Origin of the sequence: Microcoleus sp. B4-D4 (assembly GCF_036705185.1) — a bacterium.
Lineage (GTDB): Bacteria > Cyanobacteriota > Cyanobacteriia > Cyanobacteriales > Microcoleaceae > Microcoleus.
In genome coordinates this window covers 1-57,671 of the sequence record NZ_JAUBTX010000015.1, presented here as the reverse complement: position 1 = coordinate 57,671, position 57,671 = coordinate 1, and the positions used below count along the sequence as shown (strand labels likewise).

General features: G+C 45.1%; 53 protein-coding genes and 1 pseudogene (1 of these 54 running past the window's edge). 38 read left to right on the top strand and 16 right to left on the bottom strand.

Annotated features, from left to right (window positions below; all coding sequences use genetic code 11):
- From QUB13_RS13980 to QUB13_RS13965, 4 genes are all read left to right on the top strand, one after another.
- Positions 1–487, top strand: partial view of an IS66 family transposase gene (locus QUB13_RS13980; protein WP_333381712.1) — the 3' portion only. 335 nt of this gene lie to the left of the window's left edge; only the last 487 of its 822 coding nucleotides appear in the window; its start codon lies off the left edge, out of view; the stop codon is at positions 485–487.
- Positions 488–667: 180 nt separating this feature from the next.
- A complete protein-coding gene (locus tag QUB13_RS13975; protein WP_333381709.1) occupies positions 668–1,048 on the top strand; it encodes an ATP-binding protein in 381 nt (126 codons plus the stop codon).
- Positions 1,030–1,281 carry a response regulator gene (locus tag QUB13_RS13970; RefSeq protein ID WP_333381821.1) on the top strand — a complete coding sequence of 84 codons (252 nt, stop codon included), beginning with the start codon at positions 1,030–1,032 and terminating at the stop codon, positions 1,279–1,281. The genes QUB13_RS13975 and QUB13_RS13970 overlap by 19 nt, the downstream gene beginning before the upstream one ends.
- A gap of 230 nt (positions 1,282–1,511) precedes the next feature.
- Positions 1,512–2,009 (top strand): hypothetical protein, encoded by a 498-nt coding sequence (locus tag QUB13_RS13965; protein ID WP_333381706.1) that lies wholly within the window; start codon positions 1,512–1,514, stop codon positions 2,007–2,009.
- A gap of 64 nt (positions 2,010–2,073) precedes the next feature.
- Here the strand turns inward: QUB13_RS13965 and QUB13_RS13960 are convergent, their stop codons facing one another.
- The 3 genes from QUB13_RS13960 to QUB13_RS13950 form a co-directional block, all read right to left on the bottom strand.
- A complete protein-coding gene (locus QUB13_RS13960) occupies positions 2,074–2,439 on the bottom strand; it encodes a response regulator transcription factor (protein ID WP_039886668.1) in 366 nt (121 codons plus the stop codon).
- 594 nt (positions 2,440–3,033) lie between these two features.
- On the bottom strand, positions 3,034–5,385 hold the full coding sequence (locus QUB13_RS13955; protein ID WP_333381703.1) for a GumC family protein: 2,352 nt from the start codon (positions 5,383–5,385) through the stop codon (positions 3,034–3,036).
- Between the two features lie 44 nt (positions 5,386–5,429).
- Entirely contained in the window at positions 5,430–6,947 is a 1,518-nt protein-coding gene (locus tag QUB13_RS13950) for a polysaccharide biosynthesis/export family protein (protein ID WP_333381700.1), read from the bottom strand.
- 179 nt (positions 6,948–7,126) lie between these two features.
- On the opposite strand from QUB13_RS13950, the gene QUB13_RS13945 reads away from it, so the two are divergent.
- From QUB13_RS13945 to QUB13_RS13920, 6 genes are all read left to right on the top strand, one after another.
- On the top strand, positions 7,127–8,470 hold the full coding sequence (locus QUB13_RS13945; protein WP_333381698.1) for an O-antigen ligase family protein: 1,344 nt from the start codon (positions 7,127–7,129) through the stop codon (positions 8,468–8,470).
- Positions 8,471–8,637: 167 nt separating this feature from the next.
- Positions 8,638–9,984: a flippase gene (locus QUB13_RS13940; RefSeq protein WP_333381695.1), complete on the top strand. Its 1,347-nt coding sequence runs from the start codon at positions 8,638–8,640 to the stop codon at positions 9,982–9,984.
- A gap of 287 nt (positions 9,985–10,271) precedes the next feature.
- Positions 10,272–11,333 (top strand): hypothetical protein, encoded by a 1,062-nt coding sequence (locus QUB13_RS13935; protein WP_333381693.1) that lies wholly within the window; start codon positions 10,272–10,274, stop codon positions 11,331–11,333.
- Between the two features lie 112 nt (positions 11,334–11,445).
- The gene (locus QUB13_RS13930; RefSeq protein WP_333381690.1) at positions 11,446–12,378 is read left to right on the top strand and encodes a glycosyltransferase family 2 protein; all 933 of its coding nucleotides are present in this window, start codon (positions 11,446–11,448) and stop codon (positions 12,376–12,378) included.
- 135 nt (positions 12,379–12,513) lie between these two features.
- The gene (locus QUB13_RS13925) at positions 12,514–13,494 is read left to right on the top strand and encodes a glycosyltransferase family A protein (protein ID WP_333381687.1); all 981 of its coding nucleotides are present in this window, start codon (positions 12,514–12,516) and stop codon (positions 13,492–13,494) included.
- A 24-nt stretch (positions 13,495–13,518) separates the two neighbouring features.
- A complete protein-coding gene (locus tag QUB13_RS13920; protein WP_333381684.1) occupies positions 13,519–14,784 on the top strand; it encodes a glycosyltransferase family 4 protein in 1,266 nt (421 codons plus the stop codon).
- Here the strand turns inward: QUB13_RS13920 and QUB13_RS13915 are convergent.
- A complete protein-coding gene (locus QUB13_RS13915; protein ID WP_333381681.1) occupies positions 14,781–15,539 on the bottom strand; it encodes an FkbM family methyltransferase in 759 nt (252 codons plus the stop codon). The genes QUB13_RS13920 and QUB13_RS13915 overlap by 4 nt on opposite strands.
- Positions 15,540–15,565: 26 nt before the next feature.
- Here QUB13_RS13915 and QUB13_RS13910 point away from each other — a divergent pair, with 26 nt between their 5' ends.
- From QUB13_RS13910 to QUB13_RS13890, 5 genes are all read left to right on the top strand, one after another.
- Entirely contained in the window at positions 15,566–16,447 is an 882-nt protein-coding gene (locus QUB13_RS13910) for a glycosyltransferase family 2 protein (protein WP_333381680.1), read from the top strand.
- Between the two features lie 5 nt (positions 16,448–16,452).
- Entirely contained in the window at positions 16,453–17,685 is a 1,233-nt protein-coding gene (locus QUB13_RS13905) for a glycosyltransferase family 4 protein (RefSeq protein ID WP_333381677.1), read from the top strand.
- A complete protein-coding gene (locus tag QUB13_RS13900; RefSeq protein ID WP_333381675.1) occupies positions 17,685–18,914 on the top strand; it encodes a glycosyltransferase family 4 protein in 1,230 nt (409 codons plus the stop codon). The genes QUB13_RS13905 and QUB13_RS13900 overlap by 1 nt, the downstream gene beginning before the upstream one ends.
- Positions 18,915–18,980: 66 nt before the next feature.
- Positions 18,981–20,051 carry an NAD-dependent epimerase/dehydratase family protein gene (locus QUB13_RS13895; protein ID WP_333381673.1) on the top strand — a complete coding sequence of 357 codons (1,071 nt, stop codon included), beginning with the start codon at positions 18,981–18,983 and terminating at the stop codon, positions 20,049–20,051.
- Between the two features lie 197 nt (positions 20,052–20,248).
- Positions 20,249–21,091, top strand: a complete 843-nt coding sequence (locus QUB13_RS13890; RefSeq protein ID WP_333088281.1) for a WecB/TagA/CpsF family glycosyltransferase — start codon at positions 20,249–20,251, stop codon at positions 21,089–21,091.
- A gap of 234 nt (positions 21,092–21,325) precedes the next feature.
- Here QUB13_RS13890 and QUB13_RS13885 read toward each other — a convergent pair whose 3' ends face one another.
- Positions 21,326–21,592: a hypothetical protein gene (locus QUB13_RS13885; RefSeq protein ID WP_333381670.1), complete on the bottom strand. Its 267-nt coding sequence runs from the start codon at positions 21,590–21,592 to the stop codon at positions 21,326–21,328.
- A gap of 132 nt (positions 21,593–21,724) precedes the next feature.
- Here QUB13_RS13885 and QUB13_RS13880 point away from each other — a divergent pair.
- Positions 21,725–22,909: pseudogene (locus tag QUB13_RS13880) on the top strand (RNA-guided endonuclease InsQ/TnpB family protein).
- Between the two features lie 121 nt (positions 22,910–23,030).
- The gene (locus QUB13_RS13875; protein ID WP_333381667.1) at positions 23,031–23,411 is read left to right on the top strand and encodes a hypothetical protein; all 381 of its coding nucleotides are present in this window, start codon (positions 23,031–23,033) and stop codon (positions 23,409–23,411) included.
- A 270-nt stretch (positions 23,412–23,681) separates the two neighbouring features.
- Here QUB13_RS13875 and QUB13_RS13870 read toward each other — a convergent pair whose 3' ends face one another.
- On the bottom strand, positions 23,682–24,890 hold the full coding sequence (locus tag QUB13_RS13870; protein ID WP_333381664.1) for a glycosyltransferase family 4 protein: 1,209 nt from the start codon (positions 24,888–24,890) through the stop codon (positions 23,682–23,684).
- 1,292 nt (positions 24,891–26,182) lie between these two features.
- Here QUB13_RS13870 and QUB13_RS13865 point away from each other — a divergent pair.
- A complete protein-coding gene (locus QUB13_RS13865) occupies positions 26,183–26,386 on the top strand; it encodes a hypothetical protein (protein ID WP_333381661.1) in 204 nt (67 codons plus the stop codon).
- On the opposite strand, the gene QUB13_RS13860 is transcribed toward QUB13_RS13865, so the two are convergent.
- The 3 genes from QUB13_RS13860 to QUB13_RS13850 form a co-directional block, all read right to left on the bottom strand.
- A complete protein-coding gene (locus QUB13_RS13860; protein WP_333381820.1) occupies positions 26,364–27,323 on the bottom strand; it encodes a DUF362 domain-containing protein in 960 nt (319 codons plus the stop codon). The genes QUB13_RS13865 and QUB13_RS13860 overlap by 23 nt on opposite strands.
- 286 nt (positions 27,324–27,609) lie before the next feature.
- A complete protein-coding gene (locus tag QUB13_RS13855) occupies positions 27,610–27,936 on the bottom strand; it encodes a hypothetical protein (RefSeq protein ID WP_194011807.1) in 327 nt (108 codons plus the stop codon).
- A gap of 50 nt (positions 27,937–27,986) precedes the next feature.
- Entirely contained in the window at positions 27,987–29,411 is a 1,425-nt protein-coding gene (locus QUB13_RS13850; protein ID WP_333381659.1) for an aspartate ammonia-lyase, read from the bottom strand.
- Between the two features lie 446 nt (positions 29,412–29,857).
- On the opposite strand from QUB13_RS13850, the gene QUB13_RS13845 reads away from it, so the two are divergent.
- The 4 genes from QUB13_RS13845 to QUB13_RS13830 all read left to right on the top strand — a co-directional run bounded on the left by QUB13_RS13845 (position 29,858) and on the right by QUB13_RS13830 (position 33,598).
- Positions 29,858–30,304, top strand: a complete 447-nt coding sequence (locus QUB13_RS13845) for a hypothetical protein (protein WP_333381655.1) — start codon at positions 29,858–29,860, stop codon at positions 30,302–30,304.
- A 234-nt stretch (positions 30,305–30,538) separates the two neighbouring features.
- Positions 30,539–30,976, top strand: coding sequence for a hypothetical protein (locus QUB13_RS13840; RefSeq protein WP_333381652.1), 438 nt, complete (start codon positions 30,539–30,541; stop codon positions 30,974–30,976).
- Positions 30,977–31,190: 214 nt separating this feature from the next.
- Positions 31,191–31,475: a peptidase gene (locus QUB13_RS13835; protein ID WP_333381650.1), complete on the top strand. Its 285-nt coding sequence runs from the start codon at positions 31,191–31,193 to the stop codon at positions 31,473–31,475.
- A 242-nt stretch (positions 31,476–31,717) separates the two neighbouring features.
- Positions 31,718–33,598 carry a hypothetical protein gene (locus QUB13_RS13830; RefSeq protein WP_333381647.1) on the top strand — a complete coding sequence of 627 codons (1,881 nt, stop codon included), beginning with the start codon at positions 31,718–31,720 and terminating at the stop codon, positions 33,596–33,598.
- A gap of 226 nt (positions 33,599–33,824) precedes the next feature.
- Here QUB13_RS13830 and QUB13_RS13825 read toward each other — a convergent pair whose 3' ends face one another.
- Entirely contained in the window at positions 33,825–33,995 is a 171-nt protein-coding gene (locus QUB13_RS13825; RefSeq protein ID WP_194011801.1) for a hypothetical protein, read from the bottom strand.
- A 114-nt stretch (positions 33,996–34,109) separates the two neighbouring features.
- On the opposite strand from QUB13_RS13825, the gene QUB13_RS13820 reads away from it, so the two are divergent.
- The 6 genes from QUB13_RS13820 (at position 34,110) to QUB13_RS13795 (ending at position 41,417) form a co-directional block, all read left to right on the top strand.
- Positions 34,110–35,798 carry a DNA repair helicase XPB gene (locus QUB13_RS13820; RefSeq protein ID WP_333381644.1) on the top strand — a complete coding sequence of 563 codons (1,689 nt, stop codon included), beginning with the start codon at positions 34,110–34,112 and terminating at the stop codon, positions 35,796–35,798.
- Between the two features lie 105 nt (positions 35,799–35,903).
- Complete coding sequence (locus tag QUB13_RS13815) at positions 35,904–37,979, top strand: serine/threonine protein kinase (RefSeq protein WP_333381641.1); 2,076 nt, start codon at positions 35,904–35,906, stop codon at positions 37,977–37,979.
- 104 nt (positions 37,980–38,083) lie between these two features.
- A complete protein-coding gene (locus tag QUB13_RS13810) occupies positions 38,084–38,491 on the top strand; it encodes a DUF2281 domain-containing protein (RefSeq protein ID WP_333381638.1) in 408 nt (135 codons plus the stop codon).
- Entirely contained in the window at positions 38,478–38,807 is a 330-nt protein-coding gene (locus QUB13_RS13805; RefSeq protein ID WP_333381635.1) for a type II toxin-antitoxin system PemK/MazF family toxin, read from the top strand. The genes QUB13_RS13810 and QUB13_RS13805 overlap by 14 nt, the downstream gene beginning before the upstream one ends.
- Before the next feature lie 183 nt (positions 38,808–38,990).
- Positions 38,991–40,136, top strand: a complete 1,146-nt coding sequence (locus QUB13_RS13800; RefSeq protein WP_333381632.1) for an iron-containing alcohol dehydrogenase family protein — start codon at positions 38,991–38,993, stop codon at positions 40,134–40,136.
- Between the two features lie 99 nt (positions 40,137–40,235).
- Complete coding sequence (locus QUB13_RS13795) at positions 40,236–41,417, top strand: aspartate aminotransferase (protein WP_333381629.1); 1,182 nt, start codon at positions 40,236–40,238, stop codon at positions 41,415–41,417.
- A gap of 497 nt (positions 41,418–41,914) precedes the next feature.
- Here QUB13_RS13795 and QUB13_RS13790 read toward each other — a convergent pair whose 3' ends face one another.
- Together QUB13_RS13790 and dapF are read right to left on the bottom strand one after the other, a co-directional pair.
- Positions 41,915–43,060: a hypothetical protein gene (locus QUB13_RS13790; protein ID WP_333381627.1), complete on the bottom strand. Its 1,146-nt coding sequence runs from the start codon at positions 43,058–43,060 to the stop codon at positions 41,915–41,917.
- Between the two features lie 245 nt (positions 43,061–43,305).
- Entirely contained in the window at positions 43,306–44,190 is an 885-nt protein-coding gene (gene dapF, locus QUB13_RS13785; RefSeq protein ID WP_333381624.1) for a diaminopimelate epimerase, read from the bottom strand.
- A gap of 260 nt (positions 44,191–44,450) precedes the next feature.
- Here dapF and QUB13_RS13780 point away from each other — a divergent pair, with 260 nt between their 5' ends.
- Both QUB13_RS13780 and QUB13_RS13775 read left to right on the top strand, forming a co-directional pair.
- Positions 44,451–44,663, top strand: coding sequence for an Hfq-related RNA-binding protein (locus QUB13_RS13780; protein ID WP_333088247.1), 213 nt, complete (start codon positions 44,451–44,453; stop codon positions 44,661–44,663).
- The gene (locus QUB13_RS13775) at positions 44,638–44,808 is read left to right on the top strand and encodes a hypothetical protein (protein ID WP_333381622.1); all 171 of its coding nucleotides are present in this window, start codon (positions 44,638–44,640) and stop codon (positions 44,806–44,808) included. The genes QUB13_RS13780 and QUB13_RS13775 overlap by 26 nt, the downstream gene beginning before the upstream one ends.
- Before the next feature lie 256 nt (positions 44,809–45,064).
- On the opposite strand, the gene QUB13_RS13770 is transcribed toward QUB13_RS13775, so the two are convergent.
- The gene (locus QUB13_RS13770) at positions 45,065–47,380 is read right to left on the bottom strand and encodes a cation:proton antiporter (protein ID WP_333088244.1); all 2,316 of its coding nucleotides are present in this window, start codon (positions 47,378–47,380) and stop codon (positions 45,065–45,067) included.
- A 783-nt stretch (positions 47,381–48,163) separates the two neighbouring features.
- On the opposite strand from QUB13_RS13770, the gene QUB13_RS13765 reads away from it, so the two are divergent.
- Both QUB13_RS13765 and QUB13_RS13760 read left to right on the top strand, forming a co-directional pair.
- Entirely contained in the window at positions 48,164–49,210 is a 1,047-nt protein-coding gene (locus QUB13_RS13765; RefSeq protein WP_333381619.1) for a M23 family metallopeptidase, read from the top strand.
- A gap of 212 nt (positions 49,211–49,422) precedes the next feature.
- Positions 49,423–49,959: a late competence development ComFB family protein gene (locus QUB13_RS13760; RefSeq protein ID WP_194010712.1), complete on the top strand. Its 537-nt coding sequence runs from the start codon at positions 49,423–49,425 to the stop codon at positions 49,957–49,959.
- Between the two features lie 226 nt (positions 49,960–50,185).
- Here QUB13_RS13760 and psb29 read toward each other — a convergent pair whose 3' ends face one another.
- Complete coding sequence (gene psb29, locus QUB13_RS13755; protein ID WP_194010691.1) at positions 50,186–50,899, bottom strand: photosystem II biogenesis protein Psp29; 714 nt, start codon at positions 50,897–50,899, stop codon at positions 50,186–50,188.
- Between the two features lie 333 nt (positions 50,900–51,232).
- Between psb29 and QUB13_RS13750 the strand changes: the two genes are divergently transcribed.
- Positions 51,233–51,883, top strand: coding sequence for a chromophore lyase CpcT/CpeT (locus tag QUB13_RS13750; RefSeq protein ID WP_194066063.1), 651 nt, complete (start codon positions 51,233–51,235; stop codon positions 51,881–51,883).
- A gap of 246 nt (positions 51,884–52,129) precedes the next feature.
- Here the strand turns inward: QUB13_RS13750 and QUB13_RS13745 are convergent, their stop codons facing one another.
- On the bottom strand, positions 52,130–52,492 hold the full coding sequence (locus QUB13_RS13745) for an STAS domain-containing protein (protein WP_106149243.1): 363 nt from the start codon (positions 52,490–52,492) through the stop codon (positions 52,130–52,132).
- Between the two features lie 60 nt (positions 52,493–52,552).
- The gene (gene hemF, locus QUB13_RS13740; RefSeq protein WP_333381614.1) at positions 52,553–53,596 is read right to left on the bottom strand and encodes an oxygen-dependent coproporphyrinogen oxidase; all 1,044 of its coding nucleotides are present in this window, start codon (positions 53,594–53,596) and stop codon (positions 52,553–52,555) included.
- 191 nt (positions 53,597–53,787) lie between these two features.
- Between hemF and QUB13_RS13735 the strand changes: the two genes are divergently transcribed.
- The 5 genes from QUB13_RS13735 (at position 53,788) to QUB13_RS13715 (ending at position 57,483) form a co-directional block, all read left to right on the top strand.
- Entirely contained in the window at positions 53,788–54,858 is a 1,071-nt protein-coding gene (locus tag QUB13_RS13735) for an Mrp/NBP35 family ATP-binding protein (protein ID WP_194066065.1), read from the top strand.
- Between the two features lie 249 nt (positions 54,859–55,107).
- Complete coding sequence (locus QUB13_RS13730; RefSeq protein WP_333088234.1) at positions 55,108–55,299, top strand: NAD(P)H dehydrogenase subunit NdhS; 192 nt, start codon at positions 55,108–55,110, stop codon at positions 55,297–55,299.
- 373 nt (positions 55,300–55,672) lie between these two features.
- Complete coding sequence (locus QUB13_RS13725; protein WP_333381610.1) at positions 55,673–56,341, top strand: HAS-barrel domain-containing protein; 669 nt, start codon at positions 55,673–55,675, stop codon at positions 56,339–56,341.
- Between the two features lie 105 nt (positions 56,342–56,446).
- Positions 56,447–57,094, top strand: a complete 648-nt coding sequence (locus tag QUB13_RS13720) for a Uma2 family endonuclease (RefSeq protein WP_333381607.1) — start codon at positions 56,447–56,449, stop codon at positions 57,092–57,094.
- 89 nt (positions 57,095–57,183) lie between these two features.
- Positions 57,184–57,483, top strand: a complete 300-nt coding sequence (locus QUB13_RS13715) for a Rieske (2Fe-2S) protein (RefSeq protein WP_333381605.1) — start codon at positions 57,184–57,186, stop codon at positions 57,481–57,483.
- Positions 57,484–57,671 lie beyond the last annotated feature (188 nt).

The window sequence follows — 57,671 nt, the reverse complement described above, 5'->3', positions numbered from 1 at the left end:
CCATCAAGTAATTTTAGGGAAATTTATCGAAGATTTTTGGGATTATTATCGGGAATTATTAGCTTATAAAGATGCTCCCAGTCCCGAAGCTGCAATGCTTTTAAGGTCTAAATTTCTGCGGCTTTTTGAAACTCCAAGCGGCTATGAATTGTTGGATGAACGCAAACAATTAACTGCGACAAAAGTATCGGAGTTGCTCAGGGTTTTAGAGCATCCTGAATTACCTCTGCACAATAATCCGGCTGAGTTAGCTGCCAGAACTATGGTGCAGCGACGTAATATTAGCTATGCAACTCAGACGATTGAGGGTACTCAGGCTTGGGATACTTTTATGTCTCTTGTTGCTACTACTCGTCAGTTGGGAATCAGTTTTTTCGAGTATGTGCGTGACCGAATTTCTCAACTTGGAATTATTCCCTCTCTATCTACTATTATTCGCGAAAAGTCTTCTCTTTATCCCTTGGGCTTGTCTTGGCAACTAGAATAACTCCTTCCCCTACTTATTGAGCCGATACAAATTTAACTTAAATCAATAGATAAAAACTCCTTTTTTTGCGCGACGATTTTAGATTTACTTGCAGCGCCGTGAATCAAGCGACTTGATTGGGAAGTTGAGCTGGCTGTTACCGATAGGGGAATTGCGATTGCTGCGAATTTTCTGCCCTACGTGTTTGAGTGTGTCCGGCAAGCCGATGCTACGATTACTCGCAATTATAGTGGTTTGGGGCTGGAGATATCAATTGTGCGGCAGTTGGTGGAACTGCACGGCGGTAGGGTTTGGGCCCAGAGTCCGGGACTGGATCTCGGCTCGACTTTTGCTTTCCGCCTTCCTTGGATTCAGATAAATTCGATCGCCTGCGAGGAAGCACAGGTGTTTGCGGGCGCTGGTAATTTACGGGGAGTTAAGGTTTTGGTGGTTGATGACGAGGTTGATTCGCGGGAATTTATGAGGTTTGTCTTGGCAGATTCCGGGGGGCTGTCAGGGCTGCATCCTCAGCAGCAGAGGCGTTGGAGACTGCTGCTGAGTTTGTGCCGGATGTTGTGGTGAGCGATATTGGAATGTCGGAGGAAGACGGCTATTGGCTGCTGAAAAAACTGCGCTGTTTGGCTGGGGGAAAAGGAGGGAAATTGCGGGCGATCGCCCTGACGGCTTATGCTAGGGAGGAAGACCGCGCGATGGCTTTGAAAGCTGGTTTCGATCGGCATCTGGCTAAACCGGTGCAACCCGATGTCTTGGTGGAGATGATCGTCAGTTTGAAGCTGCAAGCGATCGCCAATTAAAATAACCCAATTAATTATTAGTAATTATGTTGGTAGTGAGGATGACCGTCCGCATTCGGAAAAAACTAAAGTTCTCACTACGAACCTGTCATAAAGTTGGTTTGTAGTGAGGATGACCGTCCGCATTTGGAAAGGACTAAAGCCCTCACTAGGAACCTGTCATAAAATGGCGATCGACTGATTAATTTGTGTTAATATTCTAAAATATCCAAAAACCACGCGGTAATTAAGTGGACAAACTTCAGACAGACATAGAGGCAATTTGCTCTCAAATCGAAGCTTTGCGCCGGGAACGCCAGCAGATAAGCATTGGCGCTGCTGTCCCCGCAGGTGATTCGCCTCAAGCCATCGCCGATGCTTACCGCCGTCACGCGAGGGAAACAGCAGAAGTCTCGGCAGAAGTCAAGGGGATAGATGACGCGATCGCAGCTTTGTCTGCTCAACTGAATCAAAAACAGCAGCAGTCGGTAAATTTGCAAAGAATCAGTCCGATGGAGCAGCAAGTTGAAGAGGGAAGAGAACTCGCTCGCGGACACGCAGAACGGATTAACCAACTGGCGGGGGAACTGGCTGCTGAAGTGAAAGAACTTAAAGCCATCGCCGACCAAATTAGTCCCAGTTACTGGCAGGTTTATTACAAACCTTTTATTACGGGTTTTAAAAGTATTTCTGTTCCCTACGTGCGATCGGACGGGGATGTTTGGACTATTGTCAATCGAGTAGTTTAGAGAGGCTGCGGGAACAGAAATCGGCAGCACTCAAAACTTTTTTTTCTGTCCCTATTCCTCAATTTCAACCACGCAGCAGTTGCTTGATAGTTCCCACCAATTCTTGAGGGTGAAATGGTTTGGCAATGTAAGCGTCTGCTCCTTGTTTCATTCCCCAGTAGCGATCGAACTCTTCGCTTTTGCTCGAACACATTACCACAGGCAAATTCTGAGTTTTGGGGTCGCTTTTGAGCCGGCGACAGACTTCGTAGCCGTTCATCCGGGGCATCACGATATCCAGAACAACTAAATCCGGGCGGTTGGCTTTGATTTGCTCTAGAGCTTCTACGCCATCACTAGCTACTGTGACGTTGAGTCCCCTACCTTTGAGCAAGTCGGCGATCATCTCCCGCAGAGTGACGCTATCATCAACAACCATAACTGTACTCATAAAGATACACTCATAAAAATACTCGGTAAGTGGGAAATTCAGAGTCTTTAGACCTGAGATGGGTGGTTAGATGTAGCCCGCGCGAGCCACGACTACGGCAGTTTTAACTGCGGCGACCATTCAATATGGCCGGCGGAAATTGTTCTTTCAAACGAGCGTGTATTTAGACCTGGGTAACAAACATATTTCCACCTAGTTTCTGCATTGAAACTTTTACGAACTTCTGGTAATGTACCGTTATATATATTACCCTTGGTTAAATATAACTTACCCACTTTTGTTGACTATCTTACTTTTTATTAAAATTACCGAGAAATCTCGGTTGACAGAGCTAGCTCTGTTTGCTAGTTTATCACTGTTATCTCAAGAATAGCATTTTTGCCTCAAAGTCTGATTTTGTCCGTGTCCTTTTCCATGCTAGCAGGATACCTCAACCCAGGCCAGGGACAGAGCTGTTTGATTCTCTTGTAGGGGCAATCTCCCGTGCTTGCCCCCATCTGCCCATCTGCCCATCTGCCCATCTGCCCATCCACAGAAAATGAAACAGCCCTGCATCGTTAGTGGTCTACCGAAAGGTTGACCTCTTGGTCAAGCTCAAATACGAGTATCTGGTGTTTTACTACCCAAAACCGGGAGTTGATTGTTGTAGACAGTATCAAAACCCATGGGTCGAGGCGACGAGGCTTGTCTAGAGCCTTTAATCCCATTCACCACAGTTCCTAAGACAGAAGCACCGGAAATTTTTAGTCCTTCTAATGCTTGAATGACCTGAGAGCGGTCGGTGCGATCGATCTTCACCACCAACAATGTGCCATCAGTCTGAGCAGCCAGGATATGTGCATCCGCAAGCCCCACCAGCGGTGGAGTGTCATAAATTACTAAGTCGAAAAAGGCTTGAAATTGCTCCATGAGATAGATCATTTTTTTGGATGATAGGAGTTTAATCGGATCGGGCGGGGTATGGCCAGCAGTCAGCACGAATAGGTTGTCTTCTTCTAACGATCGTTGGATCGCGTCATTAAGGCTGAGGTCTGTGGCGATCGCATCACTAAGTCCGCGCACGTTTGGCAAGCCCAACCGGAGGTGAAGTTGAGGCAAGCGCAAATCTGCGTCTACCAGCAACACTCGCAGACCCACACTCGCTGCCGTCTTCGCCAAGTAAAAGGCAACCGTAGACTTGCCATCGCCTTTTACGGGTGAAGCGATCACTAGGGAGCGCATCGACATCCCTGGACTTAGCAAGCGGAGATTTGTGTAAAGGGAGCGGAAGGCTTCTAAAAAGTAATAATCCAAATCTCCGTGCAAATTGCTGCCCCTCGCCGCCTCTAACTGTGGAGCCTTTGGGGGATGTGCATCGCTAACATTCTTCATCACTGGTGTCCGATGCTTCGATTTTCGGGTGATTTTCTTGAGTTTTTGGATCCGGGGCACCACACCTAAGACGGGCAGTTTAGTACCCCACTTCACTTCTTCTGGTGTGTGGAAAACCGTGTTCAGAACCTCTACTAGAAAACCTACTGCCACACCAAACAGGAGACTCAACACTAATGCGATCACCAAATTTTTCGTCTTGTTTGTAGCAGTCACCGATAAAGGACTGCCCTCTTCATTCGTCATTATCGATGGTTCATTGATGAGCGTCCACGGCGTGTCCTGCTGCCCCACACCTAGCTTCAGGGTTTCCCGTTTAGATAAAAACACCCTCAGGCTCTCTGTCGCCACCCCTAACTCTCGCTCTAAATCCCCATACTGTCGCATGACCGAAGGCAAATCTTTGATGGCTTTATTCAGACTACTTTCACTTGCCATCAGACTCTGCTGCCGAGCTTCTAGCTGCTGGATTTGGCCTGCCACAGTCTTGATCGTCGATTCAGCCTCTTTCTCCAACAGGCGACGCATATTTTTCTGTTTTTCTCGCAAAGACTGCATCGGCGGACTATCTTCACGATATTGGGTAGAACTAACTGCCAGTTGAGTTTCTATCGTCTGGAGCTGACCTATTAATGTTTCATACATTTTCGGATTGATAGCCACTACTCCGGCTGTATTTCCTTGACTTAGCTGTTCCTTAAGATTTTTGTACAACTTCCTCGTTTCAGCAAGCTGCCCTTCCAGAGAAATTTGCTGAGAGCTAATACCGCTCGCTTGATCAGTAAAGCTTCTACTGCTTTGATCTGGCAAGCTCAGATTAGCTTGCTGCCGTAGCGATTGCAATTGCCGCTGGAGCTTATCTACTCGCATCCGCAGCGCTGGGAGCTGGCTGTCAATGTACGCCATACCCCTTGTCGTCTGCTTCAGGCGCTCTTGGCGGCTGTACTCTAGATAGTATTTGGAAACAGTACCTAAAACAGACTTAATTTTAGCCGGGTCTTTATCCTGGTAAGTGAACTCTATAATTTTTGTGCCAGCTTCTTTTCCATCTTTGGCATAGGTAATGCGGTTAATTTTTAACTGATTATTGATTTGCTTATAAGTAATATCTCCATAATTAGCTTGCACTTTCTCTAATAGTGGTATCAAAAGTTTCGGGCTCTTTAGAACTCGCAACATAGTCGGATAATCTACCATACTGCTGTCTTCGACAGAGGAACCGACTTTGTTAACTTCATCAGCACTAAAATTAGCACTCTGAGACTGAATCAATAATTGAGACAATCTACCTTCAGCCGTGATTGGCTCTACTAAAACCTGGAACCCACCTTGATAGAACCTGTCAATTTTCTTCGTTGTCCACAGTACCAGCGACCCAGAAATTCCGCCCAGCAAAAGTGCGATCGCCACCATAATCCCCATTCTTCTTTGCAATACGGCAAACAGCCAGCCCAAATCCAAAGGCTGTTGCTCATCGCTAGTTTCAGAATTCCCTAGAGAGATACCATGCGCTGCCTGATGCTGAACTCCATTACGCTTCGAGGCTGTTGACTGGAAATTATATTCTGTACTCATATTTTTGCTTACTCCTACTGTTAATCCACCATCACTAACAATTTTTATCTAGGCAATCTGATAAGTCCCAAGCTATTCAGGAATGATAGGATCGCATTGCCAGTGCTGGGTATTGCCAGAACGGCACCAATGGGACTTAAAATCAGGTTAACGGTGTCTATTACTCCGGCTGTAGTAGAGCGCCTGACTACAATGATATCTTTACTGCGGACAACGGGGTTGGTCAGCTCATTGATTCCTTGAGCAAAATCAATTTCTACCATACGCCGAGAAACAGTTCCATCAAAATTGAGGCGGATGAGTTCCACCGAAGTCTTTTTAGCTCTACTGGTATTGAATCCTCCAGCCGCCATCAACGCTTGGTTCAGGGTGGTGTTGCTTGCCACCTCCACCACTCCTGGCCTGACTATTTCTCCCACCACATTCACTTGAATCTTAGCCGGAGAAAAGCTAGCGTCGGCGATTTGAGATATTTCTGCCGGATTGATTTCCGTCGCAGTCAGAATGACGATGGAATCTCCGTCTTGCACAATCGTATCTTGATTGACATCACCGCTTTCCAAAAGTTGCCAGAGGTTAACGGTAAAGATTTGTTCAGCGCCAGCACTGGTGGGGCGACGCACTAGAACTTGGCGAATGTCAGCTTGAGGCTTAAGACCTCCAGCTAGCTGAATCGCCCGCGTCACTGTTGGCAGTCCTTGGACGCCTTGGCCCGGGGCGGTATCTCCTCCGACTACGACATACCGCCCCGGTCTGACTACTTCTCCTACCACTGCTACTGTGCGAGCTTGATTGGCGGGGGAGGAAAAGGTAGAAACAGCAATTTGGCGGGCTTCTGCTAGATTCACTGCGGTCGCAGTGGGTACGAAAATGGTATCTCCATCCCGCAAAGTAATATCCACAGGCACATTGCCTGTCTGTAAGTATTGCCACAGATCGAAGGTCGTGGTTTGGATTTGACCCACTCCGCCCACCTTTCGGCGCAGCTCTACCCGCCGAATGTCAGCGATTTGGGTCACGCCCTGAGCTTTTTCTAAAGCTTGCACTAAAGTGGGAAACTGTACGGAAGGGACATTACCTGCTCCTGAGTTGAGAGCAATGGTATAAGAGCCTGGGCGGTTAACTTCTCCTGAAATCCAGACGTTGAGAGGCCGTGTTGCTTGCAGACTAACTGTAACCTGGGGGCGTTTGAGAATCTGTCTATAGGCTTGGGAAATAGCCGTACTTGCTTGTTCCAGAGTCAGTCCTTGGATCGAGATACTGCCAATTAGAGGTAACTGGATCACCCCACCCGCCGGAATCTGGTAGCTGCCACTAAATTGGGGCAAGTCGAAAATATCGACGCGGATGTTGTCTCCGCCTCCTAGAGTGTAAGTACCGCTTGCATTTGAGGGGTTAGCTGGCACTGAAGCAATATTTGCATTCTGCAAAGTTGGCAGTTGAGCGGTGGTAGAATCTGCGCCGACTATAACGATTACAGCCAACAGGCTCAGACAGGCTACTATTTGGGTTATTGGTCTGGGCAAATTTGCATTCACCATGTACAACCTAATTTGTTTCATTACTTTAATGTAACCTGGTCGTTGAGGAACTGCCAACTGTGACAACTGATGAAAGCGATCGCATCTTCAAAATCCCCTGAACACTTTTGAGGATTTTGATTATATTTAAAGAGAAGTTCCGATTCTAGTTATTTTGGGCTAGACAGGGAAAGAAAACAATATCAAGGTCAGTTCTGGCAATGAAAGAGATTCTCCGGGTTCCTATGTTTATGATGATTATTGGAGGCATAAGTCTCATTATAATCATGCTACTTTATCAAGCGATCGCTCAGGACAAAAAAATAGCTATTAATGCAGAAAAAATCATTCTTGGTATATTTTTGTTTGCTATTTCTGGGGCAACGGGCGCAGGAGTGATGCCTTTTATGAAGTTGCATCCGGTAGCGTTGTCAAACAGAGAAACAACTGCGCTCACGATTACCCTACAAATAATTGTCTACGGTGTTTTTCTTTTTATACTATCACCCCGACTGCATTCTTGGCTTAAAGATTATTTAAAAGCACTCTTTACTACGATGCTCAGCGATCCGTTTTTAGCACTGTTTTTGTTGATGATATTACTTTCGGCTTTGTGGTCAGATACCCCTGAAGTCAGCCTGAAAAAGAGTCTAGTGATTTTAGAAGTCAGTGCTGTTGCTATTTACGTAGCACAGCGATTTTCTTGGAAAGAAATATATCCTTGGTGGCGCACGGTAAACTTATTCGTACTGCTGTGGAGCCTAGTCAAAACTAATCCGAGTTCTGCTGGGTGCTGGAGTGGAATTTTAAGCCACAAGAACCAGTTTTCATTTTTCATGGCTCAAACAGCGGTTTTGTGGTTTTTGTTTGCCTTTTATTCCCCGAAAGATCGCCGTTTGTCGATTGTTTTCGGTTTGTTGGCTTCCCTAGCAGTCCAAAAAGGATGCAGCGGAGCGAGTCGAATTTTAGTTATTATTCTCTTAGGTCTTTGGGTGTATCTTAGCGTCATCAAAAAATTGCCGGTGCAGTGGGCTGTGGTTTCTGTCATACTGTTCCTGATTATTAGTATTGGTCTGGGAATTTTGGTGATCAATAATCTGGAGGCGATTGTTGTAGATGGACTGAACAAAGATATGACCTTGACAGGTCGCACGGAGTTTTGGCCCCAAATCGTAGATAAAATAAACCTGCGGCCTCTTTTGGGATATGGAGTTAATAGTTTTTGGCAACCTTGGCGCGGTCTGGAAAATCCTGCTCACGGTATTATAATTGCGAGAGTCCAATTTATACCGCCCCATTCTCACAATGGTTTTTTAGACCTTGCTTGCGATTTAGGTTGGGGAGGATTGATATTATTTATGTTTTCATTTTTCAATAATATTGTGAAGGGAGTAGTGTATTTAACCCGCACACAACTTCCTGAAGCTGGCTTGCCCCTTTTTATTTTGACCTATATACTGATGACGAACCTTACTGAAACAGGTCTTTTTGGGTCAACTAGCATTTGGTTTTGGTATATTGTTATGTCAGTCCGTCTGAGTCTAGACACTACAGCAAAAATTTGAAGCGAAAGATAGCTCCTGCAAAAAATCACTTGCTCCGCTATAATCTAACAATGTCATAGACTGGGGGATAGGTAACAGAGATAGAACGGTAAATAGATGGTTGTACGCAGTTAGTTTTGGCTTGTTGAGTGTTCAAGGTTATCCTATTTTTAACAAAGTGAAAACTTATGAAATTAGATCGGCTATTTGCCCTTAAGGAAAAACTTAGTCCAGGTCTGCGTAAGCTGATTGCCAATACAGTTTGGTTATTTGCTGATAAGGTATTGCAACTAGGTCTGGGGCTGCTGGTAGGGCTTTGGGTCGCTCGTTACCTACAGCCGGAGAGATTTGGCTTGTTCAACTACGCGCTCGCTACAGCGTCGCTGTTCTCTCCTATTGCTAGCTTGGGCTTGAATTCCATTGTGGTTCGGGATCTCTCTCGCGATTCGTCTAACAAGGAAGAAATTCTTGGTACAGCTTTTGTCCTCAAAAATATCAGTGGGTTGATCTCTTTATTGTTAACAGTAGGAACGGTGATGCTGTTAAATCCAGAAGAACCCTATACTCAATTGTTAGTAGGAATAGCAGCAGGAGCAGCTTTGTTTCAGCCTTTTGAAACTATTGAGTTTTGGTTTCAGTCACAGGTGCAATCAAAATATGTTGTTGTATCTACGAATGCCGCTTATTTGTGTATCAACGTGGTTAAAGTTGTACTCCTAAATCTACGAGCTACGCTGCTCGCATTTTGCTGGATTGTGACGGGGGAGAAGGCTTTGAGAGCTTTGGCGTTGACAATCGCCTATCACGTAAATGGAAATCATATATTAAGGTGGCGGTTCAATAGGAGACTGGCTTGGGAATTGGTTAAGGAAAGCTGGCCACTAATTTTGTCTGGGTTCATGGTCTTCATTTATATGCGAATCGATCAGATTATGATGAAACAGCTTAGTACCGCTGAAGAGTTGGGACTATATGCAGCAGCCGTTAAAGTCTCAGAGCTATGGTATTTCATCCCTATGGCTATAGGCAGCTCGGTTTTTCCGTCTATTGTTAAATCTAAAGAAATTAGTGAAACAGTTTATTACGAACGCCTGCAAAAACTTTTCTATTTAATGTCTTTAATATCCTATGCAGTTGCAATTCCTGTAATGCTGTTTGCGGAGCCGATAGTGACGATTCTTTATGGAAAAAACTATCTTGGGACTGCGCCCTCTTTAGCAGTGCTGATTTGGGCTGGGCTGTTTGTATCTTTGGGAATCGCTAGAGGTACATGGCTGATCTCGGAAGGGTTGTTGAATTTTTCAGCAGCTACAACCGCTGTGGGTGGGCTGGTTAATGTGATCTTGAACTTCGTTTTAATTCCCCGCTATGGTGGTTTGGGGGCAGGTATTGCTACTCTAATTGCACAAATGTCGGCTTGTTATTTGGCCCACGCACTTTATCCTCAAACTAGGAAGATGTTTTGGATGCAAACGAAAGCGATTTTCATGGTCGATATTTTCACAAAAATCGGTCAACGACTCTTTAGAGCGTAAGTATAGCAGTTCTCACTGACATGAGGTATGCCAGATTCTTTAAATGTCAAGAGTTTCGGGCTTTTGTATTTACCTCATCTCTCTGAGAAAGGCTATAATCATTGTTAAATATTGTAAATCAAACATCCAAATACTACGAGTCAGTTAAGTTTGGAAGTATAATTTTATAAAAACTTTAATTTCTCAACTGAGAGAAACTGATATTATTAACAGAGCCAGAGCATCTGCAAAAAAAAGATGAAACCCTTGCCCCGTCTGGACAAAAACCTAATTTCTGGAGAGATATAATGAATAACCGAGGTGCTGTTTATATACTAACTGGAATGTGCTGCGATCGCGAAGGTGAAGAAAGTATTTATCCTCAAGGATTAAATGTCAAATCTTCATCAGCCCAGTTCCAATCTATTTACTGGCAATGCGTTGTAGTATTTTTTGCTTCGAGTGTGAGAAATAATCCTAGTGCCAATCATATCTTGTGTACGAATGCAGAAAAGTTACCCAATCTAGGTAATTTCAATATGGAAGAATTTTTTGCTAAAATCGGTGTGAAGGTGGCTCACTTGCCTTTCACTTATCAGCATCCGCTAGAATATTTCGATGCTTTCAGAAGTACATATTTTAAGTTCGATATTGTTAAGTACCTCAAAAACAACTCCGAATCGAACGATATATGCCTTTCGCTAGATTCTGATTGCGTGTGGGTAAATTCGGCAGATAAAATGATAGAAGCAATTGAAAAAAACGGGATAGCTACTTATGAGCGCTATTACCAAGAAGATGAATTAATTAATGGCTGGACTAGACGAGAAATGCAAAATTTTTACCATGAACTAGGGTACAATATTGAGCAGCCTCCTCGTTATTTTGGAGCGGAATTTATTGGGGGAACTGGAGAGAGGATTAAAAGCTTAGCTGAAGAAATTGACTTAATTTGGAATATTTCTTTAGAAAGATTTGCCCAAGGCAAATCAAAGTTTAATACAGAGGAGCAGATGTTAACCTATATTTATAACAAGCAAGGGTATGCACCGGGAACTGCAAACCCTTATATTGAAAGGATCTGGACAGCGGCGCACTTTTACACGGCAAGTGAATCAAATTTTCAGCTAGATATTTGGCATCTACCAGCAGAAAAAGCTAGGGGGATCAAGAGACTTTTCCTACAAGTATCCAATCCCAAATCCTTATTTTGGACTTTGCCAGTGGGAGAGGAGTTTATGAAATATACGGCGGGATACCTAGGGATACCGAAACGTAATTTTTCTAAACTACTTGTTGATACTTTACAAGACAGAAAATCCGGCATAAAAAAGAAACTGTCTCAGGTAAAAAAAATGCTAGAGCGATGATAGATATTACTCAAAATTGTGGTTGTAAATATATGTTCAAAGAGCAAGTTTGCCAAACTTTATCATGACGAACAAAACCTAAAAAATCATTAAAGATATCGGAGGAAAATCAATGTATGACTGGCAAGTAAAAACCCCAATTGTCTTCATTATCTTTAAACGCCCCCAAGAAACCCAAACGGTGTTTGAAGCAATTCGTCAGGCAAAACCCCCCAAATTGCTAGTAATTGCTGATGGCCCGCGCCCAGACAGACTAGGAGAAGATCGAGAATGTGCTGCCACCAGAGCTATTATTGACCAAGTAGATTGGGAATGCGAAGTTATGAAAAATTACGCAGAAGTAAATTTGGGTTGTCTGCGGCGGGTTTCTAGCGGGTTGGATTGGGTATTCGAGCTGGTTGAGGAGGCAATTATTATTGAGGATGACTGTCTGCCGCATCTGACATTTTTTCGCTTCGCTGAAGAATTGCTCGCTCGTTACCGAAATGACCAGCGGATTATGTCAATTTCTGGTCAAAATGTGCAATTTGGGCGAAAAAAAACTGATTACAGCTATTATTTTTCTCGCTACAATCACTGTTGGACCTGGGCGAGTTGGAGACGAGCTTGGCAATACTATGATTTAGATATGAAGTTGTGGCCAGAAATTCGGGATGGTAATTTTTTGGAGGATGTACTGGGAGACGCGAACGCTGTAAAAGTTTGGACAAAGACTTTTCAGCTTTGTTATGAAGGGAAAATAGATAGTTGGGCTTATCGGTGGACATTGGCAAGCTTTATTCAAAATGGAATGAATATTTTGGCGAATGTCAATTTAGTTTCTAATATCGGGCATGGGGTAGGAGGAACTAATACTGGAGATGTTAACAGTCCCTACAGTAATATGCCTGTAGAAGCGATAACATTTCCGATGAAGCATCCGCCTTTTGCTATTCGGGATACGCAAGCCGATAAATTCACCCAAAATACTTTATATGATTACGATCCACCATTTGTTAGGAAGGTGCAAAAAAAAGTAAATAAATTGTTAAAAAATTTCGTGTAAAATCATCAGAGAGATAAGATAGTGTAAACAGAGGGGAATATTATACTTCTTAATATTTCCGCTTATAGAGGGATATTTTCTGCATATCGCCTGTAAATAAGGTATGAAAGTAAAGTTTTACTGAGGAGCAAAGCGATGGATTCTCTAAAATCGAAGTTACTTCGCAAATGGTTAAAATTAGTGAATCAGAGGCACGAGCAAAAAATACATAAAAAAGTTACAAGCGATCAAACTTCCAAACCCAACTCAATTTACACAACTAGCCCCAAAGTTTCACTAATTGTGCAATTTTTTAATAAAAAACCTAATATTAGGAGCATCATAACTGCACTAAGATTAACTTCGGCTGAAGAATTGATCGTAATTGATGATGGCTCTAGTGATGGTTCTTACGAAGAGTGGATGAAATACCTTGATAGGAAAAATGACTTTCTACTGCGTTGCAATGACTTATTCGAGGTCAGAACCTACGAACGAGCGATTGGAATGGCAAAAGGTGAGTTTGTTTGCTTATTGCAAGATGATGACATACCACCATATAATAACACTTGGATAGAGCAGGCACTCTCTTTGTTTGAAGCTTTACCTAAACTACTAATATTAGGTGGCAGAGGAGGCTTGGACTTTTTTACCCCAGATTCAGTGGAGCCAAATGAAGAGTCTACCTATAAAAAAATTGGAGATATAATCACTCGACCAGGACTTTTTAAGAAACGGATTTATGACACGCCTCAGTACATAGAACCTCAGTCTGGTATCCCATTTATATTTGTTACGTCTGTTAACCGAGCCCCCACACTTCTGAGGAGAAAGCCGTTCTTAGAACTAGGAGGAATTAATCAAGAATATGCTCCATTCCAGTTTGACGATGACGATGCCAGCGTGAGAGCTTGGTTGGCAGGATACCAAGTAGGTTTATATCCCTGCCCATTTATAAGAAATGTGGCAACTGGTGGCATGAGAACCTTTAATAGCGAAAGAGTGGAAAAACAATCGGTTATCAATGCGAAAAAGTTTTATGAGGCTTATGGTTCTATTATTGCCAGCGGCGAACTGCAAAAAATGATAGATAGCGCCAATCAGAAATTAATCAATTTTCCCGTAATAACTAAATAATTAATTGGAAACACTTTAAAAAAAATGAAGGTTCTACTTCTCAATACTTCTGATACTGAAGGCGGTGCAGCCCGCGCGGCTTATAGACTGCACCAAGGTTTGCAGGGGATTGGGGTGTCTTCGCAAATGCTGGTGAAAAATAAGAACAGTGGCGAACCGAATGTCATTTCGTCACAGAATGGTATTACCAATAAGTTTGACAAGATTATTTCTACTGTATCTAACTTGCCATTGCGACTTTACCCTGAGAAAGACCCAGTTATATTTTCGACAGAATGGCTGCCAGATTCTCTCCCCGGTCAAGTTGCTAAAATCCAACCAGATATTATTAATCTGCACTGGGTTTGTGGAGGGTATTTACAAGTAGAAAGCATCCCGAAGTTTAAGAAACCAATAGTTTGGACGCTCCACGATATGTGGCCGTTTACAGGTGGATGTCACTACAGTGAAGATTGCGATCGCTATACTCAATCTTGTGGTAGTTGTCCGCAACTTCACAGCGTTAAAGCCGGCGATATGTCGCGGTGGGTGTGGCAGAGAAAAGCTAAAGCTTGGAAAGACTTTGAGCTAACTCTGGTTACGCCGAGCAAATGGCTGGCAAAATGTGTAGAAGCGAGCTCTCTATTTCGCGATCGCCAAGTAGTCGTCATTCCCAACGGACTCGACACTCAAAAGTTCAAACCAATCAACCGCCAATTTGCGCGAGAAATCCTAAATTTACCTCAAGATAAGCAATTACTCTTATTTGGGGCAATGCAGGGGACAGGCGATCGCTGGAAAGGCTTTTCCTTGCTGCAAGCCGCTATGCAAGAGTTAACTAAATCGGGATTGCGAGACGAAATAGAACTCGTAGTTTTCGGTCCATCAGCATCCAGCCAACAGTCTGATTTAGGTTTCAAAATTCACTATTTAGGGAGGTTAAATGATGATATTACATTAGCGATGGTGTATTCAGCCGTTGATGTGATGGTAGTTCCTTCCTTGTACGAATCTTTTGGTCAAACAGCATCCGAGTCCCTAGCCTGTGGCACACCAGTTGTCGCATTTAACGCCACTGGATTAAAAGATATCGTCGATCACATGGAAAACGGCTATTTAGCTAAACCTTATGAAACAGAAGACTTAGCCAGAGGTATTGCCTGGGTGCTAGAAAATCCAGAGCGGCATCAAAAACTATGTTCGATCGCGCGTCAGAAAGCGGAGCAAGAATTTACCTTAGAAATACAAGCCCGCCGCTACTTGTCTGTTTTTTCTGAACTAGCGATGGCATCCAAAATCTCCAGCTCTTAAACCAACTGTTTCCGCTGATCTGGCGAAGCAAAAAAGTTAGATTTTCTAAATTGCCCACTTTCTTTAACAAATACCATGTCTACTTGAGCCAAAGCTCCGTCTAGGGGACGGATATAACCACCAAAAATATCGTAGACCACAAATCCTCGCTCTTTCATATAATTGACAACATCATAGAATTGGGGGCCACCGAGATAAAATTCAAACATGGATACTTCCAGAATAATCATTTCCGTATCCTCCAGGCTCTTCCTAGAGCCGTCTAAAACATTAAGTTCAGCACCTTGTACGTCAACCTTCAACAAATAAGGTGTTTTTAAATTCTTTTCCCGACACAGATCGTCAACTGTCACCACAGCAATTTCTCTAGGTACACCATCGGCGATACTCCCTTCTGATTCCTTAAGAGTAGAAGAACCATAAAGTTGAGGGTGAACGTTGATTGTCAGAGTTCCTGGCTCAGCGCCGGCGCCCGCCAGTACATACTGACCCTTGTATTTCCGACAAATTTCTTTTAAATTTTCCTCATACTCGCTCAAAGGCTCTACCAGGAGGAAGTTCGCTTGGGGAAATTTTTCGTACAATTCAAAGGTTCCGTAGGCCACGCCGACATCTATAATGGTTTCTGGTTGAAAACCAAACTTTATGACCTGATCGAGTACGCCGTACATAGATGTTCTCATACCCTTGCGCGGGAGATCGAATCCCAAAGGCTTAAGCATTTTATACGCTATATTTTTTAACAATTGTCTCATGTTTTTTTCCCGACTACAATAGAGTGATGAAACTACACAGCACTATAGCAATAATCATAACTTGCCACAACCGCAAGCAAAAGACCTTAGCTAGTCTAGGTGCGGTATTCAATCAGGTACTGCCCGCAGATATCTTGCTAAGCGTGTACTTAGTGGACGATGCCAGCACCGATGGCACATCTGAAGCCGTGCAGGAGACTTATCCCCAGGTCAATTTGCTACACGGAGATGGCAATCTGTTTTGGAATGGGGGAATGCGCCAAGCATTTGCCGCCGCTATTAATGACGACTGCGACTACTACCTGTGGCTCAACGACGATACTGTACTCGCTCCAGGTGCTTTGCAAACAATGATGGTAACTTCCCGCCAATTGGCTGAGCAAGGCAATACACGAGCTATTGTTGTAGGGTCTACCCGTGATTCTGAAACTGGTGTACTCACTTACGGCGGCTGGCTCAGGACTAGCTGGTGGCATCCTTTGCACTTTCGGGTAGTGGAACCTACTCAAGAAGTCCAACCCTGCAATACCATGAATGGTAACTGTGTTTTGATACCGCGAGTAGTAGTGGAAGTAGTAGGGAACTTAGACCCAGTATTTATCCACAGTATGGGAGACATCGACTATGGTTTACGGGCACTGCGAGAAAATTGTACTGTTTGGGTGGTTCCTGGCTACGTAGGAACTTGCTCGACTAACCCGCCCCAGGGCAATTGCTGGGAAGATCCCAACATGAATTTGATGGAGCGGTTTAAGAAGGTACTTCAACCCAAGGGTTTTTCGCCAAAAGAGTCAAAAGTTCTGGTACAGCGACACACTAATATATTGTGGCCGATATATTGGCTGTTACCTTATTTGAGATTGATTTTTATCTCGCTTCGCCGAGGGCCTGTAGGGTATAGTGGTTGATACTATTGTTTGCAAGCATAGGTAGTGCCGAAGACTTTTGGCGACTGCCTACTGCTTTGTACTCGCTACAACTAAAGGTGAACTGCATGGATGAAATTCGCATCGCTTGGCTCGTCCCTTCGGCAGAATTTGGAGCCTACTGGCCGCCAGTTTTGCACGAGCTGAAAAAAGTGATTCCGAACACGATTTTTTATACAGGTCGCCTCTGGCCTGGCTACGATCCTGAAGCTCCTGGTACAGAAGTAATCGAAGTTGTGGGAGATACACAATTCATCGCCACCCAAAAGATAGAAATGGGGTACAGTCGTGGTTATATTAAAGCTACTCCTGCGATTATTTTTCCTCTCCTAAAATTCAAGCCCCAAGTCATTTTTGCCAGTGGATTTTCGATCTGGACATTGATAGCTATAATCTTTAAGCCTATAGGGAAATGGCGACTGGTTTTAGTTTATGAAAGTAGTTCGCCGAATGTAGACTTTCGAGATTCTAAGGTGCGATCGACGATTCGACGATGGATGGGTAAATTTGCGGATACCTTTGTTTCTAATAGTCGCCGAGGTAAAGAATATTTGGTTGAAGTGATTGGGGCAGCCGAAAGTAAGATATTTGCTCAACCTTACATGGTTCCTGATGCTAAAGCTTTGGTAGAAAAAATAGACAATAATAATTCTATCTCTTTGTCATTCCCCCACCCAATTTTTCTGTGCGTGGGTCAAGTAATTTCTCGCAAAGGGATTAAGAATCTGTTAGAAGCTTGCACAATTTTGCAAAGCCAGGGATACTCGAATTACACAGTCATTATCGTTGGAGACGGGGAACAGCGCTCGGAACTAGAAGCACTTACAAAAGAATGGGATTTAGAAAAACAAATTGTTTGGACAGGGTGGATCGAATACGGATACTTGGGATCTTATTTTCTAGAAGCTGATGCGTTTGTTTTTCCTACGTTAGAAGATACTTGGGGAATGGTGGTACTAGAAGCGATGGCATTTGGTAAGCCAGTTTTGTGTTCAAAATGGGCTGGGGCTTGCGAAATGATCGTTGAAGGTGAAAATGGTTATATTTTTGATCCCTATGATTCGGAAGGTATGGCAAATGCGATGCGGAACTTGATTGATTGCCCCGAAAAGTTAGTGATTATGGGCCAAAAATCCCAGCAATTGATCGCTGAACATACACCAGAAAATGCTGCGAAATTAATAGCCGATGTGACTTCGCTAGTATTGGAGAAAAGTTGATGAAAATTTTATTATCTGCCTTTGCTTGCGAACCCAATCTGGGTTCCGAAGAGGGAGTGGGATGGAATACTGTCGTTCAATCTGCTAAGTATCACGAAACTTGGGTATTCACTCGGACATTTTGTCGATCGTACATCGAAGCAGAACTAGAAAGAAATCCTGTACCCAACCTGCACTTTGTTTATTTCGATCCGTTTGGGTGGAGTGAAGATTGGAAGGGAAAACAAGGATTGCTGCAACTTCACTATTATTTGTGGCAAATCTGGGCTTATTTTATAGCTCGAAAGCTCGATCGCGAAATTGGTTTTGACATAGTACAGCACGTAACTTATGTCAAACATTGGTCTCCAAGTTTCCTAGCACTGTTGCCGCATCCTTTTATTTGGGGGCCTGTGGGGGGTGCAGAAGCAGCACCAAAGCCTTTTTGGGAAGATTTTAGCCGCCGGGGCAAAATTTACGAAACCCTGCGAGCATTGGCTCAAAGTGTAGGAGAACGCGATCCGTTTGTGGGGCTGACGGCGCGCCGCAGTGCGGTGGCGCTGGCAACTACAGAAGAAACAGCGGCAAGACTGCGATTTCTCCAAGCAAAAAACGTGAGAATTTTCTCGCAAGTCGGTTTATCGCAGCAGGAAATTCAACAACTAGAAAAATCTCCACCCCCCCCGGAGCTACCAATTAGATTCATCAGTGTCGGCCGTCTATTACACTGGAAAGGAGTGCACTTGGGACTCCGTGCATTTGCGGAGGCGAAGCTGGAAAACTCGGAATACTGGATTGTGGGAGACGGCCCGGAAAAAGAGCGTTTAGAAGCTTTGGCAACAGAATTGGGACTGGGAAATAAAGTACATTTTTGGGGTGCTCTATCTCGCAGTGAAACCCTTTTAAAAATGGGTGAGTCTCACGTTCTCCTCCATCCGAGTTTGCATGACTCTGGCGGTTTTGTCTGCACTGAAATGATGGGGGTTGGCCGTCCGACAATTTGTTTGGATTTGGGTGGCCCGGCTACTCAAGTGACTGCCCAAACAGGCATTAAAGTCGCTGCTACCGAGCCCGATCGCGCTGTGAAAAGTCTAGCAGAAGCTATAGTGTGTTTGGCGAGCGATCCCAACTTGCGATCGCGCTTGGGTCTAGCTGGTCAAAAGCGCGTCAGGGAAATTTATGATTGGGATGTCAAAGGTAAATTCTTTGCCGAATTGTGCGAAGATCTAATCAAAGAAAAAATTGGATAACTTCTGATATATTCGGATGTATTCTAGCGCCAAAAACTTAAACAAGATTTGTGAGGAGAGTGAAACGTGAGCGTTGCAATCATTACTGGCTCGGCGGGATTAATTGGCTCGGAGGCCTGTAAGTTCTTTGCCAAACAAGGCTTAGACATAGTTGGCATCGACAACAATATGCGCCAGTTCTTTTTTGGTGCCGATGGTTCTACCAACTGGAACCGCCAACAACTCGAAAAATCTTTGGGAACCAAGTATTATCACTTAGATGTTGACATTCGCGACTACGAAGCTATTACCAATATTTTTCAGCGGTACGGAGATTCGATCGAGCTAGTAATTCACACAGCAGCCCAACCGAGCCACGATTGGGCGGCTCGCGCCCCAAAAATAGATTTTACAGTAAACGCTAACGGTACTCTCAATCTTTTAGAAGCAACTCGCTTGTACTGTCCAAAAGCAGTTTTCATTTTTACATCTACTAATAAAGTATACGGCGATACCCCCAACAAATTGCCTTTAGTTGAATTAGATCATCGATGGGAAATAGAAGCAGGTCACACTTACGAAAATGGCATTCGGGAGGATATGTCTATCGACCAGTGCCTGCACAGTTTGTTTGGTGCTTCTAAGGTAGCCGCTGATATTTTAGTTCAAGAATACGGCAGATATTTTCAGATGAACACCGCTTGTTTTCGCGGCGGCTGTCTGACGGGGCCAAATCACTCGGGAGCTCAACTGCATGGCTTCCTCGCCTACTTGATGAAGTGCGCCGTGACGGGAACTCCTTACACCGTGTTTGGCTACAAAGGCAAGCAAGTCCGCGATAACATTCACAGCGCTGATTTAATTTCGGCATTTTATGAATTTTATAAAGCTCCCAGAAGCGCCCAAGTTTATAATACAGGAGGAGGCAGATACAGCAATTGTTCGATGTTAGAAGCCATCCAGATGTGTGAGGAAATTGCGGAACGTACATTTAATTGGACTTATGCGGAAGGAAATCGCATTGGCGATCACATTTGGTGGATTAGCGATAATTCAAAATTTTCCAGTCACTATCCTGACTGGCAAATGAAATATAACGTTAAACAAATCCTACAGGAGATTTATGAATGTAACCGCGAACGCTGGCTGAAAGAGTGATCGCAGGATTGAACGGGTACAAAAAGGATGTGCTGGCAATTTTTGTAAAAGACCTCTTGCACTCAATCGCAGATAAGATCAAATTATCTGCGTCGATTAGTGTTTATCCACTTAAAATCTGCGGTTAACAGATCGAAAATTTGTGCAAGAGGTATAAAGAATTGAAAACAAAGTTAAACAAATTTTAGAGGATATTTATGAATGTAAGTGTCGTTGGCTTAGAGAGGTCTTCCAATATCGATTTAGGAAAAAAAAATGTACTCGGCATATTAGTAAATGCCGTTAATTATGAAGCTGCTGTCAGCACAATTATTGCGGCAGCCAACGCCGGAAAACCACTGTCAGTTTCGGCTCTAGCGGTTCACGGGGTAATGACTGGGGTGCTTGACAGCACTCACCGCTATCGGATCAATCACATTGATTTAGTATTGCCAGACGGACAGCCGGTCAGATGGGCGTTAAATTTGCTCTACAATACGGAATTGCCCGATCGAGTTTGCGGGCCAAATGCGATGTTAAAAATCTGCGAGCGCGCCGCCGAAGAAGGATTATCTATCTATTTGTACGGCTCTCAAGCTTCTGTACTGGAAGCTTTATCTCGCAATCTCTGCCAGCGTTATCCCAAGTTAATTATTGCTGGAACTCAGCCTTCTAAATTTAAGCAGGTTTCGCCGCAAGAAAAACAGGAAATTGCCCAGAAAATTCGCAACAGCGGTGCAGCAATTACTTTTGTCGGTTTGGGGTGTCCGCGACAAGAAGTCTGGGCTTACGAATACCGTGATGACTTATCAATGCCGCTGATTGCTGTAGGTGCAGCTTACGATTTTCACGCGGGTAATTTGGCTAAAGCTCCTGAGTTTTTATCTAAGATAGGTTTGGAATGGCTGTTTCGGATGATTAAGGAGCCCAGGCGTCTCTGGAAGCGGTATGTATTGTTGAATCCGCTTTATATTTCGCTGTTTTTACTGCAAGCTTTGAAAATCAAAAAATTCGACCCCAAAGATGCCACGCCGCCTGTGGAAGAAGTTTTGTATGGTTGAATTTCTTCTGTTGTAAATTGTTGATTTTCACAAATAAAAAGCCAAAAGCCAAACCTAGAAATAATAATTAATTATTTTGACTTTCGACTTAAAATTTGTGAGGATTTAAATCTAGAATTAATGGGTTGTTTTCTATAAATTTTGTTGGGCTTGCTTTGTAATGTTGTTTCTGATGGCATCGGCATTATATATTTGAATTGTCTATAGTGCCAGCACCTCAAGAGCGATCGCGATTTAGCGCGCCAATAGAGGCAATGCAGAGGATATTGGTTTGTCGTTGTTGCGGCCGGAAACTTCCCGGATTCCGCAGCGGCTTTTTAGTTGTGCGACCGGAGAATTTGCGATCGCCCCAGACAGCGGAACTTTAGCCAATCCCCAAGCAGACGGCATCGCCATTTGATCCTTGACACCAAACGTCAAACCTTTAGACTTCATACCATCATTTCGGAGAGTGTTCAGCTTCACACCCGACGGCTGAGAATCGGCAATGCTGAAGTACAACAGCGATTTTACCAAAAGATTGGGTCTAAAGCCCCGTCCTTATAGGACGGCTTTAATTATAAAAAGTGTGGAGACTTGTTAAGTATACAGGCTTATGTGTAAAAAATTGAGCAAAAGTTATAAACTATTATAATGATAGTTTTAGAGTTTAAGTTGAAGGGCAAAACGGAGCAATATCGAATCATCGACGACATGATTCGGACGGCTCAATTTGTCAGAAATAAAACTCTTAGACATTGGATAGACAATTCCAGGATTAAGTTAGTAGACCTGTACAAACAATGCGCCGTTGTGGCGAAAGAATTTGAATGGGCAGGCAAGCTTAACTCGACGGCACGTCAAGCGATGGCCCAACGTGCTATTTTTGCTATCCAACGTTTCTTTGCCAATTGCAAAGCTAAGAATCCCGGAAAAAAGGGCTACCCGCAGTTCAAGAAGTACACTCGTTCCGTCGAATACAAACAATCCGGCTGGGCGCTTTCTAGCGACAAAAGATGCCTAACATTTAAGGATGGTTTTGCTGCTGGAAAATTCAAGTTAATTGGCAGTCGGGACTTGCATTTCTCGGCACCCGATGAAATCAAGCGAATTAGGGTAGTGCGTCGTGCCGACGGCTATTATGCCCAATTCTGCATCAACATCGAACGAAAAGAAGAACCCGTTTCTACTGGTAAAATTATCGGCATAGATGTTGGATTAAACCACTTCTACACTGACAGCGACGGTGAAACAGTTCCCAATCCTCGGTATCTCCGCAAAAGCGAAAAAGCTTTGAAGAGATTGCAGAAGCGAGTTTCTCGGAAAAAGAAAGGCTCCCAAAGCCGGAAAAAGGCAATCAACAAGTTAGGAAGAAAACATCTAAAGGTTAGTCGGCAGCGTAAAGACTTCGCCATTAAGACGGCGTTGTACGTGGTGAAATCTAACGATTTTGTAGCCTAGGTCGACCTTCAGGTGCGGAATATGGTGAAAAACCACAAACTCGCCAAATCAATTAGTGATGCTGCGTGGTCACAGTTTGCTCAATGGTTGGAGTATTTTGGAAAAGTGTACAGCAAAACAGTTATCGCTGTTCCACCACAATACACATCACAGAAATGTTCAAACTGTGGCGACATTGTTAAGAAAACTTTATCAACCCGAACGCATATTTGCGGTTGCGGAACGATATTAGATCGTGACCACAACGCTGGAAGAAATATTTTAGCAAAGGGTTTGAAAGCCCGTGCAAAAATTAATTTAAATACGGTGGGGCACACCGGAATTTACGCTGGGGGACAGACCGATCTCTACTCGCTGGTGGCGACAAAACAGAGATAAGTTCGACTGGTTGATCCAAGAATCCCCTCGCCTCGATAGCAGGGGAGTGTCAAACAGTCAATTTTTTTAGTAACAAATCAGGAATTGCAAAAAGAACTAATCCGCACCACCGGAGAATTGATTGATCGACTGTCAGTTTGACCCCAGAACTCCTCAGCTTTACTACTTTTTAACCAGACGGAAGCCTGGGAAAGATTTTTCCGAACAATTCACCCTTGAAGCAATTGATTTGCAGACATTTGCAGTACAACCGCTGTTAGTTTTGCCCGACCAAGTGGAGACAAAAATGAGCCTGTCGCCCGACGGGATAGAATTGCTATTAGACCGCGTAGTGGCCCAGAAATCGGAACCTGTCGCAGGAGATTTGAGAACTGATGGCCCAAGTGCGATCGCCCTTTCAACTCTAATACTTTTAAAATTCAAAAATGCACCGGCCTCTAATAATTATCCCTCACCTCAAGAACTGCGTCTAAAAGGATGCCTCCCCCGCTGGCTGCCCTAAAAAATAAAAAATTAGATAGGTTTGTAGTGAGGAAGACTGTCCTATTTTTGATCAATAAATCAGAACTATTTCTTCTGAATGTAGGCTTAATTCCAATCAAATCGCCAGACACAACATCAAATCATGTCCGGTCGATTAGCATAACAAAAACAGTTCGTAGTGCAGACTTGACTCCAGGGCCTAGGAGTGGAGTCAAGTCCGCACTACGAACCCTACTTGTTGCGGTCAATAGATCACACACGACATCAAATCTCGAACCCACAGTTTTCTTCAGGCAGCTTTTCTCATCGACATTGAGTTATCAGCAACCCGCTGCATATGTTCTGCACGAGCTTTAAAAGTTTTCTCAAATGTGTGCTTTTCAGCAAACCTCAGCGACTTAAAAGACATAGCTTTGATGACTTCTCGGTTGTAGCTGAGTTGAATAATTTTCTGCGCCATCAGTTTAGGTTTATCCATCGGTACCATCCATCCCGTTTCAGACATTTCTGAAATTCCCTCGAATGCTTCATTCGAGTAGCCCACAATCGGCACTCCGCAAGACATTGTTTCTAAATAAGTACACGAGGGGTCGCCCTGCCGGTGACAGCACACAAACAAATCGATATTGTCCTTAACAAAGGGGAAAAACTCGGTCTTAAAGTCCGGGACACCAAGCATTTTCACGCAATTCTGAAGTTGATGGGCTGCTATGGTGTGGTGCATCATTTTTTCTAAGTCGCCAGCACCGCTAATGAACATTTCAAAATTTGCTCCCCGTTTCTTAAGTTCTAGAGCAACATTCAGTAAATGATCGGCTCCCTTCATTTTAATCAGGCGGCCAGAGAACAGCAGCCGCAGAGGCATATCTTCAGAGCGGTTGTGAGTCCGCATTTCAATATCCCTGTCAGTTGCTAGCATATCCTCGCTAATCCGCGTGTCAAAGAAAAGCATCGAATTGCGATTGAGTTTCAAGTAATCTTTATAGGTAGGAGTACCGTTGCACTGCAAACCATCCGCATTTGCGATCGCCGCCCGCTGCTTAATTTCTTGATTTTTTTCCCAAGCCATTCTCCGCAAGCGTACAATCGGGTTTTTGGTATTCACGCTCGCAATTTGTTTGCGAGTTTTCAGAGTATATTCAGAAACGTAAATACATGGCACTCCAGCTAAGTTGCAAATATTGCTGATATGGTTTTGTCGGTATCCCGGCACTGCTAACACCAGCGAAGTATTGTGTTTGTGCAACAAAGCAGGCGTGATTAGATCGAAGGAAATCACTTCTAATTTGAATGGTAGTGTATCGATATCGAAAACTTTGCCATCGAGATTTTTGTGATCTGTTTGGGTCTCTTCCATCATCACTGTAATCGAACCATCCCAATACTTGGTTAATTCGACAACGGCTTCGTCCAGCTTGCGGGTGAGGAAAACTTTACCATCTGGCAAGAGTTTCGCTGGTAGGGGTTGTAAAATAGTCAAATTATTGTTGGAAAACATGGATGTACCTTCTTTTGTATGGAGTTTTATTTTGGTCGTTTGTCTGCATTAATGCTTGTAATTGCTCGGATAGCGCTAGATAGAAGCTATGTAAAACTGTAAGATTGCTTCCTTGCACCGAGATCTTAGCAATGACATATCGCAGGTGGTTTTCCACCTCGACATGAAGCTAGACAATTAAAAAATGAGATTGAGAAAATTAGAGTTTCTACTCGTTAATCCGGTTGCGAAACTCAAAGCCTGCCTTGCTGTTATTGAAGTTGAAAGTTCTTAAGATAGCGGATTGATATCTCTCAGCTTTAGGAGCCTCAACTTAATTCCTAAAAAAGCTAATTCTACGTACTGATAAATTCACTAAAGACTCGATGGGCTGTTGCCTCGAAATATAACAGACAGTCATAACAGCGCATGGGAAAGTAACGTAAAGAAGCAATATGATACTTCTTATCACTTTGGATTGCTGGGGTGACTGATTTCAAATCTAGTTCGATCGATCTATTGCGTTCTGGCCGTCCGTTGTCCGTGTCATTAACAATAGGCGGATCCTAAAAAAACTGTAAACAGCAGGCCGGATACCAGGTCTACAAGAATTATTGGATATGTTTAATGTTTCTGGAACGTCACACCAGTCAAAAGGTTTATCAGAACCGAATTTGATATTTCAACTTCAAACCGAGCCCGTCTTTATGTGAATCTATTATCCGAGAAATTACTTATAACTGTCAAGAGGTTTTTGCTAACTTTATCAAAGTTTTACAATTAACCACTTAAGTAACAAGTTATTGCTGTTTTAGGCTTGATTTTTGTCAAACTAACTGCGACATTAGATATTTATACTTCTGTCGTAGATTTATCAGAGCCTTCAACTTATAGTCCAAAAGGCAAAAAATGGTTTTACACGTTATTCTAACACCGTGAGGTGCTTCAGCCGGAGGCTACATAATTAGGTTGAAGTTAGCTCTGACTTAGCAATAATACAGGACAGATGCCATAAATTCTTGTCAGCCCTATATATATAGTGCGTAATTTCCGTCTTACCGATAGAATTTGACACAAGTGTTGAACGCTAGAAGTGCGTGATAGGGGTTCGGTGAAGGGTAGGGAATCGCCATTCTAGAAGGCAACGAGACCAATCATTTAAAAAATCAAGATTGATTCCACAACTTTATGAAAGATTTATATAAATTTCTGTAACACCAATAGCATTCACATTATTTTTAATAACGTTGCATTTGTTCACAATTAAACAAACAATAAAAAGGTAGGACTGACTTATAGTCTGTCTCAAAAAGGTGAAGAGTCAGTCGATTTTAGATTGGGGGATTGGGGGATTGGGGGATTGGGGGATTGGGGGATTGGGGGATTGGGGGATTGATACCTTATCTGGCGATCGCACTGCGATATGTAGAGTGGACGGCACCAGACTTTCTGTGGGTGCGCCCCCAGCGCACCTTACCGCGCTTTCTCTGTTTGCTAGTGCGAAGTGTTGGGGCTGAACTGTTCTTTAATGAAGCGGATATAAAGGTGTTTGAACGCTGACTTAATCACGCGAGGCATACCAAAGTCGATCGGGATCATGCTTTCTGGCAACTTCCAATCCAAAACCTTGAGAGTTTCCGGGTGCGACAGCGGAAAATCGAGATCCTCTAAATTCGAGCAAAGTCCCAATCTCATCGCCGCAGCTACAGTCGGAACCAGCGCCGGATCGACATTAATGATTTCCACTAAAGTTCTGTCCAGCGCAAACACATCACTCGACGCGCCCAAAATCCCCAAAAACTTAGGTTCGCCACCGCTTGGCCCGTTACCTTCGTGACCGATAATTCCATCCAAAATTGTCAAATTTGGGTTAATTGCCCTGGCTGTTTCTACCAGCATTTGACCGAATCTGGCGCTATCTTTGCCAGCTTCCATGTGCCACCAAGCCTTCATTTTGCCGGGGACGCAGCCGAACAAATTTTTCACGCCCATTGTCACGGTTAATTGTACGTGAGATTTGAGTTTGGGCAAATTAATCACTACATCCGCTTCCATTGCTTCTTTGCAGATTCGCAGATGATTGAAATCTTCGCTGACAGTTTCGTAGCGTTTTCCTTGAAACTCAACTACTGGCACATTCAGTTCTTCTAACAGCGGCAAATAACCGTTGGCTTTGGCTACGCCCATCGCGCTGCCAAAAGCCGGACTGTCACCTAAAAACGGTTTTCCGCCAGCTTCTATGACAATTTTCGCCACGCAGTAAACCAATTCCGGCCGGGTGACGCATTCTTTGGTGGGGCGAGAACCGGTGAGGAGATTGGGTTTGAGTAAAACCCGATCGCCCGATTTGACAAAAGCCGACATTCCGCCCAGGGGTGCGAGCAAATTTTCTACAGATGTTTGCAGGATTTGGCGATCGTATGAATTGGCCTTAATTAAACTAACAGCAGACATAATGGGTAATGGGGGGAATTGGGAATTGGGCATTGGGCATTGGGCATTGGGCATTGGGCATTGGGCATTGGAAATTGGGAGGAGGAATGGATTATTGATATGTTTTCGCTTCGTGATTACCAATTACCAATTACCAATTACCAATTACCCATTAAGCTGTTCTACGTTTAAATTGTGCATCAAAAATCAATAAAAATATTGTGGAGTCGGCACTTTTGGAGGCCGTTCCCAACATCCAACTTAAATGCAAAACAACTTACCAATTACCCATTACCGCCAACCAAGTTTAAGTATTCATCGGCAATCTGCCAGAAGCAGCCCGCTGCATCGTACTAACTCGCATAGAATTAGAGAAAATTCCTTGGCCCTGAAGTTCCGGGATAGCAGGTTTAATTTCTACTTTTATCAACCGGGCAGTGCAGATAAAAACCGTTTGATCGACTAAATGAAAAGTCAACCAAGGTTGATTTAACAACTGCAGCACTTCCTCTTGAAATTCTGATGCCGGGATAGGAATTGTAAAGGTTTCCGTGTGACCTTCGACATAATGAAATGTCACTTGAGTTGTGTTCTCTTTATCTTGAGTTAATTGGCCAAAGGAACCTGCGCGCATAAATTTTGCTCCTAAACTTGAGACTCTGAAAGAATACTGCCATCTTGTGGCTAAGCATTAGCAGATGATGTTGGCATCGCACTCATTTTCTCTAAATCTAGAACTTTTGCCAAGTCTTCTTCACTCATTAAACCGCGTTCTAGGACAATTTGCCGCAAAGATTTGCCGGTTTCGAGAGATTCTTTGGCGACGGCGGCGGCATTGAGATAGCCGATATGAGTGTTGAGGGCGGTAACGAGGGCGAGACTGCCTTCTGCGTAAGCGAGACACCGATCGCCCTTTGCTTCAATTTTTTCGAGGCATTTTGTGCTCAGCGCGCTGATGGTATTGCCCAAAATTTCGATGCTGTGAATCAAATTGTAGGCGATTAAGGGCATCATCACGTTCAATTCTAATTGTCCCGCTTGGGCTGCAAGGGCGATCGCGCTATCGTAACCCATAACTTGAAAACACACCATCGAAGTCATTTCTGCCATCACAGGATTGTATTTTCCCGGCATAATTGACGAACCAGGTTGCACCGGAGGCAGTTGAATTTCCTTGAAACCCGTTTTCGGCCCAGAGTCCATCAAACGCAAGTCGTGGGACATTTTAACACAATCCTGAGCCAGATTTCGCAGCGCGCCAGACACATTTACAAACGGTGCCATACTCTGCATAGCTGCCATTAAATGTCTTGCTGGTTTCAGGGGGCGATCGATTAATTCTGAGAGAATTTCAGCAACTTTTTGACAGTATTCAGGGTGAGTATTTAAGCCTGTTCCAGCCGCGCTTCCCCCCAATCCCAGGGAAGTTAAATCATCGGATGCCCTGTCAATTCTCAAGGTATGTTCTCTGAGAATTTGCGCCCAAGCGCCGAAGGTGTCGCCGAGTCGAACCGGCACAGCATCTTGCATATGAGTGCGGCCAGATTTAACAATATTTTTGAATTCTTCTGCTTTATTTTCAAGGGCGACTATGGCCTCAGACAAAGCCGGAAATAGAGTTTTTTCTAAGGCCAACAATCCGCCGATCCGAATCGCCGTCGGAATCACATCATTGGTTGATTGACCGTAGTTTACATGATCGTTGGGACTGACGCGCTTGTAGTTGCCTTTTTCATCGCCCATAATTTCCAAAGCGCGATTGGAAAGAACTTCATTAACGTTCATGTGGTGAGAAGTTCCCGCGCCTGCTTGGTAGACATCAACTACAAATTGATCGCGCAAATTTCCGGCTAAAACTTCATCAGCAGCTTGGATCAGTGCTTGGCTGATATCTTCAGGAATGCAGCCGAGTTTACCGTTGGCGATCGCCGCAGCTTTTTTAATTAAAACGCAAGCATCGACGTAAGTTGATAAAGGTTTGATACCGCTAATTGGAAAATTTTCAACGGCGCGCAGAGTTTGAATGCCGTAGTAAACGGTAGATGGGATTTGTTTGTCTCCCATCGAGTCGCTTTCGGTGCGGTACGTAATGGTTGGCTGTTGCGTCATATCGTTTGGTTTGTGATAATTAGGAAGTGTACAATTTTTTTGTAACAGCGTGTTCTGGGTGTTTTTACTTTACCGCACCCGCTGGCGACTGTACAGTAGCGTAAGTTGCGATCGCCCAAAATTATCCCACATCCTAGTGTTCAATCTCAAATCTCAAACCGATAGTTGCGATCGCCCAAAATTATCTCACATCCTAGGGTTGAATCTCCAATCTAGAATCTCAAATCAAGTCTGGGGGGAGGGCGAGGGCGAAAGGGCAGTTTACAAAAAGCTAAAATTGTTCTGCAAGGGCGATCGCGCGCCGACAAAAATGTTTAGCTATAATTGTACAAATGAATCATTTCATATCAAATCCTCTCTTCATCAGAATAGTACATTCACTGTTGACTGTTAACATCATGTATGAGTGCAACCGGAATTGATATCACGCTAAGAGTGAAACTCCCATGAACAAACCAGCAAAAACTTTCAAACAGCTAAATGTTTTAATGATCGGCTTAAGTGCCTCTGCAATTTTTCCGGCTTCAGTAAACGCTATCTCCAGCATTGTCCCCTCCACAGCAATCCCGGAACAATCGGCGATTTTAATGGCTCAGCGACAGCAGCAAATTAAGTTTAAAAGAGGTGCTAGTTCAGGCGAAGTAAAAGGAGGAGTAGCCCGGGGCGAAGTCATGATTTATTTGATTAGGGCCAAACAAGGTCAAAGAATGAATCTAGAGATCCAATCAGTAGAAGGAAATGCTGTTTTTAAGGTGATCGATCCAAATACAAACCCCTTAGCTGAAGAAAAAAGAAGCTGGTCGGGAGAATTGCCCCAGACGGGAAAATATCAGATAGTCGTCGGTACAGAACGAGGGGGTGCAAGTTACACTTTATCAGTTTCGATACACTAATATTTCGATGTTTCCTTAAGGTTGTTAAATCCTGTCAGGTATCGCATTACCTAAATTCCCGAAACTCGGTTTCTGTAACCCCCACCCCGTCTCGAAAATGACAGCGCTAGGAGCACGATCCTCTTGGGCTGGCTGCTAACTGCGATTAATTGCAGAAATTGCAGATGGTTTTAGCGATCGATCTGCGGTTTTTGTGACAAAATAGATTGTAGTATTAATTTTTTAGGAGTTTTCATGGCTCGTTTCAATCAAATCCTTGTCCTCAGTGCCGTCACCCTTGTAGCTTTGGCTGGTTGCGGCGAGAAGCAAGAAGCATCCACTCCGCCAACCTCACCTCCACCGGTTACTTCTACGACTACCACTGTCACCACATCTGAGAAACCAGCATCTACTGCTAACTATCCAGAGTTAATGAGTGTAGTTACTAATACCAAAGCAGCAGTTGACACTGGTGATTTCGTTAAAGCTAAAACCGAATTTGACAAGTTTGAGACTTCCTGGAAGAAAGTCGAAGATGGCATCAAAGCTAAGGAACCTAAAAGCTACGATACCGTTGAACAAACTACAGAAAAAGTAACAGACGAACTCAAAAAAGCTCAGCCCAGCAAAGACCTAGTGCTGGCTCAATTGCAGTCGCTAGAAAAGACCATCGCTAGCATTCCTAAGTCCTAGATTTAAATGCTAATTTGAGTGTTTGTTTCTAGTGCGGCGTTCGCCGTAATTGCTCAGAAACAAACACTCAATGCTCCATCATTCTAGCCTTTCAATCTCTCATGTGAGGTACTATCCGGGATAGGGGATAGGGCATAGGCATAGGGCATATGGCATACCTCACTTTTTGAGAACCGCTATATATAAGTTGAGTATTTCTAAGTTTTCAACCGTTATGAAAAAAGCATTTCGCAAGTACCACCGCATTCTAGCCACAATTGTTTTTTTACCAATTACCCTCACGGTATTGACTGGAATGGCAGCAACGATGGGCAGGGAGTGGCCGATTAACACAGGAATTTCATCAAGATTATTGTTGAAAATTCATACAGGTGAAATTTTTCACCTGCAAGCAATTTACCCGATTTTAAATGGATTGGGAATGCTTGGCTTGCTGGTGACAGGTTTAAGTATGTCGGGTTTGTTTGGCAGAAGAAAGCAGCAAAATTCCAACGATTAAAAGCAAAGATGTGAGAAACTCAAGAAGGACTTGATGACGACTATTGAACCCGGTAATTTTAGGGTGGGAAATATGAGCTTAAAAATCAAAACAAATAACCTATGTACGGTTCCGGTTCATCGTACCGTAACTGTTGAACCAAATTTCTTGATTTTGTAACAAAAGTTCAAGTTCCGCATCCCGTAAAGTTGTTATATTTGGGTTGCCAAAACAATTTTGAAGCGGGCGCACTATCAAACATTATGTCGCGTTACCCAAGCATAGATAACGTTATCAGCCTCCAACAGGCACTAGAAGGAATAATTGTTGAAGATTTAAAAAAGCTCAAAGCATTATTACCCGATCCTCGTAAATTAACCCGTAAAGCGGATCTTGTTGATGGAATTAGATCGCAATTGCTGGGAGATCACCTTCGGATAGTGTGGGCGAAATTAGACGACCTCCAAAAAGCGGCTGTAGCTGAAGTTATACATGGGGAGGATGGTTATTACTTTCCTGATATATTTAGGGCGAAATATGGAGAATCAGCAAATTTTGGAACAATCGATCGCTATGGAACTAACAGAGAACCATCACTGTTATGCTTGTTTATTTATGGCAACCAGATTCCTTACGACCTACAAGAAATATTGCTGAAATTCGTGCCAAAGCCCAAAAAAGCGACCTTGGATCAGAGTGGTGAAACAGTAAAAAATCATGTTAAACTCAGCGTCCAAAGATATAACTACAGTACAAGGGAAAAAGATATAGAAGAATACGATATTCCCTTGACTTCTTGTGAAACACAGTTGACAGCTACAAAGGATTTAGCGGCTGTTTTGCGTTTAATTCAGTCGGGAAAAGTTACTGTTAGCGAGAAAACTGCTTTACCTAGTGCTGGAAGTGTAAAAGCGATCGCCTCTATATTGCAAGGCGGTGATTTTTATAATGAGGAACAGCGTCAAATTACCCTAGCCAAGGATAGCGACTATGATGATGAAGTATTCGCTGAACTCGGTAGCATCAAGCCCTTTGCTTGGATAATGATAGCGCAAGGGAGCAAGTTCGCCGAACGATCGGGCAAAAAGCTAGTTTTGACGAAAGCGGGACAGAAAGCTTTACAAGAATCACCCGCCAAAGGTTTACAGACAGCATGGAAGCGCTGGTTAAAGACAAAAATCTTTGATGAATTTCGCCGCATTGATGCGATCAAAGGACAAACTGGCAGGGGTGCAAATGGCATGACAGATGTGGCGTGGCGCAGAGATGCGATCGTCTCTGTACTCGCAGAATGTCCTGTGGGTAAGTGGATTTTATTTCATGACTTTAGTAAATATCTAGTCGCAACGGGCCATAGCTTTGATGTTACTGAGGAACCCTACTGTTTATATATTGGTGAAGCTGGGTATGGAAGCTTATCAGAATTGGATGGCCATAGTTGGCCGATTCTGGAAGAACGATATATGCGCTGTTTTTTGTTTGAGTATGCTGCTACTTTGGGCATAATTGATGTTGCATATGTCGATCCGTTCCTCATACCAAGTGATTATGACTATCTTTGGGGAACCGACTATATGGAATTCCTGAGTCGTTATGATGGCTTGGTATATTTTCGCTTGACGAGTTTGGGGGCTTATTGTTTGGGCTTGACGGATCAGTATACTCCGCCAGTAATTGAGGTTCGTCAAACGCTCAGGGTATTGCCGAATCTAGAAATTATTGCGGCGGGAGATGGTGTCGAGACATCTGATGCGATCGTCCTGGATATCTATACTAAAAAGGTGTCGGATGTTGTGTGGCGACTCGATCGCCCAAAAATCTTCGCAGCTATTGAAAATGGATATCCATTAGCAGAGTTTACAGAGTTTTTGGACGCCAGAAGTATTGAACCGCTACCGCAAACTGTGCAGCAATTTCTAACGGATGTTACAGAGCGATCGAATAGCGTGCAAGATATAGGTAGTGTCAGGTTGATCGAATGTACTACCGCCCATTTAGCATTGCTGATTGCGAATGATTCCCGTACTAAAAAGTTCTGTCAGTTGGCGGGCGATCGCACTTTAGCCGTTCCATTGGGTCAGGAAACTAAATTTCGCACCGCCCTGCGGCAAATGGGCTATGTTTTACCCCAGAGTGATAAATAATACACCTGATATTATAGCCTTTCTCAAAAAGGTGAGGTACGCGAAGGGCATAGGGCATAGGGCATAGGGCATAGGGCATGAGGCTATCCTCATCTTTCTGAGAACTGCTATATTAGTGTCAACAATCGCCCGAAAACCTTTGTATCTTTTGTTTATAGCTGAGTCCAGATCCCCCTAAATCCCCCTTAAGAAGGGGGACTTTGAGAAGAATTTTGTCCCCCCCTTGTTAAGTATTTGTAGGGTGCGTCGCGGGCGATAAATCCCTAAAAAGATCGACAATCTCGATCGCGACGCACCTTTGACATAGACTGGAGCAAATAAACCAAACATTTCTCTTCCTTCTTCCCTCTTCCCTCTTCCTTCCATCAACTATCAACTGCCAACTGTCAACTATCAACTATCAACTGCCAACTATCAAATACCAACTATCAACTATCAACTGCCAACTGTCAACTGCCAACTGTCAACTGTCAACTGTCAACTGTCAACTGTCAACTGTCAACTGTCAATTATGAGTTATGTTGCTGAAAATGCTTTAATCGTACAGAGCGATCGCTCAATTTTACTAGAAGTTCACGCCCCAACAGCACAAAAGGCACGAGAAGCGATCGCACCCTTTGCCGAATTAATCAAAAGTCCCGAACACATCCACACCTATCGGATCACGCCCTTAAGCGTGTGGAATGCGCGGGCGGCGGGAATGTTAGTGGAATTGATGATCGCAGCTTTGCGAAAGTATGCCAAATATGACATTCCTGAGTCGGTAGCGCAGGAAATCCAACTGCTTGGTACGCGCTACGGATTGACGGTAATTGAAAGGATTGATGCGGAAAATCCCGATTTACAACTGCGGATTGCCGATCGCCCGCTGACAGAGTTGCTAGTGCGGGATGAGCGCGTGAAACCGCTGTTAGGTAAGCGGATTTCGGATCTTTGCTTTCAAGTCGATGCGGGGAATCGCGGTGTACTCAAACAAGCTTTGCTAGCTGTGGGTTATCCGGCGGAAGATTTAGCTGGATATGTCGAAGGTGCCGAGTTAGCAATTGCGTTGCGCGATCGCACTTTAGGAAGCGATTTACCCTTTAATTTGCGTGCCTATCAAAAAGAAGCAGTAGAAGCATTCTATCAAGGAGGAGAGGTTAGAGGTGGCAGCGGTACGATCGTGCTACCCTGCGGCGCTGGTAAGACGATTGTGGGGATGATTGCGATGAGTTTGGTGCAGCAAAAAACATTGATTCTCACCAGCAGTTTGACTTCTGTGCACCAGTGGCGCAGGGAAATATTAGACAAAACGAGTTTAACTGAAGATGCGATCGCCGAGTACAGCAGCAACAGCAAAAAAACGGCTTCTGTAACTCTCTCGACTTACCAAATGCTCAGTTATCGATCGACTAAAGATGATGAATTCCCGCATTTCGAGTTATTTAACGCGCAATCCTGGGGACTGATTATTTATGATGAAGTTCATCTATTACCCGCACCGATATTTCGGATTACCGCCGACTTACAAGCGCGACGCAGGTTAGGTTTGACGGCGACATTGATTCGCGAAGACGGGAAGGAAGGCGATGTTTTTACGCTAATTGGCCCCAAGCGCTATGACGTACCTTGGCGGGAATTGGAAGGACAGGGATTTATTGCTACAGCCAATTGTACCGAAATCCGCGTCGCTCAAAATGAGGCGGAAAAAATGGAATATGCCCTAGCGCCCCGCCGCAGTCAGTTTCGGATTGCTGCGGAAAATCCGGGTAAGTTGGATGTGGTGCAAAGTTTGTTGCAAAAGGAGGCGGGGCATCGTATTTTAATTATTGGTGAGTTTCTAGAACAGTTGGATGCGATCGCCCTAGTTACCCAATTACCGCTGATTACGGGGAAGACAAAACAGGTTGAGCGCGATCGGCTTTACGAAGCATTCCGTCACAAAGAGATTCCCGGATTAATTCTATCTCGCGTGGGCAATTTTGCCGTCGATTTACCCGATGCCGATGTGTTGATTCAAGTATCAGGAAAATATGGTTCTCGCCAAGAAGAAGCGCAGCGCCTCGGACGAATTCTCCGCCCAAAATCCGATGGACATACTGCGAATTTTTATACATTAGTATCGCTACAAACTTGCGAGGAGGATTTTGCGCGACACCGCCAACTGTTTCTGACTGAACAGGGCTACAGTTATACTATTGAGGTTCAAGGCGATGGTTAGTCAGCGTTGGATCGTAGACCTTTTGCAATATTAACGCGCTTGTAGTTGGCTTTTTCATTCCAACCAGTTGCTACACTATTAATAACCGCATCCTCACCCACAATTATGTTCGCAAATGCAATCCTCGCTATCGCTCCCTACATCTCAGAAGTCCTCTCACCCATCGCCAGAAATATTGGCTATAAACTAGGAGAAGCCTTCGGCAATAACTCTCAAAAGTACCGAGATATCCTGATTCCCCCTCCCAATAATTCATCGGATTCGACTGAGATAGAGCGAGCAAAACAGCGTTATTCTCAAGAAATGCTGGAATACGCGAAAGCGAAAGATACCAGAGACCGGGAATTGTTAAAGCTAACAGTAGCACAAACTGCACGCCGCCTTGAGTTGCAGGAACAGGAACAGCGAGACAGACTGAAGCTGGCAGCCTTGCAGCGGGATTTGATGCGGGAATTGCAAGCAAAGGATATTCAGGTCAAGCTGGCTGAAATTCAAACGATTTGGGATAAAGATACTTGGTTTTCTAAGTTGAATCGAGAGGAAACTAAGCAGATTTTACTCCAGCAGCAACACCGCCTCTTAATCTTACTATCACCGCCCAAAATTAGCAAGCGATGCCCGGAAACCTTCTGTGAAGATTTGCCAATTGAGATGAGAAGTGTCGGAGATTTTCTCAGACAGCATTATCCTCAACAGGATGTCTTACGCCCAGTTAAGTTTTATAGCGACTATTTCACTGAGTCGATTGGTGATATTGATGTGGAACGCTTGCAGCGAATTTTATCTCCGGTTCCGACTACAATTTTATATAGCGATATCAGCGATTATGCGGTAACTTTTCGCGTCGGCTTTTGGGGATTCCTGAATAATCAGGAAGTCTCCCTGTTTTCTACCAAAGTTTTTGACTGGGAAGAGGCAAAAGATGCACTTTTAGCATCTGGGGTAAGTGAGACAAAAGCCCTCCGCATTATTCGGCAGTTGATTGTGGCGATTCACAAGTTACTGGCGGGATTTTTAGCAGATTTGTATTATCTGAATATTGACCCTGGCTATGAACCTCAGTTGTTTAATTTAAAGGATGAATTGGCTGAAGATGGGTTGGCAGAAGAATGGGTGAAACCTTATTTTGATATTCTTCAGGATATTCAGCGGCGACAGGGAGAACAGTATGAACAGGAGTTGAAAAAGCTGATGGAGCAAGTAGAGGCTGAACGTAAATCTCAAAAGGGTGCGAAAGCTGAAGCCCAACGCCAACACCAAATAGAAGAAAAAATCATTAGAAAAGCTCACTCCTTCAAATGTGTCAAAACTCTTAATGGCGTAGGTATGCCATCTGTTGATTGCGTAGTTATTAGTCCAGATGGCAAGACTTTTGCTAGTAATAGCAGTGGAAATTGCAGCAAACTTTGCAATCTCCATACAGGAGAGCTGATTGGTAATTTTTCTGGGCATTCAGGCGCGGTTTATTGCGTTGCAATTAACCCTAATGGAACAATTTTAGCTAGTGGCAGTTATGACAAACAAATTAAGCTGCGTAATCTGGAAACTGGACAAGAATTTAGAACCATAAAGGGTCACTCATCTTTAATTCGGTCTCTTGCTTTTAGTCCAGACGGAGAAACTCTTGCTAGTGGCAGTCAAGACAATACTATCAAACTGTGGAATCTGAAAAACGGGCAGGAAATTCGCACTCTCACAGGGCATTCATACTCGGTTTGTTCTGTCGCTATCAGCCCGGATGGCAACACTCTGGTTAGTGGCAGTTATGACAATACTATCAAGCTTTGGCATCTAAAAACCGGACAGGAAATTCGCACTCTCACAGGGCATTCACAGTTGGTTTTTTCCGTTGTCATCAGCTCGGATGGACAAATTATTGCTAGTGCTAGTCGAGACAACACTATCAAACTATGGAATCGGAAAACCGGACAGGAAATTCGCACTCTCACAGGGCATTCAGAGTCGGTTTTTTCCGTTGTCATCAGCCCGGATGGACAAATTATTGCTAGTGGTAGTGGAGACAACACTATCAAGCTTTGGAATCTAAAAAATGGAGACACAATTTTCACTCTCAAAGGGCATTCAGCCAGGGTTAATTCGGTCTGTTTTAGCCCGGATGGAAACACTCTGGTTAGTGGCAGTAATGATGGCAGTATCAAGATTTGGCGGTGTGATGGGTGAAGTAAGAGCGAAAGATAAAAATTATGGTCGATTTGCCAATATGGAACTACAAAACTTGACTGCGTGAGGAATAAACTGATAAACACTTAGGGAAAGTAATTGAAATGTCAGAAACCATTAATTTTGAGCAAGCACTGTTAGATAATTTGCGACAGTTGCCAACTGAGAAACAACAAGAATTGCTCGACTTTGCACAATTCCTGGTGCAAAAAGCGTTACATAAAAATCAGTTACCCAGTGAAAGTTCTGAGTCTAACAGTTCGTCAACAACCGCACCTACTCTCAAGCTATCACTTAGAGAAATTGCTAGGTTGCCGATCGCAGAACGCCATAAAATACTAGCACCATATATAGCTGCTACAGCCGAAGATTTTTTGACATATCCTGAATTAACCGAGTTTTCGGCACTCGATGGCGAAGAATATTTAATTGACTCAGCTATTACTCGCAGTCACGATGCTTTTTTGAAAGGTTACGCACCCGAAGACGAAGGACTTTATGACGACTATTGAGCCTGGTGATTTTTGGGTAGCAAATATTCCTTTTACAAACGGCGCAGACTCTAAACCACGCCCCATACTTTTGCTATGGTTGGATGGCGAGGATGTTGTAGCAGCCGCCGTCACCTCTGCCAAACCCCGTAGCCAAACTGATGTATTTCTTAATGATTGGTCTGTCAGCGGTTTGCGCGTTGCTTCAACAGTGCGTTTGTCTAGATTAGATTGTTTGGAAAAGTCTTTGTTGCTAGCGAAAATCGGGCAAATTTCTCAAGCAGATGCAGCAGCAGTGAAACAAGTCTGGGAGTTGTACGTTAAGCCTCAATTTTAATGATAATTCGATCGCCCCCAACTCCCCAACTCCCCTCAACTGGGTTCTCCCATCCCCCAACAGCCCAACAATACTTAATAAAAACTTTATAAAACTTACCATTTCCGCATAGATTAGAGTTATCCTAGAAAATCCAGCAATCCTGCAAAGCGTCAACCTTCTCGTCACTTATCCAGTGGTTCGATGACTCAAACCCAAAGCACCAAAACCGCCACCCCAACTGCAATTTATTCCTTGACAATTGCTCCCGCCTGTGTATTGCGGGGTCGATCGGCGATCGCCCAAGCCGGAGATGCGATCGCCCGTTTCGGAAAGCGGCCGCTAATCGTCGGTGGCAGCAACTCCCTCGCCGCCGCCCAACCCTACCTGCAACCAATCCTCGAACAGCAGCAGTTACAATCCGCCCAAACAGCCTACGGCAACGATTGCAGCGAAACCAGCCTCGAAACCCTCCGCGCAGCAGCCGCCAGCCATGAAGCCGATTTCATCATCGGAGTTGGTGGTGGCAAAGCCTTAGACGCAGCCAAACTCGTCGCCTATCAGTGCAAAATCCCGATCGTCACAATACCGACATCAGCAGCCACCTGTGCCGCTTGGACAGCCCTTTCAAACATTTATTCAGAACAAGGTGCATTCCAATACGATGTCACATTAGCCAGATGTCCCGACTTATTAATCCTCGACTACGGCTTAATTCAAACCGCACCACAGCGGACATTAGTAGCAGGAATTGGAGATGCGATCGCCAAATGGTACGAAGCATCAGTCAGCAGCGGACACTCCGAACAGACAATGATAATTGCCGCCGTCCAACAAGCTAGAATCCTGCGAGATATCTTATTTCAAAAATCAGCCGCCGCCCTCAAAGAACCCGGTAGCGAAACCTGGCAAGAAGTCACAGACGCAGCCGTATTGCTAGCAGGAGTAATTGGCGGCATCGGCGGAGCCCAATGTCGCACCGTCGCCGCCCACGCCGTCCACAATGGCCTAACTCATCTATTAGCAAGTCACGGCACATTGCACGGCGAAAAAGTCGCCTACGGCATTTTAGTACAACTGCGGTTAGAAGAAATGCTGCAAAACAATCAACTCGCCGCTAGCGCCAGACAGCAACTGCTAAAATTCTACGCCGAGATTGGATTACCCCAAACTTTAGACAACCTAGGACTCGGAGACATTACCATCACAGAATTGCAGCGCGCCGCTGACATAGCCTGCAATCCCAATTCCGACATCCACCGACTGCCTTTTAAAGTTGTTCCCCAACAATTAATGGCAGCGATGGTTTCTACCACCGCACCTGTGGGAGAATTAAAGATTAAGAATTAAAACAGTTTGTAGTAAGGACTAAAGTCCTGAAAAGGCTGTGCTAGCAAGGACGAAAGTCCTTACTACAAACCAGGAAAACTGACAACTGACAAAAAATAAATGACCTTGGATTGGATTACCCCTGCTGACAGGTTGCAAAAACTACCGCCCTACGTATTTGCCCGTCTCGACGAACTCAAAGCCCGCGCCCGCGAACAAGGACTCGATTTAATAGACTTAGGAATGGGAAACCCCGACGGTGCCACTCCTCAACCAGTAGTAGAAGCCGCCGTCGCAGCCATCCAAAATCCTGCAAATCACGGCTATCCACCCTTTGAAGGAACTGCCAGTTTCCGCCGTACTATTACTAAATGGTACAGCCGCCGCTACAACGTTGAACTCGATCCAGAAAGCGAAGCATTGCCTTTGTTGGGTTCTAAAGAAGGTTTAGCACATTTTGCGATCGCGTATATCAATCCCGGCGATTTAATCTTAGTACCGAGTCCGGCTTATCCAGTATTATTTCGCGGCCCGATTATTGCCGGCGCAAAAGTTCACAACATCATCCTCAAACCAGAAAACGACTGGGTAATTGACTTAGCCGACATTCCCGATAGCGTAGCCGAACAAGCCAAAATACTCTATTTCAATTATCCCAGTAATCCGACTGGAGCAACTGCACCCCGCGAATTTTTCAAAGATATTGTAGCCTTCGCGCACAAACATCAAATCTTGCTGGTTCATGACTTGTGTTATGCGGAATTAGCCTTTGACGGCTATCAACCGACAAGTTTATTAGAAATTCCCGGCGGGAAAGAAATCGGTGTTGAATTTCACACCATGTCCAAAACTTACAATATGGCCGGCTGGCGAGTCGGTTTTGTAGTAGGAAATAGCAAGATTATTCAAGGTTTACGGACATTAAAAACTAACCTAGATTACGGTATATTTTCCGCCTTGCAAACAGCAGCAGAAACAGCACTGCAATTGCCTGATAGTTACTTGCAAGAAGTGCAAAATCGTTACAGGACTCGCCGTGATTTCATGGTTGAAGGATTGGCAGAATTAGGGTGGAATATTCCGAAACCTCTGGCTGCAATGTATCTGTGGGTTCCCTGTACTCGCGGCATGAGTTCTACTGATTTTGCCCTGAATGTTTTGCAGCAAACTGGTGTGGTTCTCACTCCTGGCAATGCTTTTGGGCCGGGCGGCGAAGGCTATGTGAGAATTAGTTTAATTGCAGATTGCGATCGACTGGGAGAAGCTTTGCGGCGCATGAAACAAGCAAACATTCGATATTAGTTATTGGGCGGAGCGAAGCGGAGGGATGGGGCATAGGGCATAGGGCATGGGGAATTGGGCATTGAATTCAAAGTAAAATCTTGACGCAATTTACTAATTTATTAAATTCAACCTATCCTCATAACCTGCTCTTTCGGATATTTGGGGGAAAATGTATGTTTGGCTGCGGGCTCATGGGGAAAAAGGTAATTGGTAATTGGCGATCGATTCGGGATATATTACCCATTACCCATTACCTAAGCTATCGCGCATTTAAATTGTATATTCAGGGCGGGACATCCCACTCATTGTTCGATCGCTTTTTAGGAATGAAAATTTAATAACTCAAGCGATTTATCTTTACCAGGCTCTGCCTGGTAATGCAGATCCGGAGGCTCTGCCTCCTTTGAGGAAAGCAACTTACGGGAGAGAGGACTGTAGGAGGTGTTTAAGTTATTAAGTTTTCGCTTTTTAACATACAATTGAAATGCCCCACCCCCTCGGCTAATTCCTAATAACTACGCTTTTTTAATTTCATTAGTAATCCAGTCAAAAGTTTCGACAACTTGATTGAGTGCAGATTCATCCTGCAAAGTAAACAAAGCCAAACTCGGAGACCTTCTTTCCCCAGGTTCCGTAGGTAACGACAGACCGATCGAACTTAATTTGTTCCTTAATTCCAGCCAGTTTCTTTCCTCATTAAACGGTGGCCTGGAACCGTAATTATCAGCAGAAATCTCCATTCTGCCAGCAATATCTACAGTGAATAACTGATAGGGTTTTCTTCCCTTTTGAGGCAATTGGGCGGCAAAACCGCCGTAGGCGTCCCCCGTTCCCCACTGGATTTGAACTTCGGGTTCTTGACTTTTCGCCCAAAGGTAAATTTCTCTTGCCATTTGCGCCTCGTCCGCGCCCCGTCTAGCTTTGATTTCCGCAAAAAATGAAGATTCATCCCAGCGCCTTCTTTCGCGCGTTGCGCTGGATTTTTTCTGCTGTGCTTCGGCTGTCTGGCCGATGACTCTGGGAACTAAGGTTTTCAAACCGTCTTCACTTACATACTGCTTAATTTCCAGTGCAAAAACTTCAACCGGGTCCATTTGTTCGTTAAGAAATTCCACAACTCGGCGCATTTCAGCGGAAATCTCGTCAGCGACAAACACTAAGCGAATTTTACCCGCTTGCAAATTAGTTTTAACCTTCTGCCAAAATCTGTCTTCATTAGCATTTGCGCCGAGAAACTCTTCAAAAATCTGTTCGGGATCGCGACCCCGATCGCGACAATTAGCTTCAAACAGAGCAATAATTGAATCGACTGGCCAGTGAACTACCGCATTAGCAGCATAGTCGATCGACTGACCCAAAACTTTTTGCCGCAGTTCAGCATTAGGAGTGCGCCGGACATCCACCAAAGTAGGAACTGCATTTTGGTCGAGAAATAAATGATCCAGCGACCACTGGACGGCTGTTTCCTCATCGGTGGGCGCTGCTGCTTCCCGCGAAATTAACAGCCACCTGCGCGCCGTCGCCCGATCGATTTGGTCTCCCGCGATCAAATTCGGATAAGTTACTAGCAAATCTTGTAACTGGTCTTCCGAGTCGTAGGGCTGTTCCATCATTTCTACCAGCCTGTCGTCATCCTGAATCAGATAAATACCTCCAGCCATGCACATCCACCTAGTAAATTTTAGATTTTAGATTTTAGATTTTAGATTTTAGTCATTAGTCAGTAGTCATTAGTCAGTAGTCCGCAGCCAATTAGTTCTCAACGGGGAAGACATTAGTCACAATTCAAGAAAAATTTTGAATTATCCAATTTGATTTTTTTTGTCAATTATACAAAAAATTGCCTTAAACCACCCATAGATGACTGATGACCAATGACTAATGACCAATGACTGATGACTGATGACTAAAGACTAATACAACCAGTAAATACTCGCTGTGCCGGCCCGGTCATGTAAATCCGCCCAGAAACTTCGGCCCATTCGATTTCCAAAACGCCGCCGGGGAGTTCAACAGCAGTTGTCCGATCGCACTTAGCGACCAACACTCCAGCTACCACAGCAGCACAAGCACCAGTCCCACAAGCTAGAGTAACACCTGCGCCTCTTTCCCACACCCGCATTTTTACGTAGTCCGATCGTATTACTTGAATGAATTCGGTATTTGTACGCTGCGGGAAGGCTGGGTGGTGCTCGAACACAGGCCCGACAGTTTCTAAAGCAACAGCCGAAACATCGTCTACAAAAGTAATGCAGTGAGGATTACCCATGCTGACACAGGTAACAGACCAAGATTTACCCGCTACCTCGATCGGCATATCAATAGCTTTAGCATCCGGTGCGGCCAAAGTTGTCGGAATTTCCGCAGCCAGCAGCCGGGGAACTCCCATATCCACCTTAACTTGACCGTCCGATCGCAATTCGGTGATAATAACGCCCGCACCGGTGTGAATCCGGTACTCACTCTTAGATTCACTCCCCCCCTTAGCAAGGGGGGGTTGGGGGGGGTGAATTTCTTTCGATTCCAAATCGGCGATAAACTTAGCCAAACAGCGAATTCCGTTGCCGCACATTTCCGGTTCCGAACCGTCGGAATTAAAAATCCGCATCGTATAGTCAGTGCCGTTTTGACCCGGAAGAGCAAAAATCACGCCGTCTGCGCCAATGCCAAAATGTCGATCGCACATTTCGACAGCTTGTTCTGGTGTTATCACCGGTTCCGGGGAGTGGCGGTTGTCAATCAGAATAAAATCATTGCCCAGTCCGTGATACTTCGCAAACTCGATCGGCATAAAAAACAAACCTCTTTTGGTTAAAACTGATTAGTTGATAGACTTCTAAAGTCATTAGTCATTAGTCATTAGTCATTGGTACTGGGCATCCCCGTATCATCCTAGTCCTGAGTCTGCCGTTGGCGATTAATAGAGTTCCCCCATAATTCCTGTGAAACAGGCATCCCGCCCGTTCTTGAATATTTTTGGGGACAAATCTAATGACTGATGACTGATGACTGATGACTGATGACTGATGACTAACTTACCCATTTCCCAGTATGTCTGAATTTGAGACCGGATTGCCCAGCATTCGCCTAATACAAAGCTACATCAAAGACAAAGAACAGGTAGAAATCAAACTCACGACCAGCGACTTGCTAGTCGGCAGAATTTTTTGGCAGGATCATAGCTGCCTTTGCCTCGTAGATGCCTCAGAAACACAAATTCTGATCTCGCGACCAACAATTGCCTATATCAAACCTAACCGTTGAGGGCATCGGGCATCGGGCATCGGGCATCGGGCATCGGGCATCGGGCATCGGGCATCGGGCATCGGGCATTGGGCATGGGGCATCGGGCATCGGGCATTGGGCATGGGGCATCGGGCATCGGGCATTGTTAGCTGTTAACTGTTAGCTGTTGACTGTTGACTGTTAGCTGTTAACTGCCAACTAACAACTGCCAACTGCCAACTACCAACTGCCAACTGCCAACTACCAACTACCAACTAGCAACTACCAACTAGCAACTGCCAACTGCCAACTGCCAACTACCAACTGCCAACTGCCAACTGCCAACTAGCAACTACCAACTGCCAACTGCCAACTACCAACTGCCAACTGCCAACTGCCAACTGCCAACTACCAACTGCCAACTGCCAACTACCAACTGCTTAATCGCTAAACAGCTTTTCGCTGACTTGAGCCGTGACAAAAGGCAGCTTTAAGGCAGGTTGCGGAACCGGGGGCGAGGCCGTCCGCTGCATCAAGCCGAGCTCGTAGAAGCCGCCGCACAGCAGCAAACGATCGCCCTCTAGCAAACTGCTAGTTCCATCGGGCCAGCGAGTAAATTTCCCTTCCCGGCGGATCGCCCGCACCTGCACGCCGTACTGGGCGAGTACATCTACCTCTGACAGTTTTTTGCCAGCCCAAGGGCTTTTTGGTGGCAGCCTCAGCCACTGACAAGAACTGTCGCCGTGCGGCACAGAAACTTCTCCCTTCGCCAGCAACTCAAAACTGATGAGTTCTTCCGGTTCTCCCACTACAAAAACTCGATCGCCCAACTGCAAAGCTGTCTTTCCGTTGGGATAATCAATTTCCTCCCCATCTTTGCGGACGATCGCCATTACGCTGACCCCGGTCAACTGCCGCAAATTAGTTTCTTCCAGAGTCATGCCGGCGATCGGAGAGCCCTGCGGCAAGTTGTACCACTCGCTGTTCATATCTCGAACCGCCACCTTCAAATCCCGCGAAATCGCCAAAGGTTCGCGCGCCGGCCGCAATTCCAGATAGCGGCTGCTGCGAATTTGCTGGACTTCCCGCCCGATCGCCATTGCCGAGACACCTATGCCGCCGAGCAAGTGGGCCGAAAGTTCTAAACTGGCCTCAAACTCTGGCTGCACAACTTCCCACGCCCCTAGTTGATAAAGCAGTTCGATGTCTTTATCTTGGTTGGCCTGGACGACAATATCCAAATCGGGAACTAATTCTAAAGCCCGCTTCAGACACAAGCGAGTGCTCATGGGATCGGGAAGGGCGATCGCCATTGAAGCAGCCCGTTCGATCCCGGCAGATTCCAAAACGTGCAAGCTAGCAGCATTCCCGTAAATGTAGGGAATTCCTAGCAATCTGCAATCTTGAATTCTCCTTTCTGACTCATCGATCACCACAATTGAACAGTTGCGGCCCTGCAGAATTTTGACTAAATTTCTGCCAACTCGCCCGTAGCCGCAAATCACAACATGATTTTGTTCCGGCAAATTTTCCGCGATTTCCACCGGTTGAGATGTTTCATCAAAATATCGCTGCAAAGGCCCGAAATTTTCCGCCCAATTCAATAATTGCGGCACACTTCTCAATACAAACGGAGTCAGCACCAAGGTGACTGCTGTCGTTCCTAAAATTAATAGATAAACTTCTCGCGAAACCAGTCCCATCATTTGACCGGAACTAGCGAGTACAAAGGAGAATTCTCCGATTTGAGCTAAGCCCAAACCTACGATCAATGCTGTTTTTAACGGATAACCAAATAGTCGGACGAGGGGCGTGATTATCAAGAATTTGCCAACAAATACTAGAAATACCAGTCCGAGAATTACTTCTAGATGGCTCCAGAGAAACATCGGGTCGATTAACATACCGATGGTGACAAAAAATAAGGATGCAAAAATATCTCGCAAAGGCTCAACGTAAGTTAGAGTCTGGTCGGCATATTCCACCTCCGAAATCATTAAACCCGCCACAAATGCGCCCATCTCGATCGAGAAACCCAAATATTCTGTCAGCAGCGCAATACCTAAAGCCAGAACCACAACTCCCAGCAAAAACAGTTCGCGGCTTTCTGTTTTCGCGAGATAGCGCAACAATTGCGGGACAATCCAAATGCCTGCAACTACAGCACCTGCAGCAAATAAGCCGATCCGCAGCAGAGCCCAAACTACCGTCATGCCGATCGCTTCTGCAGGCTCGTTGAGAGCAGGCAAAACTGCTAACATCAGCCCCAATGCTAAGTCTTGAACTACTAATATTCCCAGCATGACTTGGCCGTGGGAAGTACCGCTTTCGTTGCGTTCCATCAAGCACTTGAGTACAACTGCTGTAGAGGAAAGCGACAAAATCGACCCTAAAAACACGCCTTGAGCGGGCGATTCTACCCAGCCCACGGCCAAGGAAATTGCAGTTGTAAAGGCGATCGTCAGCACAATTTGCAAGCCCCCCCCGCCCAGACTAATTGCTTTAACTTTCTGGAGTTCGGCGAAGGAAAACTCTACTCCCAAAGCAAACAACAGAAAGGCAACACCGAATTCAGCGAGGGTGTCTACCTGAATTAATTCTTTAATCAGCCCCAAACCAGCGGGCCCAATTACGATCCCTCCTAGGAGGTATCCGAGGATTACTGGCTGTCGCAACAGCGATGCAAAGAGTCCTCCTGCTGCGGCAGCAGCGAGAACTATAACTAAGTCAACGATCAGTCGGAAGTCTTCTTGCACAAGTTTATGAAAAAAGTGTAAAGTTATATTATAGTGTTTAATGTGTTGACTGTGTTTGGCGCGTTAATTTCATCCATAAACCCATACAATCGCCCGACGACTGTCGTGCAGAAAGTGCAATTTTAGACCCAAGTTCAAGCTCTGGTGATTCATCAGTCGAATAAATTTAAAATTTTAAAATTTAAAACCTTAAGGAGAAATAGAACATTTTATACTATAGTTCAATCCCTAGCAATTGTCCATATTTTTTATTTTTTAATTACCCCAGTATCACGCCTTCACCTCAAACCTATGACGAGGATTATGAGTCAGGGTTTAAACTCACTAAAATAACCATAAACTGGGTTGTTCTTAACAAGTTTACGCGCGTTTCTCAGGGAATTTATTCTAAGAACCGTATCGCAGACCGCGTGAGGATTCCCAGGAGATGTTAGGACAAGAGCAAAAAGGTGAGGAGTTGATATTTTCTATTTTTCTAGTGGAGATTTGAAGTTGGATAATGCAGGGATTGAAGGAGCGCTCGATACCTCATTTTGAGGATTACTGCCATATATTGCTATTGTTACTAGCTAAAGTTTACAACTTAATGATTGATATAGGTTGGAATTAAATTAGGTCGCGTGCGGTGAATTGAATCAATAGCTAGCTGGTTATTTTGAATGTCGCACTTTTCAAAGTAAAGTTTTATTTGAGTTGTCAAAAACGAATTCTGTTTATATTATAATATTTGAGCTGTATAGCCAACAAAAATATCTGGCTGACAAAAGTTAAGGAAAGCTAACAATGAGAACGACGGTGAATCGAGGCAACAGCAAGCTAAGTGCGGAAATAGTTGCAGGTGGGATTTTACAGGGGCAAGAGTTGAAAGCAAACCAGCTAACCACTACAAAAGTTACGCACAAGGCAAAAAACCCTGTTTCTGCATCCAGCATCTCAAGGGAACAGCAGCGATTTTCCAAGCAACCAGGTTTTTTGCGTAAGTGCTACGCTAGTTCGATCGCGCCTATTGTTGCTGGCTTGATGAGTTTTGCCATGCCGGCGCAAGCTTTGCAGGTAGTTGTGACACCACAAAATCCCGAACTGGGAGATACGCTGTCAGTAATTATTCAGGTTGACGGTAACGGCGGGGAAACTCCAACCGTTTCTTTACAGCAGAAAAACTACCCGGCGTTTCCAATGGGCAACGGCCGCTTTCGGGCCCTGTTACCGACGACACCGGTAGAGAAACCCGGTGCCCGCGTTGTGCAAGTCGCAGGTGACGGACAGACACAGAAGTTGAACGTGCAAGTGCGCGATCGCAATTTTCCCACTCAGTCCATCTGGCTACCTCCGGGTAAAGATGAGGAAGGTACAGATGCCGAGTTCGATCGCGTAGACGCATTTAAAGCACTCGTGACACCCGAAAAATTTTGGAACGGCAAATTATTGCGCCCCAACTCCGGCGAAATTACCACTATTTACGGCGTGCGGCGATACTATAATGGAGTATTTGCTAAAGACTACTACCACCGCGGCGTGGATTACGGCGGTGCTTCCGGTTCCCCTGTAATCGCACCGGCAGCAGGTCGGGTGTCTTTGGTGGGACGCGAATCCCAAGGGTTTAAAATCCACGGAAATGTCGTCGGTATCGACCACGGTCAAGGGGTAGCAAGTATTTTGATGCACCTCAGCCGAATTGATGTCAAGGAAGGCGATGTCGTCAAAGCCGGTCAAGTAATCGGTGCTGTGGGGTCAACGGGAGCTTCGACAGGTCCTCATTTACACTGGGGGCTTTACGTGCACGGGCAGTCTGTCGATCCAGTACCTTGGCGGCTTCAGGGAATTGAGTAGGAATTTATACGGGTTTTGACAAATTTAACGGTCAATTATAGGGTAAGTTTGTGGCTGGGGTACGCAAATAACTGTTCTGGGTTATCGGTATTGAGTTAGGATTTGTATGATAATTCTCAACATATCCCTCAAAAATCGAATCTCTAGACGCCAGCAATTGCGTCTTTACAAAACAAAACTGTATTAATGATGCCGTTGAGTGGGAAGCATATATGAGTATTGAAAAAATTGTTGAGCAGGCTTTGCAAGATGGCTATTTAACGCCCTCTATGGAAGCTGAGGTGGGACGGATCTGCAACACGGCTTCGGAATTGTCGATCGAAGAATACATGGCTCTCGATCGCCTGATGGGCTCGCTGTTAACCGGGGAAGTCGTGGTTCTGCCCCGCAAACAGTTCATCAACGTGATGGAAGAGTTGGTGCTCAGTGAGGCGATCGCCAGGGTGGCCGAGATTGAGGAGAAGACTGACCTGAGTCTGGATGTGGGAGATATTGCGGCTTATGCTTTAAATAGGCTGCCGCCTCTGTATGCTACGACGGAAGAGGGAGCTCATTTTCAAAGAGCTAGGGCTAAAGAACAACTTCACGATTTGATTTCCAAAGAAGTCAACGCAGCCATCGCCCGCAACTTGGACAGGCCAGACACCCCAAACCCCACAGCTTTGGGCAAGTCTTCTGGAAACGAAGTTCTTTCACAGCTAAGCACTTGGCTGCAAGCTAACGCCACTAATTTTGAGCAGCAGCCTTAGTACAACAAACTACTCTATCTTGCTTAAATCAATCCCGCTCTCTGGAGAGAAAGCGGGATTTCTAGTTCTTGAGCAACCAAGATCGATCGCGCGTCCGGTTCATTGAGCGGACACAATGTGATATCAAATCCTCTCTTCATCGGAATAGTAAATTCACTGTTAACTGTTAACAGTTAACATCACCAGGAGTGCGACTGGAATTGATATGACTTGTTTTTTCCAACGATTAATTGTTGCTGTCAGAAGAGTCTGCCGTGGGGCTGACGGTAACTTTTGCCTCTCGCTTTTCCCGCTTTTTCCGTTCTGCTTGGATGACATCTTGAAGCACTATTCGCGCTTGGGCCATTTTTTCCAAATTGCTGCGGTACAAATCTAAATCTTTGCTAACTTTTTCTTCAGGGAGGTGCAAGGCCGCACTGATTTTGGCGATCGCGCCGTTTCGCGTTTCTTGGTCTTTTACCATTTCGGGGTCAGCTTTTTCTAACAACGAAAACAAGCCGATCGCGAACAAGCGACTGTACTTAAATTGAGGGTTGCTGGCGATCGCCCCTAAAGATGCTTGCAAATCTCCTGTATCTTCAAAGCTGGTGGAGCGATCGAGCCACGAGAGCAAATCTGACCCGGAAAGTTTGCCCGCCATGCTTTCCAAGCGCTGAGCGTCTTGTTTGTAGCGTTCGGGATCGTCTTCTAGGGACTTACACAAAGCGTTAAAAATCGAAAGTCTGTCTGCTTCAGGGGCGTACCCGAGCATGAATCGATCGAAAGCTGTCACCACGCCCAAAGCATAAATCGGGTCGTATTGAAAATCGGCATTCGCCAAAAGCAAGTGCATTTCTACCATCAACTCTTCCACCACCCGACGGTAAATTGAGTTGATCGGTCGAGTGTGAATCGTATAGAAACTTCGCTTAGTATCTGAAACTGTACGGTTATTGTTCACCTGATCTCTTATAGATAAATAATTTTGCAGCAGCGCGCGCGGCGCGCGCTAAAGTCGTGAAAGTCTATGAGCTTTGCTGACAAAAATTGCCAGTTTTTTTTTATTTGTACCAGCCCTCAAGCGAGGCAAAATTTTATCTAAAAGATTTTGCGCGCGATCGGCAGCCACAAATAAACTGTCGCACTACCAGGGCAAAACCCAAGTATCTTTACAATCATAGCTCTTCTGGGATCGCTCACCAATCTAATCTTCTGACTTGCCCGCCCAGAACTGGCAACCCATATCACAATAAATGCTGAATGTCAAGTCTAAATACTGAAAAATCAAACAAATATGACAATTTCTCCTGAATTAATAGCTTTAGCCCAGTACATGGCGGGCGAATTTGACAACCGGGAACAAGCGCTAGCAGACCCGGCTTGGTACGTCCACCTTCGTTTGTGGCAAAGACCCCTGCCTGCGGATATATTTTCCGAGCCTGGGATTGCCCTGTTTGCCGAACAAGCCAACATTCTGGAACTAGACAAGCCCTACCGCCCCCGCATCGTGCAACTGAGGCACGCAAAGACAGCGCCGGGACTTATAGAAGCTCAGTATTATATGTTCAAGGATATTGCAGCCGTCAAAGGAGCAGGTAGCAACCCCGACTTGTTAGCAAAACTAACCAGGGAGGAAATCGAATTCCTCCCTGGCTGCACCCTCTCCGTTGCGGTGCAAAATTTAGCCTCAAACCGCTATCGTTTTCGGGCATCTCTGCCAGAGGGAACTCACTGCGGCTTTGCCTACGGCGGGCAAAATTACCAAGTAGACTTGGGATTTGAAGCAGCAGGGGAGGAATTTCTCAGCTACGACAAAGGAATAAGCCCCACGACAGGCAAGGCTATCTGGGGAGCTTTAATGGGCCCTTTGAGATTTGTCAAGCGCCAGGATTTTGCTTCTGAGATACTGGCCAATAGGTTTGGGAGCAAATCAGACGGCGGTTGAAACCGCGTCTAGACAAAAAAAGTCCGCCTCCGTGGACTAAAGAAGAACAGCGCGTAATTTTCACCGTCTTTGTCTTGAACCTGCACGGCTGCAGGTTTTGTTTGACTTTCTGGCGATTACAATCGCGCGGTCTTCTTCTGCGGAGACAGGTTTTGTTTGACAAGAAGCGGTTTCAACCGCCGGATTTTCTGGGCGAGTCTCAAGCTTAAATTGTCGTTACGCCGCAACCGATGTCGGCGGGAGCGCTCAACTGGCGCGCGGCACCCCCTCTAAAGCTTCTTCTTCCGTTTCAAAAATTTCAAACACAGAATCCATCATGGTGACTTCAAACACCAGTTTGGCTTCTGGATGAACATTGCAAATGCGGAAACTTCCCTTAACTTTATCCGCATCGCGCATACCGGCTACCAATGAGGTCAGGCCAGAACTATCGATAAAGTTTACCTGACCAAGATTCACGACGACATGGCGGCTGAGTTTGGAAATACACTCTTGCAACTTGAGGCGGAATTGCCAAGCTGTCGTGATGTCCAACCGTCCTGTCGGTGCTAAGACGATAACTGTTGTACCGTCAGATAGCGTGTGGGTTTTTTGATCAATATGAATCACTGACCCTTCCCTCAAATTTATTACTATTTATCGCGGTGGTTACTTTCCCAGTAGTTTAACTCAGGTCGGTGACTGCTGAGGCATCCAATTCGCCCAATCTTGCGGTTTTAAGAACTTCGAGTAGAGTTCGGCTTCTGGAGAGTTGGGTTCTGGCTCGAAACAATACTCCCAGCGTACCAAAGGTGGCAGGGACATGAGAATCGATTCGGTGCGTCCGTTGGTCTGCAAGCCAAAGGTTGTGCCTCGATCGTACACCAAGTTAAATTCAACGTAGCGGCCGCGGCGGTAAAGTTGGAAATCGCGCTCGCGATCGCCGTATTCTTTCGATCGGTGCTTTTCTATAATTGGGGTGTAAGCCGGCAAAAATGCGCGGCCGCAGTCCTGTACGAAGGCGAACAGCGACTCCCAGCTTCTGGGTTCTGGGTTTCCGGCATTCTTGCTGTATTCAGCAGCTTTTCCTTTGACATTCTGGTCGCGGTAAAGCGGGCCTTGACCGTTTTGGTAGTCAAAAAACAGGCCGCCTACACCGCGAGTTTCTTGGCGGTGCGGCAGGTAGAAATATTCGTCGCACCAGAGTTTAAATGTCTGGTAATAGTCCGAGTGGTGTTTGTCGCAAGCTGCTTTCAGAGTTTTGTGAAAATGAGCTGCATCCTCAGCCAACGGGTAATAAGGAGTCAAATCGACACCGCCACCAAACCACCAAATCGGCCCAGCCTCAAAATAGCGGTAATTGAGGTGAACCGTAGGCAAGTAAGGATTGCGGGGGTGCAGCACCATCGAAGTCCCAGTCGCGTAAAAATCGTGACCTGCCGCTTCTGGGTGCTTCGCAAGAATCAAAGCCGGCAAACTTTCGCCCCAAACTTGGGAAAAATTAACTCCGCCTTGTTCAAACACATTGCCTTCGCGCATCACGCGAGAACGTCCGCCCCCGCCTTCGGAGCGTTCCCAAGAGTCTTCCTTAAATTTGCTGCCACCGTCGAGCTGTTCGAGGGCTTGACAAATTTCATCTTGTAGGGTTTTCATAAATTGGCTGACTCTAACTCTAGAGTCAGCGGGCGGCAAAAACACAGAAGAGTTGGTTTTAAGTGTGGTAGAAACTGTCATAAGAATTTCTGTTGTCAGATTTGAGTCTTAGACGGGGGATGATTTCCCAATCCAGTCGGCATTGTAATTATGCCACCGCAAGTCTGCAAATGATCGTAATGAAGATACATTAAAAAATAGCAACAAAAATATACTTTAAATTGCGATCGAAAATTCGCTAACCCAATTGCAGAGCTATGGTGGAGAACACAATGCCCGAGACACTCGATATTAGTTCAGTTTTAGAGATCCTGCGACCCGTGCAAGACCCCGAACTGCAAAAAAGTTTGGTGGAATTGAACATGATTCGTAACATTAAAATTGACGGCGGTACAGTCAGTTTTACTTTAGTGCTGACAACGCCTGCTTGCCCGCTGCGAGAATTTATTGTCGAAGATTGCCAAAAAGCGGTCAAAAAGTTGCCAGGAGTCGAAAAAGTGGTGGTGGAAGTGACAGCCGAAACGCCGCAACAGAAGGGAGTGACCGATCGCCAAGGAATAGAAGGAGTCAAAAATATTATCGCCATATCCAGCGGCAAAGGGGGCGTTGGCAAAAGCACAGTAGCGGTAAACGTGGCTGTAGCGCTGGCGCAAACCGGCGCGAAGGTGGGTTTGCTAGATGCGGATATCTACGGGCCCAACGACCCAAATATGTTGGGTTTGGGAGACGCGAAAGTGATGGTTAGGGACGGAAAAAGCGGGGAAAGCCTCGAACCGGCTTTCAACTACGGCGTCAAATTGGTGTCAATGGCGTTTTTAATTGACAAAGACCAGCCTGTAATTTGGCGCGGCCCGATGTTGAACGGGATCATCCGGCAGTTCCTCTATCAGGTGAATTGGGGCGATTTAGACTATCTGATTGTCGATATGCCTCCGGGTACGGGAGACGCACAGTTGACAATGGCGCAAGCGGTGCCGATGGCTGGTGTGGTAATTGTGACGACGCCGCAGACGGTGGCTTTGTTGGATTCCCGCAAGGGGTTGAAGATGTTCCAGCAGTTGGGAGTCTCGGTATTGGGAATTGTGGAAAACATGAGCTATTTTGTGCCGCCGGATATGCCTGACAAGCAATATGATATTTTCGGTTCCGGTGGCGGGGAAAGGACGGCTGCGGAGTTGGGAGTGCCGCTGTTAGGCCGCATTCCGCTGGAAATTCCGCTGCGGGAAGGTGGCGATTCTGGTGTGCCGATCGTGGTGGGACAACCGGATTCTGCTTCGGCGAGGGAGTTGCGGGCGATCGCGGGTAGGATTGCTGGTAAGGTTTCCGTAGCAGCCTTAGCCTAACAAAGTTAGTCGGGGACGCATCGGTGCCGAGAAACCGGGTTTTTGTGACGTTTACTTCGTTGCAGCCTGCCGATTCATAAAAAACCCGGTTTCTTGAGTCCCAGCGCCTCCCGAACTAACTTTTAGTCTCCTTCGGGGGATGTTCTTGGGAAAGCAGATGAGGGAGGTTTTGCCTTGGGTTTTAGGCTCAAGTCTCGATCGCCAAAAAACAGTAAACTATAAACAGTCAAACTTAACTTTCAAACAATTATGATTTTTCCAGGTTCGGCAGTTCGAGTTAAAGATAAGGGCGAGATTTACTACGGCTTTCAAGGACTTGTCCAGCGAGTTACCGACGGGAAAGTCGCGGTATTGTTTGAAGGCGGCAACTGGGACAAGCTGATCTCATTTCGGCTGTCGCAGTTGGAACTTGTGGATGCTACGGCTGGCCGGGCGAAGTAGTTAGTTGTCAGTTGTTAGTTGTCAGTTGTTAGTTGGCAGGAAAGTTGTTGGCAGTTCTTAGTTGGAATTGGTAAGCTCTCGCACATTTAAATTAGACTTCTCCAATAATTATTCTGGAACAGGCAGGATGCCTATTCCATAATGGCTTTTCTGGAGATGTTTATTGTATATTCAGGGCGGGCGGGACACCCCACTAATTGTTTGATTTTTTTTGACATACAATTTAAATGTCGCAACAGCTTAATTCGGAATTAGAACCAACTGCCAACTGTCAACTGTCAACTGTCAACTGCTTTCCTGTCAACTGCCAACTGCCAACTACCAACTGCCAACTGCTTTCCTGTCAACTGCCAACTGCCAACTGACTAAAATTATGCGTTTACCTTTACCCCAATTTGCTACAAAAGAGCGCCATCCCGATCGCATTGCTGAGGTAATCGAGACGGCAACTTCGGAATTTATGGCTCAATGTTTGGAACCGGATGACTTGAGTTTTCCGGTGATGCCGCCTTTTGGAAGTTGGGTTAAGGCGCTGGATGAAGAGTCGAAAAATCAAATCTACGGTGTGGTTTATTACGCGACGACTAGCCCGATCGACTCGGTGCACAGAGCTCGCGCCTTGGGTTTGTCGCTAGAAGAGTTGCGGGAAGAACAACCGCAGATTTTTGCGATGCTCAAAACCGAGTTTAGAGTGGCGATTGTCGGGTTTGAGACTGCGCCGGAAAAGTTCAACGGTAACGGCCCGTCGAGGGGTAAAATTTATCAGTATTTGCCGCCGCGCCCGCCGCAAATTCACCAGGCGGTTTATTGTTGCGAACCGGATGAGGTGATTGATTTTACTGTGCAGTTGGATTTTTTGAGGACGCTGCTGGGGGTGACTAATGCGCCGGTGGATGCGCTGACGGCGGCGACGATTCGGGAGATTTATCAGTTGCGAATGCGCGATCGATCTTGGTTGGTGGAAGCGGGCAGGAGTTTGAGTGTTTTGCTTAAGGATGATTATGACAGGTTGCGGTTGATTTTGAGTCAGATTCATCCGTAGAATATGGTATTTGGAAATGCAGGGCGATTCCCTACGGGATAACTACGCTCGCGCGCACTTGGCGATCAGTTAAGTTTTATTTAAAGAGCTTTCTCAAATCATACTATGGTGACACTTCAACTCAGACAACTCGATATTCCCCTAGGACAGCGATTGTTGCTGCACGATGTTAGTTGGTCAGAATTTGAAGCGATTTTAGCAGAACTGGGCGAACACCGTGCCGCCCGATTAGCCTACAATCAAGGATCGTTGGAGATGCGGATGCCTTTACCGGAACATGAGGTAAATAAAGAACTAATCGGCGATATGGTGAAGATATTGCTAGAAGAATTAGAAATAGATTGCGAGTGCTTTGGATCGACTACATTTAAGCGAGAAACAAAAAAAAGTGGTGTAGAACCTGACCAATGTTTCTATATCCAAAACCATCAGGCGATGCGAGGAAAACGGCGGGTAGATTTGACAGTAGATCCGCCTCCCGATTTGGCAATTGAAATCGATGTCACATCTAAAACCCAACTGGATGCTTATGAAGCTTTGCAAGTTCCTGAATTGTGGCGGTATGAAAATAACCAACTGCGAATTAACGTGTTACAAAATGGGAAATATGTTGATTTTCCCAGCAGCCCAATCTTTCCAGGATTGCCGATTGTTGAACTGATAGCTGAGTTTGTCGAGCGAGGCATAACTCTGGGGAGAAGCCCGACTTTGAGAGCTTTTCGCGATCGCATCCGACGGGCGATCGTGAATTAGTTGCGATCGCCGTAAGGTGGGCAGCGCGCACCCTACATATAGAAGTTTTGTGTAAATCCAGACAAATTTAGTTGTGAGAATAAATATTTATGTGGGTAGAAATAACAGCACTAAATCAGATTCCCGAACGGGATATTTTGAAGGTAAAAGTTGAGGATATTTCGCTGATTTTGAATCGCCAAGGCGCAAATGTCACTTGTTACCGCAATGCTTGCACGCATTTAGAGTATCCCATTGATATGGGTAAGGTTGATAGTGGCATCATTACCTGTCCGTTTCACAAATTTAGGTTTAAGTTAGATACTGGTAAGTGTTTGAATTCACCGGATTCGCTGGAATCTTATCCGGTAAAGATTGAGGGCGAGATCGTTTTTGTCAATATCGATTAGTCATAATTCAATACGGTTTACTTAACATATTTATGCCCCGGAGATCCCCCTAAATCCCCCTTAAGAAGGGGAGTAGGGGTTGACTTTGAGTGCATTCTTGTCCCCCCCTTTTTAACTGTAGTTTAGACTAACCAAAGATGAGAACGGTGGCAAAAGAAGAACTAGAGCCACCGCGCCGGGAGAGAATA

Bases quoted from the DNA above. Each gene is read 5' to 3' on its own strand.
- QUB13_RS13820 (WP_333381644.1), top strand. From the start codon at position 34,110: ATGAGTTATGTTGCTGAAAATGCTTTAATCGTACAGAGCGATCGCTCA.
- QUB13_RS13760 (WP_194010712.1), top strand. From the start codon at position 49,423: ATGAGTATTGAAAAAATTGTTGAGCAGGCTTTGCAAGATGGCTATTTA.
- QUB13_RS13850 (WP_333381659.1), bottom strand. From the start codon at position 29,411: ATGACGCAACAGCCAACCATTACGTACCGCACCGAAAGCGACTCGATG.
- QUB13_RS13855 (WP_194011807.1), bottom strand. From the start codon at position 27,936: ATGCGCGCAGGTTCCTTTGGCCAATTAACTCAAGATAAAGAGAACACA.
- QUB13_RS13810 (WP_333381638.1), top strand. From the start codon at position 38,084: ATGTCAGAAACCATTAATTTTGAGCAAGCACTGTTAGATAATTTGCGA.
- QUB13_RS13920 (WP_333381684.1), top strand. From the start codon at position 13,519: ATGAAGGTTCTACTTCTCAATACTTCTGATACTGAAGGCGGTGCAGCC.
- QUB13_RS13950 (WP_333381700.1), bottom strand. From the start codon at position 6,947: ATGAAACAAATTAGGTTGTACATGGTGAATGCAAATTTGCCCAGACCA.
- QUB13_RS13960 (WP_039886668.1), bottom strand. From the start codon at position 2,439: ATGAGTACAGTTATGGTTGTTGATGATAGCGTCACTCTGCGGGAGATG.
- hemF (WP_333381614.1), bottom strand. From the start codon at position 53,596: ATGACAGTTTCTACCACACTTAAAACCAACTCTTCTGTGTTTTTGCCG.
- QUB13_RS13840 (WP_333381652.1), top strand. From the start codon at position 30,539: ATGGCTCGTTTCAATCAAATCCTTGTCCTCAGTGCCGTCACCCTTGTA.
- QUB13_RS13955 (WP_333381703.1), bottom strand. From the start codon at position 5,385: ATGAGTACAGAATATAATTTCCAGTCAACAGCCTCGAAGCGTAATGGA.
- QUB13_RS13795 (WP_333381629.1), top strand. From the start codon at position 40,236: ATGACCTTGGATTGGATTACCCCTGCTGACAGGTTGCAAAAACTACCG.
- QUB13_RS13735 (WP_194066065.1), top strand. From the start codon at position 53,788: ATGCCCGAGACACTCGATATTAGTTCAGTTTTAGAGATCCTGCGACCC.
- QUB13_RS13815 (WP_333381641.1), top strand. From the start codon at position 35,904: ATGTTCGCAAATGCAATCCTCGCTATCGCTCCCTACATCTCAGAAGTC.
- QUB13_RS13935 (WP_333381693.1), top strand. From the start codon at position 10,272: ATGAATAACCGAGGTGCTGTTTATATACTAACTGGAATGTGCTGCGAT.
- QUB13_RS13835 (WP_333381650.1), top strand. From the start codon at position 31,191: ATGAAAAAAGCATTTCGCAAGTACCACCGCATTCTAGCCACAATTGTT.
- QUB13_RS13910 (WP_333381680.1), top strand. From the start codon at position 15,566: ATGAAACTACACAGCACTATAGCAATAATCATAACTTGCCACAACCGC.
- QUB13_RS13945 (WP_333381698.1), top strand. From the start codon at position 7,127: ATGAAAGAGATTCTCCGGGTTCCTATGTTTATGATGATTATTGGAGGC.
- QUB13_RS13765 (WP_333381619.1), top strand. From the start codon at position 48,164: ATGAGAACGACGGTGAATCGAGGCAACAGCAAGCTAAGTGCGGAAATA.
- QUB13_RS13925 (WP_333381687.1), top strand. From the start codon at position 12,514: ATGGATTCTCTAAAATCGAAGTTACTTCGCAAATGGTTAAAATTAGTG.
- QUB13_RS13750 (WP_194066063.1), top strand. From the start codon at position 51,233: ATGACAATTTCTCCTGAATTAATAGCTTTAGCCCAGTACATGGCGGGC.
- QUB13_RS13940 (WP_333381695.1), top strand. From the start codon at position 8,638: ATGAAATTAGATCGGCTATTTGCCCTTAAGGAAAAACTTAGTCCAGGT.
- QUB13_RS13730 (WP_333088234.1), top strand. From the start codon at position 55,108: ATGATTTTTCCAGGTTCGGCAGTTCGAGTTAAAGATAAGGGCGAGATT.
- QUB13_RS13830 (WP_333381647.1), top strand. From the start codon at position 31,718: ATGTCGCGTTACCCAAGCATAGATAACGTTATCAGCCTCCAACAGGCA.
- QUB13_RS13845 (WP_333381655.1), top strand. From the start codon at position 29,858: ATGAACAAACCAGCAAAAACTTTCAAACAGCTAAATGTTTTAATGATC.
- dapF (WP_333381624.1), bottom strand. From the start codon at position 44,190: ATGCCGATCGAGTTTGCGAAGTATCACGGACTGGGCAATGATTTTATT.
- QUB13_RS13860 (WP_333381820.1), bottom strand. From the start codon at position 27,323: ATGTCTGCTGTTAGTTTAATTAAGGCCAATTCATACGATCGCCAAATC.
- QUB13_RS13780 (WP_333088247.1), top strand. From the start codon at position 44,451: ATGTCTGAATTTGAGACCGGATTGCCCAGCATTCGCCTAATACAAAGC.
- QUB13_RS13915 (WP_333381681.1), bottom strand. From the start codon at position 15,539: ATGAGACAATTGTTAAAAAATATAGCGTATAAAATGCTTAAGCCTTTG.
- QUB13_RS13800 (WP_333381632.1), top strand. From the start codon at position 38,991: ATGACTCAAACCCAAAGCACCAAAACCGCCACCCCAACTGCAATTTAT.
- QUB13_RS13870 (WP_333381664.1), bottom strand. From the start codon at position 24,890: ATGTTTTCCAACAATAATTTGACTATTTTACAACCCCTACCAGCGAAA.
- QUB13_RS13805 (WP_333381635.1), top strand. From the start codon at position 38,478: ATGACGACTATTGAGCCTGGTGATTTTTGGGTAGCAAATATTCCTTTT.
- QUB13_RS13790 (WP_333381627.1), bottom strand. From the start codon at position 43,060: ATGGCTGGAGGTATTTATCTGATTCAGGATGACGACAGGCTGGTAGAA.
- QUB13_RS13930 (WP_333381690.1), top strand. From the start codon at position 11,446: ATGTATGACTGGCAAGTAAAAACCCCAATTGTCTTCATTATCTTTAAA.
- QUB13_RS13720 (WP_333381607.1), top strand. From the start codon at position 56,447: ATGGTGACACTTCAACTCAGACAACTCGATATTCCCCTAGGACAGCGA.
- QUB13_RS13725 (WP_333381610.1), top strand. From the start codon at position 55,673: ATGCGTTTACCTTTACCCCAATTTGCTACAAAAGAGCGCCATCCCGAT.
- QUB13_RS13715 (WP_333381605.1), top strand. From the start codon at position 57,184: ATGTGGGTAGAAATAACAGCACTAAATCAGATTCCCGAACGGGATATT.
- QUB13_RS13890 (WP_333088281.1), top strand. From the start codon at position 20,249: ATGAATGTAAGTGTCGTTGGCTTAGAGAGGTCTTCCAATATCGATTTA.
- QUB13_RS13900 (WP_333381675.1), top strand. From the start codon at position 17,685: ATGAAAATTTTATTATCTGCCTTTGCTTGCGAACCCAATCTGGGTTCC.